This is a genomic window from Enterobacter cloacae (assembly GCF_013375935.1).
GTDB classification, from domain to species: Bacteria; Pseudomonadota; Gammaproteobacteria; order Enterobacterales; family Enterobacteriaceae; genus Enterobacter; species Enterobacter pasteurii.
The window spans coordinates 1,893,142-1,949,752 of sequence record NZ_CP056117.1; the positions used below are offsets into that span (position 1 = coordinate 1,893,142).

The window sequence follows — 56,611 nt, forward strand, 5'->3', positions numbered from 1 at the left end:
GGCGTGCCGTCGTTGGCCTTCAGCGCCGCGAGCGGGCGAGCCGTACCGGTGATGCGTTGACCAACGGCAACGCCGATGCTTTTGGTTCCGAAGTCGAAGGCTAGAAGGGTGCCGCTCATTACGCGTGCCCCGCAACGCCAGGCATGGTCAGAATATCAATGCCAATTAGCTTTGCCGCGTCACGCCAGCGATCGGCGATAGGGGTTTTAAACAGGATGTTCATATCCGCAGGGGCCGTCAGCCAGGCGTTGTCCAGAATCTCTTGTTCCAGCTGGCCTTTTTCCCAGGAGGCATAGCCGAGCGCGACCAGCACTTCAGAAGGCTGCTTTGCGGTACCCAGCGTTTCGAGCACGTCGCGGGAGGTGGTGACAACGGTGTTATCGGAGATACGAATGCTGGATGAGAAAACCGGCGGAGTGTGAAGGATAAAGCCACGATCTTCTGCAAGCGGGCCGCCCAGCATCACCGGTTTATCGAGACGGATTTCCGGCAGACGATCTTCAGCGGTGATTTTCAGCTTGTCCAGGATCCCCTCAACCTGCAGGTTTTCCAGCGGTTTATTGATGATAATCCCCATCGCGCCGTCTTCATTGTATTCACAAATATAAACAACGGCGCGGCGGAAAATCGGATCCTGGAGAGCAGGCATGGCAATAAGAAAGTGATGCTGTAAATTCATTGTCAGAGGTACTGTTTCCTGGTTTAAAAAGCGACAGCGCCCAGTATGGGGATAAACACAGGCGCTGTCACAGGTTATTTCTGTAAACGTTTTTCGATAGCGTCCATCAGCATTCCAGTGATCGAGATCGGGAATTCCGCTTCGATTTCACGAATGCAGGTCGGGCTGGTGACGTTCACTTCGGTCAGGCGATCGCCGATGATATCGAGGCCAACGAAGATCAGGCCTTTGGCTTTCAGCGTAGGGCCGACGCGGCGGGCAATTTCCCAGTCGCTTTCGCTCAACGGACGCGGTTCGCCGCGACCGCCGGCCGCCAGGTTGCCGCGGGTTTCGCCGCCCTGCGGGATACGCGCCAGGCAGTAAGGCACCGGCTCGCCATCTACCACCAGCACGCGTTTGTCACCGTCTTTAATGGCCGGCAGATAGTTCTGCGCCATGCAGTAGCGGGTACCCAGCTCGGTCAGCGTTTCGGCAATGACGCCGATGTTCGGATCGCCTTCCTTCACGCGGAAGATAGACGCGCCGCCCATGCCGTCCAGCGGCTTCATGATGATATCGCCGTGCTTCTGCCAGAACTCTTTCAGCTGCGCCTTGCTGCGGGTCACCAGCGTTTCCGGCGTCAGGTCAGAGAACCAGGCGGTGTAGAGCTTCTCGTTACAGTCACGCAGGCTTTGCGGCTTGTTGACGATCAGCGTCCCTTTCTCCTCGGCGCGCTCAAGGATATAGGTGGAGTAAATGTATTCGGTGTCGAACGGCGGATCTTTACGCATCAGGATGACGTTGAGATCGGCAAGGGCAATATCCTGCTCGGTGCCAAACTCGTACCATTTGTCGTAGTTCTGCTCGACGTTAACGATGCGGGTGCGCGCGCGGGCTTCACCGTTGATCAGGTAAAGATCGTTCATCTCCATATAGTGGAGTTCATAGCCGCGACGCTGCGCTTCCAGCAGCATGGCGAAGCTGGAATCTTTCTTGATGTTAATGTTTGCGATGGGGTCCATCACGATGCCGAGCTTGATCATCTTCTTCTCCGTTAATGGGTCAACCCAGATCGCCAAACCGTACCTGTAGCGCGGTAATGGCTGTGAGTGCCGTTGTCTCAGTGCGCAGAACGCGAGGTCCCAACAGAATATCAGTAAACTGGTAACGCCCCGTCATGGCAATTTCGTCAGCCGACAGGCCGCCTTCCGGGCCAATCAGCAGGCGTACGCGCTCAACGGGCAGCGGCAGCGTGTTGATGCTGGCGCTGGCGCGCGGATGAAGATTAAGCTTAAGCCCGCTTTCCTCTTCTGCACACCAGTCCTCCAGATCCATCGCCGGGCGGATCTCCGGGATGCGGTTGCGGCCGCTCTGTTCGCAGGCCGCAATGGCAATTTTCTGCCACTGCTGGATCTTCTTATTCAGACGTTCCGCATCCAGTTTAACGCCGCAGCGCTCAGAAAAAAGTGGCGTAATGAGGCTTACACCCAGTTCAATGGATTTCTGAATGGTGAACTCCATCTTTTCCCCGCGCGACATCACCTGACCCAGATGAATGTGAAGGGGGGATTCACGGTCGTCCACTTCGCCACGCAGCACCTTGACGTGTACGCTTTTTTTGTCGGCGCGCGTAATTTCAGCGTCGAAAACCTGATTTGAGCCGTCGAACAGCTGGAGCGCCTGGCCGGCACCCATGCGCAGCACGCGGCCTACGTGGTGTGCTGCGTCGTCAGACAGGGCGATTTCGCCGCCGGCGGTAATCAGTTCAGGATGGTAAATGCGGGGGATGCGCATAGTCAGAAATTCCATGTGTCATGCAATATAAGCGAATTGCCGTAGTGTAGGTTAGCTCTTTTGCGCCTGGCAAGCCCGCTGGACGTAAGGGTTATGATTCCCCTGGACTTTGGCGATACGTTCGTCGCGCTGGCATTCCCAGTCCGTCACCGGATACTGCTTATCCCATGCGTTGAATAGCTGCGTCTGCTGGCGGGAAAGGTTGAGATCGTAGCGATCGCGCATATAGAAATAGGTACGGGCGATGCTGCCGCGCGCGCGGGCAGGGGGTTCGGCGACTTTCTCCTTGAAGTCCACCTTCATGGCGCACTGGCCGTACTGGCCTTCGCCACCGTTCCACTGGCTGTACATGAAGTTACCGCGATCGCCGTTTACCTCGCCCACGGCGGGCTGCAGGTTATGCATATCGCTTTCCATCTGGCGGTATACCGGATCTTTCGCGCAGTTTTTGCGTCCGCCATCCTGCCAGCACTGGCGCTGGTGGCCAAACTGCCAGGCCGGAACAACGTGTTCCCATTCGATTCGGCTGGCGCGGTTCTCGTTCTTGCGTACCTTATAGCCGCAGGACTCAAGGTCAACGACCCCTTTTTTTCCCTGCCAGTTAATTTTGCACCCGCAGTAGAAATCACCCGGCACGTCGGCGTTAATCTTTACGCCTGCGGTTTTTGCCTGAGAGAAACTGTGAATACCGTCGGCCAGAGCATGGCCGGAGAGCGCCGTCGCCAGAAACGCGACCGCGAGAGAAACATTACGGGACATCTTACACTCCGTGTCAAAACGAGCCCGCAACGTAACGAATGTTGTTCCCGTATGCAATCAGGCAGATCATGAAAGTTCCTGATTGTTCAGTTGATTATTCTGCAACCAGCGGTTCGCCGCACTTCACGCAGCGGTAGGTGGCCTCGCCGCGCACCACCCGGTTGTGACGCCGGACGGTGAGCTGATGCTGCTGGCACCGGCAGCGGTAGGGAAACGTATTGCGGCGTACCGATTCCAGCTCGAACTGATGCGTGCGGCGCGCCGGAACGCCAAGCACCGCCTCCATCATCCACTTCCACTCTTTGCCGTGCGGTGCGACGCGGCCAAAGTGTTTCCACACCAGAAGATGGGCCAGCTCGTGCGGTACCACCTCCTCAATGAACGCCTGCTGGTTTTCCATCATCAGAACCGGGTTCAGGCGGATCTCATAGGATTCCAGCCAGGCGGTACCCGCCGCGGTTCCCCGCTGCTGGTAGACCAGCTTAGGTTCAGGATAATTGCGGCCGAGCTTCAGGTTGGCCTGGGCGAGTTTTTCCCGCAGGCTGCGCATAACGGCTTGCTGAATGGCGATGGGGAGATGGGGAGCTTTCATAGGGGCAGAGCATAAAGCGGGAAGCGGGGAGGCGCAAGAGGCGCCTCCCGCAGGAGGATTAGTCGTGTGCGCCGATTTCGCGCAGAGGACGACCTTTCATCAGGTTACGTTCGATGTGTTCCAGTGAAACGTGCTTGGTTTCAGGAACCAGCCAGACGGTAAGAACAATAAAGAACAGGTTCAGACCGGCGTAGACCCAGAAGGTGTTGGCGTTACCCAGGGTGTTGAGCATGGTCAGGAACGTTGCGCCGACGATCATGTTGGCAATCCAGTTGGTCGCGGTAGAGCAGGTGATACCAAAGTCACGCCCTTTCAGCGGCTGGATCTCAGAGCACAGCACCCAAATCAGCGGACCGGCACTCATCGCAAAACCAACGATAAACATCAGCAGCATCGCCACGGCGAAATACTGCGCGGTTGGGGAGTGAATGCCCATGTGCATCATGGTGCCCAGCACGCCCATACCGATAGCCATCACCAGGAAGCCCAGCGTCAGGGTTGGCTTACGTCCCCAGCGGTCAACCAGGCCGATGGCAATGAAGGTCGCCAGCACGTTGGTCAGACCGACGATAACGGTGCCCCACATCTGCTCGGTGGTGTTGGTGTAACCCGCCAGCTCGAAGATTTTTGGCGCGTAATACATGATGACGTTCATCCCGGTGAATTGCTGCATTACCTGTAACAGCACGCCAAGGAACACCGCGCGGCGGAAGTTGCTGTTCTCTTTGAACAGCGCCCAGCCAGACTGTTTAATCTTCAGGCTTTCGCGGATCTCTTCCAGCTCGTTTTTCGCCTCTGCGCTGGTATCGCGCAGGCGTAAGAGCACCCGTTCCGCATCGTGGAAGCGGCGCTTGGCGGCAAACCAGCGCGGGCTGTCCGGCAGGAAGAAGACGCCGATCAGCAGCAGGATGGCAGGAATGATGATCACACCCAGCATCCAGCGCCATGCGCCGCTGTAGCTGAACGCGGTATCGGAAAGATAAGCGCCCAGAATACCGATGGTGATCATCAGCTGGTACATGGAGATCATGCTGCCGCGAATTTTTTCCGGCGCGATTTCAGACAGGTAAAGCGGAGCGGTATAAGACGCGACGCCCACCGCCAGACCCAGCAGCACGCGGGAGAGGATCAGGACCTCAACGTTAGGCGCCGCAGCAGAGAACAGCGAGCCGGCAACGAACAGGATCGCGCCGATCATCAGGCTCTTTTTACGCCCGAGCTTAAAGGAGAGCCAGCCGCTGCCGACCGCGCCGACGGCGGCACCGAACATCATCGAGCTAACCACCCATTCCTGAGTGTGTGCGCTAATCTGGAACTCTTCGGTGATGAAAGGTAATGCACCGGCAATTACGCCAATATCCAGGCCAAAGAGTAATCCTGCCAGAGCGGCAAGGAAGCAGACGAAGAACGTCATTGCCTTATTGGACGTACGCCCCTGTTTATTATTGTCAGGCATTATGCCCTCCAGTTTGGTTATCAGTTTTATCAATGTTAAGGGTAGGTGAGCGACCCATAAAAATATGTGAGACAAATCACAATGGTGTAATCGGTTACACTAACCTGTAACCGTAAAAATAATTAAAGCTTTGAAAATATAGAGGTAAATTAATTGATGTGCATCGCGTTTGCATGAATTTCAGACTTAACTGAAAGGAAATGTAACAGCAGAAGAAAGGCGATTGTGCAAAGAGATTATTCTGAAAGCGGAGCGCGAAGCATGAGGTGTAATCGGTTCCATGTTATGCGGCTTTGCGCCGCCACATGATATAAAAAAGGCCAGCGCAAAGGCTGGCCTGTTTAACGCATTTAGCGATCGGTTACTTCAGACCGGCAGCTTCACGCAGCAGAGCGGCTTTGTCGGTTTTTTCCCATGGGAAATGTTCGCGACCAAAGTGACCGTACGCGGCGGTTTCCTGGTAGATTGGGTGCAGCAGATCCAGCATCTGAATCAGGCCGTATGGACGCAGGTCGAAGAACTCGCGCACCAGCAGGGTCAGCTGTTCAGAAGGCACTTTTTCCGTGCCGAAGGTTTCAACCATGATGGAGGTTGGCTCAGCCACGCCGATAGCGTAGGAAACCTGAATCTCACAGCGGTCAGCCAGGCCCGCAGCAACGATGTTTTTCGCAACATAACGTGCAGCGTACGCGGCAGAACGGTCAACCTTAGACGGATCTTTACCGGAGAAGGCACCGCCACCGTGACGCGCCATGCCGCCGTAGGTATCAACGATGATCTTACGACCGGTCAGGCCGCAGTCGCCCATTGGGCCGCCGATAACAAAGCGTCCGGTTGGGTTGATGAAGAATTTGGTCGCAGAGCTCAGCCATTCGGTCGGCAGAACCGGCTTGATGATCTCTTCCATCACCGCTTCCTGCAGGGATTTCTGGTCAATATCTTCGGCATGCTGAGTGGAGAGCACCACGGCATCGATACCGACGATTTTGCCGTCGTCATACTGGAAGGTCACCTGGCTTTTCGCATCCGGACGCAGCCACGGCAGGGTGCCGTTTTTACGTACTTCAGCCTGACGCTGCACCAGGCGGTGTGCGTAGGTCACAGGTGCCGGCATCAGCACGTCGGTTTCGTTGGTTGCGTAGCCGAACATCAGGCCCTGGTCGCCCGCGCCCTGTTCCAGCGGATCGGCACGGTCAACGCCCTGGTTGATGTCCGGAGACTGTTTGCCAATCGCGCTCAGTACCGCGCAGGAGTTGGCATCAAAGCCCATATCAGAATGCACATAGCCGATCTCACGCACCGTATTACGGGTGATCTCTTCGATATCAACCCATGCGCTGGTGGTGATCTCACCGCCAACCAGAACCATGCCGGTTTTGACATAGGTTTCACACGCTACGCGCGCTTTAGGATCCTGCGCGAGGATCGCATCCAGCACCGCATCGGAGATTTGGTCAGCAATTTTATCAGGATGTCCTTCTGATACAGACTCGGACGTAAACAGGTGTTTTGCCATGTTATATTTCACCTAAGAGGAATTTGGTTAGCTCAAGCTGCTGTGTGGAATAGCCAAAGGAGATAATTCTACCAAGGCCTGCAGGATTTTGACACTGGCAGTCTGAGTGTTAATCAGTATGGATGGATTAACATCTGGACGGCTATTTTAGGTCACTTCTTCGGCCGATTTCCAGTTTTTTTTGACAACGCTCTCACTGAGTTGAATTCATTACTGGAAATTTTTCCTGACGCTCCTGGCAACCCACGTATTTATCTTTTGCTTTTTACCCCTGTTCTCGGTATAAAACGCGGCGCGCGGCTCATACCAAAAAAGCGCTCGATGAACTCATCGTGTCGCCACTTCCAGCCGGGTTAAGCAGTGAACTTTTAGCTTTGGCTTGTGGTCCGTTTCAGCAGAGGCGGCCGTGGAGGTGATACGAGATAATGAACCATCGTTTTCCGCTCATTCAGCGCAGCCGTTCTGGCGCGCATTTGATTCCCGCAACCCGCATTTCTAGTCTGCAAACCTGCCGATGTTATACCCATCTCGGCGCTTCTCAGGATTCCAGAGCCGGTCACGCTTTGTGAAAACTGAACAAGGGCGCTCTTGTTAATACAGGAGTTTTCTCGTGGTTTCGCCGAACCTTGTCATACAGAGTTCGGATACGTGTTTTACAATGATATGAATAAGAAACCGGTCGCACGGTCTGGATTTCAGCATACTCTGCTGGGAAATGGAGCCGTTAATGGGTTGTTATCGCCGTATAACGCTGCGATAGTAGTCAACTGTTTTACACTTAATACAAAGAGTTGAGGTTCGCTATGTCTGACGACATGTCTTCGCTTTCGCCTTCGTCAGCAGGCGAACAGGGTGTACTACGTTCTATGCAGGAGGTTGCGATGAGCTCCCAGGAAGCCAGCAAGATGCTGCGCACTTACAATATTGCCTGGTGGGGCAATAACTACTACGACGTCAACGAGCTGGGCCACATCACCGTCTGCCCGGACCCGGACGTACCGGAAGCGCGCGTGGATCTCGCTAAGCTGGTGAAAGCCCGTGAAGCGCAGGGCCAGCGCCTGCCTGCACTGTTCTGCTTCCCGCAGATCCTGCAACACCGCCTGCGTTCCATCAACGCCGCGTTCAAACGCGCGCGCGAATCGTATGGCTATAACGGCGACTATTTCCTCGTTTACCCGATCAAGGTGAACCAGCACCGCCGCGTAATTGAATCCCTGATCCACTCCGGCGAACCGCTGGGCCTCGAAGCGGGTTCTAAAGCGGAGCTGATGGCGGTCCTGGCCCACGCGGGCATGACCCGGTCGGTGATCGTCTGTAACGGCTATAAAGACCGTGAATACATTCGTCTGGCGCTGATCGGCGAGAAGATGGGCCACAAGGTCTATCTGGTGATCGAAAAGATGACCGAAATCGCCATCGTTCTGGAAGAGGCCGAGCGTCTGAACGTGGTGCCTCGCCTTGGCGTGCGTGCGCGTCTGGCGTCCCAGGGCTCCGGTAAATGGCAGTCCTCCGGCGGCGAAAAATCCAAGTTCGGCCTCGCGGCGAACCAGGTGCTACAGCTGGTGGAAATCCTGCGCGAGCGCGGTCGTCTGGACAGCATTCAGCTGCTGCACTTCCACCTCGGCTCGCAGATGGCCAACATCCGCGATATCGCCACCGGCGTGCGTGAGTCAGCGCGTTTCTACGTTGAGCTGCACAAGCTCGGCGTGAATATTCAGTGCTTCGACGTGGGCGGCGGCCTGGGCGTGGACTATGAAGGTACCCGCTCGCAGTCTGACTGCTCCGTAAACTACGGACTGAACGAATACGCCAACAACATCATCTGGGCGATTGGCGATGCCTGTGAAGAGCACGGCCTGCCGCATCCAACGGTAATCACCGAGTCCGGCCGCGCGGTCACCGCGCACCATACGGTGCTGGTTTCGAACATCATCGGCGTTGAGCGTAGCGAAATCACCGAAGCGACGCCTCCGCAGGACGATGCCCCGCGTTCCCTGCAGAGCATGTGGGAAACCTGGCAGGAGATGCACGAGCCGGGCACGCGCCGTTCCCTGCGCGAGTGGCTGCACGATAGCCAGATGGATTTGCACGACATTCACGTCGGCTACTCTTCAGGCACCTTCAGCCTGCAGGAGCGCGCGTGGGCGGAGCAGCTCTATCTGAATATGTGCCATGAAGTGCAGAAACAGCTCGACCCGAGCAACCGCGCGCACCGTCCGATCATCGACGAACTGCAGGAGCGTATGGCGGATAAGATGTACGTCAACTTCTCCCTGTTCCAGTCGATGCCGGATGCCTGGGGTATCGACCAGCTGTTCCCGGTTCTGCCGCTGGAAGGGCTGAACCACGCGCCGGAACGCCGTGCCGTGCTGCTGGACATCACCTGTGATTCCGATGGCGCTATCGATCACTACGTGGATGGCGACGGTATCGCGACCACCATGCCGATGCCGGAATACGATCCTGAGAATCCGCCAATGCTGGGCTTCTTTATGGTCGGCGCGTATCAGGAGATCCTCGGCAACATGCACAACCTGTTCGGCGATACCGAAGCGGTTGACGTGTTTGTCTTCCCTGACGGCAGCGTGGAGGTTGAGCTGTCCGACGAAGGGGATACCGTGGCTGACATGCTCGAATACGTGCAGCTGGATCCGAAAAAACTGCTCACCCAGTTCCGCGACCAGGTGAAAAACACCGGTCTGGACGATGCGCTGCAGCAGCAGTTCCTGGAAGAGTTTGAAGCGGGTCTGTACGGTTACACCTACCTGGAAGACGAATAAGCTTTTTATTCCCTCTCCCCTCTGGGGAGAGGGTTAGGGTGAGGGGCAAAGGCCGCACAATGCCCTATACTCACTTGAACCCGTATGAATTAGCGGCGATAATTCGCCCCACTATGCGATTTACAAATCAATCCCTTCCTCGTCGGGTTTAACGACGCGGAGGGGATTTTTTTTCATCTGTTTTTAATGCATCGACTTTAAAAGAGGTCAGGACATGAGCACTTTAGGTCATCAGTACGATAACTCTCTGGTATCTAACGCGTTTGGTTTTTTACGCCTTCCGATGAACTTCCAGCCGTACGACAGCGACGCTGACTGGGTGATCACCGGCGTACCGTTCGACATGGCAACGTCCGGCCGCGCGGGTGGACGCCACGGTCCGGCGGCTATCCGTCAGGTTTCCACTAACCTGGCCTGGGAGCACAACCGCTTCCCGTGGAACTTCGACATGCGCGAGCGCCTGAACGTGGTGGACTGCGGTGACCTGGTGTACGCCTTCGGCGACGCGCGTGAAATGAGCGAAAAGCTGCAGGCACACGCCGAGAAGCTGCTGGCTGCCGGCAAGCGCATGCTCTCCTTCGGTGGCGACCACTTCGTCACGCTGCCGCTGCTGCGCGCCCACGCGAAGCACTTCGGCAAAATGGCGCTGGTGCACTTTGACGCGCATACCGACACCTACGCGAACGGCTGCGAGTTTGACCACGGCACCATGTTCTTCACCGCGCCGAAAGAAGGCCTGATCGATCCGAACCACTCGGTGCAGATCGGCATCCGCACCGAATTCGACAAAGACAACGGCTTCACCGTGCTGGACGCCTGCCAGGTGAACGATCGCGGCGTCGATGACATCATCGCGCAGGTGAAGCAGATCGTCGGCGATATGCCCGTTTATCTGACCTTTGACATCGACTGCCTGGATCCGGCCTTTGCGCCGGGCACGGGTACGCCGGTGATCGGCGGCCTGACCTCAGATCGCGCCATCAAGCTGGTGCGCGGCCTGAAGGATCTGAACATCGTCGGGATGGACGTGGTAGAAGTGGCTCCGGCCTATGACCAGTCCGAGATCACCGCGCTGGCCGCGGCGACCCTGGCGCTGGAAATGCTCTACATCCAGGCGGCGAAAAAAGGCGAATAAGCCTACGCGCTGAGTGCTGCTGCGCGACGCATGCGCAGCAGCAACATTCCCCCGGCCAGCAGGGTAACAACCTGCGACGCCACCAGCACCGAAAAGCCAGAACTGACCGACCCCACCGAGCTCATCACCATTCCCATCAGCAGTGGAATAAAGGCCGCGCAGATATTGCCGATCCCGTTAATGATGCCGTAGGCGCTGCCCACCGCGTCCCGCGCGGCGTGGTGCTGGATCGTCGCCGGAATGGCCGCGCCCTGAAGCCCCCAGAAGGCGTTAGCCGACAGCATAAACAGCGCCAGCCAGGCGGGCTGATGGCTGAGCATCAGCCCGACTACGGACAGCGCCGTCAGCGCCCCGCCCGCCACAAACAGCACCGGCGCCTGTTCCGGGCGCATTTTATCGAGCAGTACGCCGCCGAGGAACTTAGAGCCGAGGCTCAGCAGGAAAGGCACCGCTGCGAGCATGCCCGTGGCGTGCAGCGAAAAGCGGTGCTCGTCGCGCAGCCACGCGGGCAGCCAGGCGCTGCTTCCCCAGAGATAGCTCAGCGTGGCGATTTCAACCAGCAGGATCCAGCCCAGCAGCGGCGTTTGCCAGGCGAGCGTAAACGTCTCCAGCATCCCGCGTTTTTTCAGCTTCAGCGGGCTATGTGGCGCCGGAAGAAAACGCCAGATCAGGCCACCGCCGAGCGCCAGATTAATCGCCGCCAGCGCATAAAACGATCCGGCCCAGCCCAGATGCGTCATCAGCCAGGTAACCAGCGGAAAGCCCACGGCCAGCCCGAGCGAGACGCCCAGCGCGGTTACGGCGTTGGGCTTGCCTATCTCCTGCGCGGGAAAGTTGTCGCTGATAAAGCGCGTCTTCATTGAAAAGAGCGGTCCTTCGGCAATACCTAAGATGATGCGGGCGATAAGCATCCCCATCAGCGAGCCCAGCAGCGGAGAAATGGCGCAGACCAGGGCCCAAATCACAATGCTGCTTAATAATCCCTGCCGATAATGAAATTTGCTTTCTATAACTGGCGTTAATAATAAAGCCGAAAAGCCATAACCCAGCAGAAAGCAGGTCATCAGCATTCCCTGTAACATTCTGTTTTCATTTAGCTGAAAGTGTTCGGCAAATTCCGGGTTTAAAATCATTACCGAGATATTTACCCTGTCGATGTAGGAAATAATAATGAGAAATAACAGTGCAATTGTGCCTTGCCATCTTGCCGTCATGATGTCTGCCTTATGCGTGCTTAGGTTTATATTTTTAACAGCGTGACTGTCACGGAGATAAAATGGTTCACCAGTGAAACTCATTGTTTATAAACAATAAAATTGAATTAAGTTTCACAGGTGAAACCGTCATCGCTTCAGCCTTTTTATTTTTAAGGAGCAAAAAGAAAAGAAGTCAATATCTCTTTCTTTAAAATTACAGCCATCGATTAATCGTATCCTTTCACGCGGCAATAATGAAAATTTCATATCGCTGCATTTTTTCGTGATCCTTTGCACACTTAGTTAATTAATTCCCGTTTGATTAACAAATTCTTCACATTGTCGCTTGACGAAACATTCACCGCTTTTATATTGACCGTATTAAATAAGAAACAGAGTTTCATATATGAAACAAAAGCCTGGAGGATCGTGATGAGCTGGATAGGCGTATGTGACGCAGAACAAGTGCAGGAAGATTTCCCTTTTAGCGGCAACGTCGACGGTAAAGAGATCGGCGTTTATTTGATTGACGGTGAATATTACGCGCTGGAAGACGTATGCCCGCACGCTTATGCCCTGCTGAGCCAGGGCTTTGTGGAAGACGGCAAGGTGGAATGCCCGCTGCATGAAGCGGTGTTCGACGTGAAAACCGGCCAGTGCCTTCACGGCCCCGGCGGCCGCAACCTTAACCGCTACCCGGTTCGGGTCTTTGAAAACCAGATTCAGATTACCTTCGTCGAGGAGACCGTGGCATGAGCGACACCCTGAACTACAACCCCGCGCTGCCGGAAAGCCGTCAGTTTACCCCACCGGCAGAGGGCGGTAACGGTGCCATTCATAAGCCGGGTGATTACTCGAATCTGATCTGGCAGACCCGCAGCCGCGAGCCGGAAAGCTGGGAGATGAACCTGATTGCGACGCTGGAAGATCTCTTCGAGCAGGGCGTTGAAACCTTACCGGAGCTGGTCAACGGGCTGAACGCGGTGCGCATGCACGACCAGCAGGGCGAGCCGTGGAGCGACGCCAGCTTCCAGGCATTCTTACAGGTTAACGGCTACTGAGGGCAACGCGATGACGACTACCGTACAAAACTATCTCGATAAAGGCCTGCGCGGCCTCTGGTATCCGGTGCTGGCGAGCTGGGAAGTACAGTCTGCGCCGGTGGGCATTACTCGTCTGGGCGAACAGATTGTGGTCTGGCGCAATAAAGATGGTCAGGTGCAGGCGCTGGAAGACCGCTGTCCGCACCGCGGCGCGCGCCTGTCGATGGGCTGGAACCTCGGTGACCGCATCGCCTGCTGGTATCACGGCGTGGAGGTGGCGGGAAACGGTGAAGTGAAAGACGTGCCCGCCGTGGACAAATGTCCGCTGGTCGGCCAGCAGTGCGTGCGCAGCTATAACGTGCAGGAGGCGCACGGCGCCATCTTCCTGTGGTTCGGCGTCACCGCCGATCAGCAGCCGGACGAGCTGACCTTCCCGGAGGAGCTTGCCGATACGGACAGCTTCAGCAACTTCCTCTGCACCGCCGCGTGGAAATGCAATTACCAGTACGCGCTGGAAAACGTGATGGATCCGATGCACGGAACCTATCTGCACTCCTCCTCGCACTCGATGGCGGAAGGGGATCGCAAGGCCGACATGGTGCTCCAGCCGACGAAAACCGGCTTTATTTTCGAGAAGAAAGGGCAGAGCGGTATCAACTTTGACTGGGTGGAGCTGGGCAACAGCGGCGCCTGCTGGATGCGGCTCTCCATTCCCTATAAGAAGCGTTTCGGACCGGGCGGTCACTTCTTTATCGTCGGCATGGTGGTGCCGGAAGATAACGACAACTGCCGCGTCTTCTTCTGGCGCATCCGCCGCGTGCAGGGCTGGCAGCGCGACATGTGGCGCTTCATGTACCGCAATCGCCTGGAAAAGCTGCACTGGGAGGTGCTGGAGCAGGACCGCGTGGTGCTGGAAAGCCTGGCGCCAAACGCCCGCGACCATGAATACCTGTACCAGCACGACGTCGGCCTCTCTCGCCTGCGCCGCATGATGCAAAAGGCCGCTAAAGAGCAGCTGGCGATGCGCGAAGAACAGCAGGGAGCCGCCTGATGAACGGGCTGCTGGGCGGCAAGCGCATCGTCGTGACCGGCGCCGCGCGCGGGCTGGGCTATCACTTTGCCAGAGCCTGCGCGGAGCAGGGCGCCGCGGTGGTGATGTGCGACATCCTGAAAGGCGAACTGGCCGAAAGCGCCCACCGGCTGAGCGGGCAGGGTTATGCGATCGAATCGCACGTTATCGATCTGGCCGATCCGCGCTCCATTGAACGGGTGTTCAGCACCGTTGGCGAGCATGGGCACATCGACGGCCTGGTGAACAACGCGGCGATGGCGACGGGCGTGGGCGGTAAGAATATGCTTGATTACGATCCTGACCTGTGGGACCGCGTGATGAGCGTGAACGTCAAAGGCACCTGGCTGGTGACGCGCGCCGCCGTGCCGCTGCTGCACGAAGGGGCAGCCATTGTGAACGTGGCGTCCGATACCGCGCTGTGGGGCGCGCCGCGCCTGATGGCCTACGTCGCCAGCAAAGGCGCCGTGATTGCCATGACCCGCTCAATGGCGCGCGAGCTGGGTGAAAAGCGCATCCGAATCAACGCTATCGCGCCGGGGCTGACCCGCGTCGAGGCCACCGAATATGTGCCCGCTGAACGCCATCAGCTCTACGAAAACGGCCGGGCGCTAGCGGGCGCGCAGCAGCCGGAAGACGTGACCGGCAGCGTGGTCTGGCTGTTAAGCGATCTGTCGCGGTTCATCACCGGACAGCTGATCCCGGTCAACGGCGGTTTTGTCTTTAACTAAGGTAGGGCGACGATGGCAGACGATCGGGAAGTGAAGTATCTGGTGCCGGGGCTGGAGCGCGGTTTACAGCTGCTGCTGGCCTTTGGCGAGCAGCATCGCGATTTGACCTTTGCCGAGCTGCACCGGCTGGTGGATATGCCGAAGGCCACCGCGTACCGCGTGGTGCAGACCCTGGAGTATATGGGCTTTCTGGAGCGCAACGCGCGCACCAATACCTTTTCGCTGGGCATGAACGTGCTGCGTCTGGGCTTTGAGTACATCGCCTCGCTGGACGTGGCGCAGGTGGGTCAGCCGGTGATCGAGCAGCTTCGGGACGTGAGCCAGTGCAGCAGCCATCTGGCGATCCGCGACGGGCGCGACATCATCTACATCGCCCGCGTCAGCGCCGCCGGGTCGCGCATCAACCAGGTCAGCATTGGAACCCGCCTGCCGGTGCACTGCACCTCGCTCGGCCGCATGCTGCTGACCGATCTTTCCCGCGCCGATTTCGAACAGCTGTTCCCGCACGAGCGCCTGCCGGGCAACGTACCGGGGCAGCTTCACGACCGCGAAGCCCTGTGGCAGATGGTGCAGCAGGACAAAGCCCGCGGGTACGTGATTGGCGAATCCTTCTTCCGCCACGGCATCTCCTCCATCGTCTACCCGGTGTATGACCGGAGCCATCGCGTGACGGCGGTCGTCAGCATTCTGGTGCCGTCGGAGGAGATCCCGCAGGCCGACCGCGAGCGGCTGCAAAACGAGGTTCGCCTTGCGGCGGATAAAATTTCTGGCTTCTTAGGCTACCTGTCGCAGGCCAGTTAAATCAGTGAGTTAACGCCAGGCGCTTCGCTGCGTCGGGCATGTTTTACGCCCAATTTGGGCCAGATGAGGCAACGAACGATGAGTGTAACCGGAATTGAAAAGCTGGAATTTGGCGTGGAAGACCTGACGCACTGCGCCAAATTTATGCGTGATTTTGGCCTGACGGGCGATGCCAGCGGCCAGCGTTTTACCACCCTGAGCGGCGCGCGCGTGGAGCTTAACCCGATCGACAGCCCCGACCTGCCTCCCGCGTTTGAGGCGGGTAACACCCTGCGCCGCATGACCTGGGCGGTTGCCGCCCGGTCAGATCTCGACGCGCTGCGCCCGAAGCTTGCGCAGCAGCCCGGCTTTCGCGAAGTGGGCGACGCCCTGGAGTGTCTTGACCCGAACGGCATGACGCTGCGCGTGCAGGTCAGCCAGCAGACCGACGTGGAGCTGAACGTTGAGCCGATCAACCAGTGGGGCGACGCTCGCCGTATCGACACCCCCAGCCCGGTTTACGATCGCGCCCAGCCGATCAACGTCGGTCACGTGGTGTTCTTCGTGGAGGAGCTGGCGGCGGTGGAGAAATTTTACCGCGAGGTGCTCGGCTTCCAGGTCTCGGACCGCTACATCAACCGCGCCGTGTTCCTGCGCTGCGGCGCGCGCGGCGGGCATCACAACCTCTTTTTGCTACAGCTTCCACACCGCAAGCGTGGCCTGAACCACGTGGCCTTCACCGTGCGCGACATCCACGAGGTGATCGGCGGCGGGATTGCGATGAACAAAAATGAATGGAGCACCTTCATCGGGCCGGGCCGCCATCCGGTGTCCTCAGCCTACTTCTGGTACGTCAACAGCCCGACCGGCGGGGCGTTTGAGTATTACACCAACGACGATTACCTGACGGAAAACTGGCAGCCGCGCGAGCTGGAGCATTCGCTGGTCTCCTTTACCGAGTGGGCGGTGGAGGGCGGCATTGACCACGACACGCGCCGCCAGCAGAAAAAGCCGGAGGCGGTATGACGTCGCGCATTGTCATTATCGGCGGCGGCCAGGCGGGCGGCTGGGCGGCGAAAACCCTGCGCGACGAGGGCTTCGACGGCGAGATTTGCGTGGTGGCGGAGGAGGAATGGGATTTCTACGAGCGTCCGCCCCTGTCGAAAGCGTCTTTGCTGGAGCCGGACGCGGCGCTCCCGCGGCTGTTTACCGACGAGGCGCAGCGGGCGCTGAACCTGACCTGGTACCGGCCGCTGCGCGCGGAGCAGATCGACCGCGAGGCGAAAACGGTGCGCTTGAGCAGCGGTGAGCATCTTAGTTACAACATCCTTTTAATTGCCACCGGGGGGCGGGCGCGCCTGCCGGGCGAGGCGTGGGCTGCGCATCCGCAGGTCTATACCCTGCGCCACTGGCAGGACGCGCAGCGTCTGAAAAGCCGTCTGGCGGAGAGCCGCACCCTGGCTATCGTTGGCGGCGGCTGGATCGGCCTTGAGATTGCCGCTTCCGCGCGCAGGAGCGGCGTGGCGGTCACGCTATTCGAGCAGCAGCCCGCCCTCTGCATGCGCTCGGTGAGCGGCGAGGTGTCGCAGCGCCTGGCGGCTATCCACCGCGAGCAGGGCGTGGAGATCCGCACCGGCTGCGGCGCGCTGGAGCTGGAGGACGACAACGGTCTGCCGGTCATCCACTGCGACGGCAGGCGCGAAACCTTTGACGCGGCGGTGGTAGGCATCGGCGTCGATCTTAACCTGGAGCTGGCGCGCGACGCCGGGCTGCAAACCGGGCGCGGGATCGTGGTGGATGCCCAGGGGCGCACCTCGGATCCGCACATCTTTGCCGCCGGGGACGTGGCGCAGCATCACCGCTACGGCCTGTGCATCCAGTCCTGGGCCTTCGCCCAGAACCAGGCGGTGGCGACGGCGAAGGCGATGCTGAACCCCGATGCGCCAGGCTACGACGATGCGCCGTGGCTTTGGTCGGATCAGTACCAGCACAATATCCAGATCCTCGGCATTCCGCAGCCGGGCGGGAAAATGCTGGTGCGCGAAGACGCGCTGTTCTTCTCGCTGGACGAAAACGGGCGGCTGACGCAGCTGGTGGCGTTTAACGACGCGCGCACCGTCAAGCTGGCGAAGCGCTGGATGGCGGCGGGGCGCGATCTGTCCGACGTGCCGCTCGCCGACCCGGCTTTTTCACTGATGTCACTGCGATAGCTAACCCGCACCCGTAGGGGGAGACATGACCACATTAGAGACCAACACCGCGCCCGCAGAGGCGAGCGGTGAGGTAACCCGCACGCCCGAAAAAGCGGTGCGCTGGGCCATCCCGCTGTCGCTGCTGGCCTGCGTGCTGCTGGCGTTTTTCGACAAAATCAGCATCGCGGCGCTGTTTTCCGACGGCCATTTCCAGCAGGCGATGGGCATCGATTTTGACACCACGCGCCTCGGCATTCTGATGAGCGCCTTCCTGCTGAGCTACGGCTTTTCGTCGGTCTTCCTCAGCGGGCTGGGGGACAAAATCGCCCCGCTGCGCCTGCTTACCGGAATGATGGTGGTGTGGTGCGTGCTGATGGTGGCGATGGGCTTTACCCATAACTACACGCTGATGATCGTCCTGCGCATCCTGCTGGGCGTGGCGGAAGGGCCGCTGTTCCCGCTGGCCTTCGCCATCGTGCGACACAACTTCCCGCAGCATCTGCAGGCGCGCGCCACCATGCTGTGGCTGCTTGGCACGCCGGTTGGCGCGGCGATAGGCTTCCCGCTTTCTCTCTGGCTGCTGAACACCTTCGGCTGGCAGAGCACCTTCTTCGTGATGGCGATGCTTACCCTGCCGGTGCTGATCTTCGTGCGCGTTGGCCTGCGCGGGATCCGGCTGGAGGCAAAACCCGGCACGTCGCAGGCGTCCCGGGAGGAGCGGCGAGCGGCGCGGCGCGAGCTGTTCGTCAGCCCGCACTTCTGGATCATCTGCATCTTTAACATCGCCTTCCTGACCTACCTGTGGGGCATTAACGGCTGGCTGCCGGGCTATCTGATCAAGGGCAAGGGCATTCACCTGGAGCACGCGGGCTGGCTGTCGTCGATGCCGTTCATCGCCATGCTGGCAGGCGAAGTGATTGGCGCATGGCTCTCTGACCGGGTCGATAAGCGCGCGGCGGCCTGCTTTATCTCGATGGCGGGGGCGGCGGTAGGATTGGCGGCGGTGATGCACCTCGACACCCCGCTTACCATCATCGCGGCGATGAGCTTCAGCACCTTTATGTGGGGCACCGGCGCACCCAACATTTTCGCCCTGCTGGCGAAGGCCACCCATCCGCGGGTGAGCGCCACGGCGGGGGGGATTTTCAACGGGCTGGGAAACTTTGCGGGCGCGCTGTCGCCGGCGGTGATGGGCGCGCTTATCGCCTTCACCCACAGCATGGATTCCGGGCTGATTTTTCTGGCGGTGATGGCGGCGGTGGGCTGCGTCCTGTTACTGCCGCTGCTGAGACGTTACTGAGGAGAGTGTCATGACTGATTCAACCGTAACCAACACTTCAGGCATCAAACCTGACCACCTGACGATGGAAGAGTGGGTCGAGTCGCGCATCGCGCGCTTCGAGGGCCGCAAATACGACTGGAACGCCCTGAAGTTCCAGGCCGATTTTGACCCGAAATACCGCCGGGCGCAGATGCGCTACATCGGCACCGGGGCAACGGGCGTGGCGAACGACACCAACACCGTGCAGGCGGACCATTTTACCTTCTCCACCATGGTGCTGCCGTCGAAATGCGAAGGGCCGCTGCACCTGCACGACGACGTGGAAGAGGTGTTCTTCATGCTTAAGGGGCAGATCACGCTGATGATCCAGGACGGCGAGAACTACACCGAAACCGTGCTGCGCGAGCGCGATCTGATCTCCGTTCCGCCGGGGATCTATCGCGGGCTGTTCAACCATGGGGAAGAAGAGGCGCTGATGTGCGTCATGCTGGGGACCAACAGGCCGGAAATCCCGACCTATCCGGCCGATCACCCGCTTTCCAAAGTGAAGCGGAACTAAGGGGGCATGATGGCGGGTTTTCGTGAACAGGGAAGCGGCGTTCCGCTGGTGCTGCTGCACGGGATCAGCTCTGGCGCGGCCTCCTGGCACAAGCAGATGGCGCTGAACGGCTTTCGCGTGCTGGCGTGGGACATGCCCGGTTATGGCGAAAGCCCGATGCTGGCGGTGGAGCGCGCGAACGCGGGGGATTACGCCGACGCGCTGGCATTGATGCTCGACCGCGCGGGCATCTGGCGGGCGGTGCTGGTGGGTCATTCGCTGGGGGCGCTGGTTGCCAGCGCCTTTGCCGCGAAATTCCCGGAGCGCGTTATCCATCTGGTGCTGGCGGACGCCGCGCAGGGGTACGGCAATGCCGCACCGGAGCAGCGCGAGCAGGTCTGGCGCAGCCGCGAGCAGCAGATGGCGCCTGGCGGCGACATCCTCGCCCAGACCCGCGCCGCGATGCTGCTGCGCCCCGGCGCGCGCGCGGAAGATATCGCCACCGTCGCGGCGGGCATGCGCACGCTTCGCGCCGAAGGCTACCTTGCCGCCGCGTGGATGCTGGCGCATGACGACATCCACGCCTGGCTGAAGGGCTGTTCAGGCAGCTTTGAAGTGTGGTGCGGCGAGCAGGACGCGATCACGCAGCCCGAGCTGGTGCAGGGGCTGGCGCTGCGCTACGGCATGCCGTTTATCGCCATTCCGCAGGCCGGACACGCCAGCTATCTCGATAACGACGCGTTTTTTAACCAACAGCTTTTACGCATTAACGAAGAGGTGCGCGATGAATGCACAAATTGACGGGCGCGTGGCGGTCGTCACCGGCGGATCTTCCGGCATTGGCTTTGAAACGCTGCGCCTGCTGCTGGGCGAGGGGGCCAGAGTGGCCTTCTGCGGCCGCGACCCGGATCGCCTCGCCAGCGCCCACGCGACGCTGCAAAACGAATACCCCGACGGGGAGGTTTTTTCTTACCGCTGCGACGTGCTGAACGCCGACGAGGTGCAGGCCTTCGCGGATGCGGTTCAGGCGCGCTTTGGCGCGGCGGACATGCTGATCAACAACGCCGGGCAGGGCTACGTGGCGCACTTCCACGACACCCCGCGCGAGGCGTGGCTGCACGAGGCCGAACTCAAGCTGTTTGGCGTCATTAACCCGGTGCAGGCGTTTCAGCCGCTGCTGGAGCGGTCCGACATCGCCTCTATTACCTGCGTGAACTCGCTGCTGGCGCTGCAGCCGGAGGAGCACATGATTGCCACGTCAGCAGCCCGCGCCGCGCTGCTGAACATGACGCTGACGCTCTCCAAAGAGCTGGTGGGCAAGGGCATCCGCGTCAACTCCATTTTGCTCGGCATGGTGGAGTCGGGGCAGTGGCAGCGCCGCTTTGAGAACCGGACGGACAAAAGCCAGAGCTGGCCGGAGTGGACGGCGGACATCGCGCGCAGGCGAGGCATTCCGATGGCGCGCCTCGGAAGGCCGCAGGAGCCCGCGCAGGCGCTGCTGTTCCTCGCCTCGCCGCTGGCCTCGTTTACCACCGGTGCCGCGCTGGACGTTTCCGGCGGCTTCTGCCGCCATCTGTAAGGACGCATCATGAAAAAGATCATGTTAATCGGGTTTGGCGCCATGGCGCAGGCGGTGATCGAACGCCTGCCCGCGGGCGTGGCTATCGGCTGGATTGTGGCGCGTGAAGCCCATCACGCGGCCATTCGCGCGCGGTTCGGCGAGGCGGTAACGGCGCTGGCCTCGCCGATGGATTGCGCGCAAACGCCCGACCTGGTGCTGGAGTGCGCCAGCCAGCAGGCGGTGGCCCAGTACGGCGAAGAGATTCTGCGCCGCGGCTGGCATCTGGCGGTGATTTCCACCGGCGCGCTGGCGGACAGCGCGCTGGAGCAGCGCCTGCTCGCCGCGGGCGGCAGGCTGACCCTGCTCTCCGGCGCGGTAGCCGGCATCGACGGGCTGGCGGCGGCGAAGGAGGGCGGGCTGGAGCGCGTGACCTACCGGTCGCGCAAAAGCCCGGCCAGCTGGCGCGGCAGCTACGCCGAGCAGCTTATCGATCTCAATTCAGTATCAGCTGCGCAGGTCTTTTTTGAAGGCAGCGCCCGGGAGGCGGCGCGACTGTTCCCGGCCAACGCCAACGTGGCGGCCACCGTGGCGCTCGGCGGCGTGGGAATGGACGACACTCGCGTGCAGCTGATGGTCGATCCGGCAACGACGCGCAACACCCACACGCTGCACGTCGAAGGCGCGTTTGGCGAATTCCATCTGGAGCTGAGCGGCCTGCCGCTTGCCTCTAATCCCAAAACCTCCACCCTGGCGGCACTGAGCGCGGTCCGCGCCTGCCGCGAGCTGGCCCTGAGCTGAGGAGCGACGATGGACGATCTGAAGATTTTTATCGGCGGCCAGTGGCGACACGGCAGCGGCAGCCCGATGCAGAGTCACTTCCCGGCAGACGGGTCGATCAACGCCACGCTGAACGCGGCAAGCCTTGACGATCTGCATGACGCGATCGAGGCCGGCGAGCGGGCGTGGCGCGATCCCGCGTGGCGCCACAGCCTGCCGCATATACGGGCGAAGATCCTGCACAAGGTGGCGGATCTCATTGAATCCCGCGTCGACGAGCTGGCGCAGATGCAGAGCCGCGATAACGGCAAGCCGCTGGCGGAAGCGCGCGGGCTGGTAATGAGCGCGGCGGGAACGGCGTGCTACTTTGCCGCCGCCTGCGAGCTGCTGGAAGGTGAACTCCCGACGCCGCGCCAGCCGGATTTGCTGACGCTGAGCCGCTATGAGCCGCTCGGCGTGGTGGCGGCCATCACGCCGTGGAACTCGCCGATTGCCAGCGAGATGCAGAAGGTCGCGCCGGCGATTGCCGCCGGCAACGCGGTGATCCTCAAGCCTGCCGAAGCCACGCCGCTGATGGCGCTGGAGCTGGCGCGTATTTTCGAACAGGCCGGGCTGCCCGCCGGGCTGCTGAGCGTGCTGCCGGGCAAAGGCTCGGTGATTGGCGACGCGCTGGCGCGCCACCCTCGCGTGCGGAAAATATCCTTTACCGGCGGCACCGCGACGGGCCGCCATCTGGCGCACGTCGCGGCGGAAAAGCTGATCCCGGCATCGCTGGAGCTGGGCGGGAAATCGCCGACCATCGTGCTGGAAGATGCGGATATCGAGCAGGCCGCGCGGGGGATCTGCTACGGCATTTTCAGCTCGGCGGGGCAGGCGTGCATCGCCGGCTCGCGGCTGTTTATCCACGAAAGCCTTTACGCCCCGCTGATGGCGCGGCTGCTGGAATTAACCCGCGGGCTGCGCGTCGGGCATCCGTTTACCGACGGCGTCCACGTTGGGCCGCTCATCAACGACGGGCATCGCCAGAGCGTGCAGGCGTACGTCGAGCTGGCGAAGCGTGAAGGGGGCCGCGTGCTGTGCGGCGGGGAGATCCCGGCCGATCCCGCGCTCGCAGGCGGCAGCTTCTTCCAGCCAACGATTATCGAAGGGCTGAGCAACAGCGCCCGCGCGTGCCGGGAGGAGATCTTCGGCCCGGTGCTGGTGGCGATGCCGTTTCGCGATGAGGCGGCGCTCATCCGCGAGGCGAACGACTCGGTTTACGGCCTGGCGGCGGGGATCTGGACGCGCGATACCGGACGCGCGCTGCGCTTAAGCGAGCAGCTTGAGGCGGGCACGGTGTGGATCAACACCTACAAAGTGTTTGCGATTTCGACCCCGTTCGGGGGCTTTAAAGAGAGCGGCCTGGGCCGCGAGAAGGGCATTCAGGGGCTGAAGGCCTGGATGCAGCAAAAGAGCATTTATCTGGCGACGGGTAACAGCGTCAACCACTGGTGCGACTGAGAAAGGGTGAGCAATGAGCGAAATGATAACCGTCGGCGACGCCATCGCCAGAACGCTGGAGCAGTATCAGGTTGAGGCCATCTACGGCGTCATCTCCATTCACAACCTGCCCATCGCGGATGCGGTCGGGCAGCGCGGCAAGATCCGCTTTGTGCCCGCGCGCGGCGAAGCGGGCTCCGTCACCATGGCCGACGCCCACGGGCGTTTTTCCGGCCTCGGCGTGGCGCTGACCAGCACCGGCGCGGGGGCGGGTAACGCGGTAGGCGCGCTGGTGGAGGCGATGAATGCCTGCACGCCGCTGCTGCATTTAACCGGTCAGGTAGAGAAAGCCTGGCTGGACGCCGACACCGGGTTTATTCACGAAACCCGCGATCAGCTGACCTTCCTGAAGGCCAGCTCAAAGCGGGCGTACCGCATCAGCAACGCCAGCCAGGCGATAGCCATTCTGCATAAGGCGATTCAGGAGGCGCAGACGCCGCCGTGCGGGCCGGTCTCGGTGGAAATTCCGATCGATATTCAGGGCGCGAAAATTCCGCTGTCGCTGGTGACGGCACCGGTCAAACCGGTGTCGGGGGCAAACGCTGATGCTGCCGTTGTCGATGCGCTGTGGGCGCAGCTGAAGCAGGCGAAACAGCCGCTGCTGTGGCTGGGTGGCGGAGCGCTGGGCAGCGCGGACGCGGTGAAAACGCTGGCGGATGCGGGCATCACCGTGATTTCCAGTACCCACGCGCGGGGCGTGCTGCCGGACAGCCATCGCGCCAGCCTGCGGGCGTTCCACAACTCGCCGTCGGTTGAGGCGCTTATTTCGCAGTGTGATTTTACGCTGGTCGCCGGTTCACGCCTGCGCAGCAACGAGACCCGCTCCTGGACGCTGGAGCTACCGTCTCCACGCGTGCAGATTGATATCGATCCGGCGGCGGCGAGCCGTAACTACCTGATGGATAACACGCTGGTAGCCGACTGTTCAGCGCTGCTTGGCGCGCTGGCCGACAAGGTTCAGGGCCGTGAGTGGGGCAACGCCCAGTGGGACGCGCAGGTGCAGCAGGCGGTCTCGCTGGCTGAACAGGGCCTGCGCGAGCAGTGCGGCGCCTATGCGAAGCTTAACGACGCCATAGACAACGCCCTGCCGAAAGATGGCCTGCTGGTGCGCGATATCACCGTTTCCGGCAGCCTGTGGGGCAGCCGCCTGTTCCGCGCGAACGGTCCGCTGATGAACATACACTCTCTGGCCGGGGCGATTGGCATGGGCCTGCCGATGGCGATCGGCACCGCGATTGCCAACCCGCAGCGTAAGGTGGTGGGACTGGTGGGCGACGGCGGCCTGAGCCTGAATTTAGGCGAGCTGGCGACGCTGGCGCAGGAGAAGGCCAACGTGACGCTGCTCATCATGAACGACGGAGGCTACGGCGTTATGCGCGGTATTCAGGATAAGTATTTTGGCGGGCGTCAGTACTTTAACGAGCTGCATACGCCGGACTTTACCCTGCTGGCGCAGGCGATAGGTTTACAGGTCTGGAGCGTTGAGCGGGCGGAGGACTTTGACGCGGTGATGACGGAGGCGCTGGCCATGCCGGGGCCGTCGGTGGTGGAAGTGCGGATGGGGCAAATTGGCGCCCTGAAGTTTGCCGGGCCGCCGCAAAAAACGCTGTACTGATCCGGGAGGCCCGGTGGCGCGGCGCGCACCGGGCAGATGTGCCGTTATTTAATACCGTCTGCCGCCATGCGGTCGCGAATATGCTGCGCACGTTCAACGGAGGCCGGGTGATCGTCAAACATGGAGCTCTGACGGCCTTCTTCCAGCTTCGCCAGCTTTTCGAAGCTGGTGGCTAAACCCGATGGATTAATGCCGCGTTTGCGCAATAGATCGTAAGAGTAGTCATCCGCTTCCGACTCCTGACGCTGGGAGAACTGAGAGTTCACCAGTTTCTCGCCCACGTCGCCAAGCTGCGACTGGGACAGGCTGCCGACAATACCGCCCGCAGAGGCGGCCGCTGCACGAACGGCGTTGGTGCCCAGCGCAACCTGCATTCCCTTCTTCACGTGACCCAGGGCTACGTGACCCATTTCATGGCCGATCACCGCCTCAACTTCGTTGTCGGTCATCATGTCCATCAGGCCGCTGTACACGCGGATACAGCCGTTGGCCATTGCAAAGGCGTTCACGTCTTTCGCCATGTACACCTTGTAGTTCACCGGCTGACCGTTAATGTTGTCGCCCAGTGCGGAAGCAATCTTATTCAGACGCTGCGTATAGGTGCTGTTAGCCGGGGCAAGCGTAGCTTTTCCGTCCATATCCTTACAGGCCTGATCGCTCAGCGCTTTGACCTGCGCATCGCTCAGGGAGTAGGCCTGAAAAGCTTCTGCGCCTGAGGTCATCAGGCCGTTAGAATCCATATTCTGACAGCCGCTTAGCAGGAGCGTTGTTCCCACAGCCAGCCCTATTGCACGCATTTTCATGATGTGGCTTCCGTACTTGTTAATCTGAATTAATTCCGAAAATTGCACCGCCAGCGAAGCCGGTGTCGGGCTAAGTATAAGGAATATCTACAGCGGCGGGCGAGCAGATTGCGCAACATGCGAGCATGATCCAGAGATTTCTTAAGCAGCAAAAGAATGCTCCATGTACATGCCCTGCGGCTTGGGTTACATTGTTGGCACTTTTTTCCGGCGTAGCCCAAAACGCGCTGTCGTCAAGGGCATGGCCTTTAACAGTCCGATCTGGAGTTAAAATGTCCTCACGTAAAGAGCTTGCTAATGCTATTCGTGCGCTGAGCATGGACGCAGTACAGAAAGCCAAATCCGGCCACCCGGGCGCCCCTATGGGCATGGCTGACATCGCCGAAGTCCTGTGGCGTGATTTCCTGAACCATAACCCGCAGAACCCGGCATGGGCTGACCGCGACCGTTTCGTGCTGTCCAACGGCCACGGCTCTATGCTGATCTATAGCCTGCTGCACCTCACCGGCTACGATCTGCCAATCGAAGAGCTGAAAAACTTCCGTCAGCTGCACTCCAAAACTCCAGGTCACCCGGAAGTAGGCTACACCGCTGGCGTTGAAACCACCACCGGCCCGCTGGGCCAGGGCATCGCGAATGCCGTGGGTATGGCGATTGCTGAGAAGACCCTGGCGGCACAGTTCAACCGTCCTGGTCACGACATCGTTGACCACTTCACCTACGCGTTCATGGGTGACGGCTGCATGATGGAAGGCATTTCTCACGAAGTGTGCTCCCTGGCAGGCACCCTGAAGCTGGGCAAACTGGTGGCGTTCTACGACGACAACGGTATCTCCATCGACGGTCACGTTGAAGGCTGGTTTACTGACGACACCGCAGCACGTTTCGAAGCTTACGGCTGGCACGTTGTGCGTGGCGTTGATGGCCACGATGCTGACTCGATTAAACGTGCGGTTGAAGAAGCGCGCGCCGTGACCGACAAGCCGTCCCTGCTGATGTGCAAAACCATCATCGGCTTCGGTTCTCCGAACAAAGCGGGCACTCACGACTCCCACGGTGCACCGCTGGGCGACGCGGAAATCGCGCTGACCCGTGAGCAGCTTGGCTGGAAATACCCTGCCTTCGAAATCCCGTCTGAAATCTACGCTCAGTGGGATGCGAAAGAAGTGGGCCAGGCGAAAGAAGCGGCCTGGAACGAGAAGTTCGCGGCTTACGCGAAAGCCTTCCCTCAGGAAGCGGCTGAATTCACCCGTCGTATGAAAGGCGATATGCCGTCTGACTTTGACGCGAAAGCGAACGAGTTCATCGCGAAGCTGCAGGCGAACCCGTCTAAGATCGCCAGCCGTAAAGCGTCTCAGAATGCGATTGAAGCCTTCGGTCCTCTGCTGCCTGAATTCCTCGGCGGCTCCGCTGACCTGGCACCATCTAACCTGACCCTGTGGTCTGGCTCTAAGCCAATCAACGAAGATACTGCCGGCAACTACATCCATTACGGTGTACGTGAGTTCGGTATGACCGCGATTGCCAACGGTATCTCCCTGCACGGTGGTTTCCTGCCGTACACCTCTACCTTCCTGATGTTCGTGGAATATGCACGTAACGCCGTGCGTATGGCCGCGCTGATGAAACAGCGTCAGGTGATGGTCTACACCCACGACTCCATCGGTCTGGGCGAAGATGGCCCAACTCACCAGCCGGTAGAGCAGGTTGCTTCCCTGCGCGTGACCCCGAACATGAGCACGTGGCGTCCATGTGACCAGGTTGAATCCGCGGTGGCGTGGAAATACGGCGTTGAGCGTCAGGACGGCCCGACCGCGCTGATCCTCTCCCGTCAGAACCTGGCGCAGCAGGAACGTACGCCAGAGCAGCTGGCGAACATCGCCCGCGGTGGTTACGCGCTGAAAGATTGCGCAGGCCAGCCTGAGCTGATCTTCATCGCGACCGGTTCTGAAGTTGAACTGGCGGTTGCAGCATGGGAAAAACTGACTGCCGAAGGCGTGAAGGCGCGCGTGGTCTCCATGCCGTCTACCGACGCGTTCGATAAGCAGGATGCGGCTTACCGTGAATCCGTACTGCCGAAAGCGGTTACCGCTCGCGTGGCAGTGGAGGCGGGCATCGCTGACTACTGGTTCAAATACGTTGGCCTGAACGGTGCAATCGTCGGTATGACCACCTTCGGTGAGTCTGCTCCGGCTGAACTGCTGTTCGAAGAGTTCGGCTTCACCGTTGAGAACGTCGTCGCGAAAGCGAAAGAACTGCTGTAATGGTTTGTACGGTGCGGGCTGATGCCCTCACCCCGACCCTCTCCCTGGGAGAGGGTGCAAACGCTAAAAACGGTAGCCCTCGGGCTACCGTTTTGCGTTTACGTTGCCGTAAATTATTCCATCTAAAATGTGACGCAAGTCATATAGCTGGCTTATTGCTCTGGACAGCCATTCCTTTTATTCCCCGATTCGCTTATTCTTGCTGAAGCGTTTCAGTCGATTAAATGTTCGACAATTGACCAATCAATCGCAGTTTGTAATAGCAAAGATTCCCCTTCGGGCGTAGCTGGATTACTCTTTCAGCCACCTCAAACTCAGGGATAGCTTTGCAGGAGATCTATGACCGTACGCGTAGCGATTAATGGCTTCGGTCGCATCGGGCGCAACGTGGTTCGTGCTTTATATGAATCCGGGCGTCGTGCGGAAATAACCGTGGTGGCAATCAATGAACTGGCGGATGCTGCGGGCATGGCGCATTTGTTGAAATATGACACCAGCCACGGACGCTTTGCCTGGGACGTTCGCCAGGAAAGAGACCAGCTGTTTGTCGGTGACGATGCCATCCGCGTGCTGCACGAGTGCGGTATTGACGGGCTACCCTGGCGAGAGCTGGGCGTGGACGTGGTGCTGGACTGTACCGGCGTGTACGGTAACCGCGAACATGGCGAAGCGCATCTTAATGCTGGCGCAAAAAAAGTCCTGTTCTCTCATCCCGGCAGTAACGACCTCGACGCCACCGTCGTGTTTGGCGTCAACCAGCACGAGCTGCAAGCCGAACACCGCATTGTCTCCAACGCCTCCTGCACTACCAACTGCATTATTCCGGTCATTAAACTGTTAGACGATGCGTATGGCATTGAATCCGGCACGGTGACCACGATTCACTCCGCCATGCACGATCAGCAGGTTATCGACGCCTACCACCCGGATTTACGACGCACTCGCGCGGCGAGTCAGTCAATCATACCGGTGGATACGAAGCTGGCAGCCGGGATCACCCGTATTTTCCCGCAGTTTAACGACCGTTTTGAAGCGATTGCCGTGCGTGTTCCGACGATAAACGTCACCGCAATCGATCTTAGCGTGACGGTGAAAAAACCGGTAAAAGCCTGTGAAGTCAACCTGTTGCTGCAAAAAGCGGCACAGGGTGCATTTCATGGTATAGTTGACTATACGGAATTACCGTTGGTCTCAGTAGATTTTAACCACGACCCGCACAGCGCCATCGTGGATGGCACACAGACGCGAGTCAGTGGTGCACACCTCATCAAGACGCTGGTCTGGTGTGATAACGAATGGGGCTTTGCTAACCGAATGCTCGACACCACGTTAGCAATGGCCGCAAAAGGTTTCAGGTAGAGCGCACCTTGCGCTTGCAAAACTTTAAGAATCAACGAGAGGATTCACCATGTCTGTAATTAAGATGACCGATCTGGATCTGGCAGGTAAACGCGTTTTCATCCGTGCCGATCTGAACGTACCGGTTAAAGATGGCAAAGTGACCAGCGACGCGCGTATTCGTGCATCTCTGCCAACCATTGAACTGGCTCTGAAGCAGGGCGCTAAAGTGATGGTCACCTCCCACCTGGGCCGTCCAACTGAAGGCGAGTACAATGAAGAGTTCTCTCTGCTGCCGGTTGTTAATTACCTGAAAGACAAACTGTCCAACCCGGTTCGCCTGGTGAAAGATTACCTGGACGGCGTTGAAGTTGCCGAAGGCGAGCTGGTTGTTCTGGAAAACGTTCGCTTCAACAAAGGCGAAAAGAAAGACGACGAAACCCTGTCCAGGAAATACGCTGCACTGTGTGACGTATTCGTAATGGATGCATTCGGTACGGCTCACCGTGCTCAGGCGTCTACCCACGGTATCGGTAAATTCGCTGACGTAGCTTGTGCTGGTCCTCTGCTGGCTGACGAACTGGAAGCACTGGGCAAAGCGCTGAAAGAGCCTGCTCGTCCAATGGTCGCCATTGTTGGCGGTTCTAAAGTTTCTACCAAACTGACCGTTCTGGATTCCCTGTCCAAAATCGCTGACCAGCTGATCGTTGGCGGTGGTATCGCGAACACCTTCGTTGCTGCTCAAGGCCACAACGTGGGTAAATCCCTGTACGAAGCTGACCTGGTTGACGAAGCAAAACGTCTGCTGGGAACCTGTGATATCCCGGTTCCAACTGACGTTCGCGTTGCGACCGAGTTCTCCGAAACCGCTACCGCGACCCTGAAATCTGTAAACGACATCAAAGATGAAGAGCAGATCCTGGACCTGGGCGACGTTTCTGCACAGAAACTGGCTGAAATCCTGAAAAACGCAAAAACTATTCTGTGGAACGGTCCAGTTGGCGTGTTCGAATTCCCGAACTTCCGCAAAGGGACTGAAATCGTTGCTAACGCTATCGCAGACAGCGAAGCGTTCTCTATCGCAGGCGGTGGTGACACCCTGGCAGCTATCGACCTGTTCGGTATCGCTGACAAGATCTCCTACATCTCCACTGGTGGCGGCGCATTCCTCGAATTCGTGGAAGGCAAAGTACTGCCAGCAGTAGCAATGCTCGAAGAGCGCGCTAAGAAGTAAGCCATTCAGGGGCAGGGAAACCTGCCCAATTTTCAGCGCGCTTATAAGAGCTCGCACCTTTTCTAACGGCCGAAGATACAGGACTAAGCAACATGTCTAAAATTTTTGATTTCGTAAAACCTGGCGTTATCACTGGTGATGGCGTACAGAAAGTGTTCCAGGTAGCTAAAGAAAACAACTTCGCTCTGCCAGCAGTAAACTGCGTAGGTACCGACTCCATCAACGCCGTACTGGAAACCGCTGCGAAAGTGAAAGCACCGGTTATCGTTCAGTTCTCTAACGGCGGCGCTGCGTTCATCGCAGGTAAAGGCGTGAAAACTGACGTTCCTCAGGGTGCTGCAATCCTGGGCGCTATCTCTGGTGCGCACCACGTACACCAGATGGCTGAGCACTACGGTGTTCCGGTTATCCTGCACACTGACCACTGCGCGAAGAAACTGCTGCCGTGGATCGACGGTCTGCTGGATGCGGGTGAAAAACACTTCGCTGCAACCGGTAAGCCGCTGTTCTCTTCTCACATGATCGACCTGTCTGAAGAGTCTCTGGAAGAGAACATCGAGATCTGCTCTAAGTACCTGGCGCGTATGTCCAAAATGGGCATGACCCTGGAAATCGAACTGGGCTGCACCGGCGGTGAAGAAGACGGCGTGGACAACAGCCACATGGACGCTTCCGCTCTGTACACCCAGCCAGAAGACGTTGATTACGCTTACACCGAACTGAGCAAAATCAGCCCGCGCTTCACCATCGCAGCGTCCTTCGGTAACGTGCACGGCGTTTACAAACCAGGTAACGTGGTTCTGACCCCAACTATCCTGCGTGATTCTCAGGAATACGTGTCCAAGAAACACAACCTGCCGCACAACAGCCTGAACTTCGTCTTCCACGGCGGTTCCGGTTCTTCTGCTCAGGAAATCAAAGATTCCGTAAGCTACGGCGTAGTGAAAATGAACATCGATACCGACACCCAATGGGCGACCTGGGACGGTATCCTGCAATACTACAAAACCAACGAAGCTTACCTGCAGGGCCAGCTGGGCAACCCGAAAGGCGAAGACCAGCCGAACAAGAAATACTACGATCCACGCGTATGGCTGCGCGCTGCGCAGACGTCCATGGTGACCCGTCTGGAGCAGGCATTCAAAGAACTGAACGCCATCGACGTTCTGTAATTTGAGCTGCTAACAGCACATCAGAAGGCCCGCAACTGCGGGCCTTTTTTTTATGCTTTTTCAATATCCTGCAACACCTGGTTTTGTGATCTGTTTGGCAATACCTGGCTTTTTGTTTACCCTTTACTGACCTGCCTGTCTCCATGTGGGATGGATTTTGTGGTTTGGTTTAGCATAAGGATAAATGAATGGAAGATCTCGGTGTAGTAGATGGCATTAACAACGCGGGAACCTGGCTGGTGCGCAACCAGGCGCTGCTGCTGAGTTATGCGGTAAATATCGTCGCGGCAATCGCGATCGTTATCGTGGGTATGATCGTGGCGCGCGTCGTGTCCAATGCAATTAATCGTGTCATGCTCGCTCGTCATATTGATGCGACGGTGGCCGACTTCCTCTCCGCGCTGGTGCGTTACGGCATCATTGCCTTTACGCTGATTGCGGCGTTAGGCCGCGTGGGCGTGCAGACTGCATCCGTTATCGCAGTGCTCGGTGCGGCCGGTCTGGCCATCGGTCTGGCGTTGCAGGGGTCGCTTTCGAACCTGGCGGCAGGCGTACTGCTGGTGACCTTCCGTCCGTTCCGCTCCGGTGAATATGTCGATCTGGGCGGTATTGCCGGCACCGTGTTGCAGGTGCAGATTTTCTCTACCACCCTGCGTACCGTCGATGGTCGTATTGTGGTGATCCCGAACGGGAAAATCATCGCGGGCAACATCATTAACTTTTCCCGCGAACCGGTGCGCCGCAATGAGCTGATCATCGGTGTGGCATACGATTCCGATATCGAGCAGGTGAAGTCGCTAATTACCAACATCATTGCTTCTGACGATCGCATTCTGAAGGATCGCGAGCAGACCGTTCGTCTGAACGAGCTGGGCGCGTCATCCATCAACTTCGTGGTGCGCATCTGGAGCAAAAGCAGCGATCTGCAAAACGTTTACTGGGACGTTCTGGAGCGCATCAAGCGTGACTTCGACGCTAACGGCATCAGCTTCCCGTACCCGCAGATGGACGTAAACCTCAAGCGCGAAAAAGCAGCCGAGTAATCCGCATTCCCTCAGGCCCGGTAGCGTTAGCGCCACCGGGCTTTTTTTTAATTAGTTCTCCTAATACCCAATTAATATTATCAATTTCCTCTAATGACGTTCGCGCAGTATAGTCTGCTTCCGGAACAACTCTGCGAGAACGATGTCATGTTATCTTATTATTTTCAGGGGCTTGCGTTAGGCGCGGCCATGATCCTTCCTCTCGGCCCACAAAACGCGTTCGTGATGAATCAGGGCATTCGCCGCCAGTACCATCTGATGATTGCTCTGCTGTGCGCGGTGAGCGATCTGCTGCTGATTTGCGCCGGGATTTTTGGCGGCAGCGCCCTGCTGATGCAGTCGCCGTGGCTGCTGGCGCTGGTTACCTGGGGCGGCGTGGCGTTTCTGCTCTGGTACGGATTTGGTGCCCTGAAAACCGCCATGAGCAGCAGTATTGAACTGGCGAGCGCCGAGGTGATGAAGCAGGGGCGCTGGAAAATAATCGCCACCATGCTTGCCGTGACCTGGCTGAACCCGCACGTTTATCTTGATACGTTTGTGGTGCTGGGCAGCCTGGGCGGCCAGCTGGACGTTGAGCCGAAGCGCTGGTTTGCGCTCGGCACGGTCAGCGCCTCTTTTCTCTGGTTCTTCGGCCTGGCGATCCTGGCGGCGTGGCTGGCGCCGCGGCTGCGTACCGCCAAAGCGCAGCGCATCATTAATACGCTGGTAGGGCTGGTGATGTGGTTTATTGCTTTCCAGCTGGCGAAAGAGGGCATTCATCATGTACAGGGATTGTTCAACTAAGCGTTTGTCTTATGGACATCTGAACAAGACCCGCTAAGCTTGCTGGCATGAGCCCTGTTGTTGGGGCACTCTTCGCAACATGGAGGAATGACAGTGAAGTTTAAGGTGATGGCCCTGGCGGCATTAGTAAGTTTAGGTTCGGTGTCGGTGCAGGCGAATGAACTGCCGAACGGCCCGCACATCGTCACTTCAGGCACCGCAAGCGTGGATGCGGTACCGGATGTTGCAACCCTGGCAATTGAAGTGAACGTGGCTGCGAAAGATGCGGCTTCCGCCAAGAAACAGGCAGACGATCGTGTTGCGCAATACCTCTCATTCCTGGAACAGAACGGTATCGCTAAAAAAGATATAAGCTCTGCGAACCTGCGTACCCAGCCGGATTACGACTACCAGAACGGCAAAAGCATTCTGAAAGGCTATCGTGCCGTGCGTGCGGTGGAAGTGACCCTGCGCCAGCTTGATAAGCTCAACTCACTGCTGGACGGCGCGCTGAAGGCAGGGCTGAACGAAATTCGTTCCGTCTCGCTGGGCGTTGCGCAACCGGAGAAATACAAAGACGAAGCGCGTAAAGCGGCGATTAACGACGCGATTCATCAGGCGGAACAGCTGGCAGCCGGCTTCAAGAGCAAGCTCGGTCCGGTTTACAGCGTGCGTTACCACGTCTCTAACTACCAGCCAAGCCCGATGGTTCGGATGATGAAGGCTGACGCCGCGCCGGTATCCGCTCAGGAAACCTATGAGCAGCCGACCATTCAGTTCGACGATCAGGTGGATGTAGTGTTCCAGCTGGAGCCAACTCAACCTCAGCAAACTGAGGCGGCTAAGGCGCAATAATTTGCCCTCACCTAAACCCTCTCCCACAGGGAGAGGGAATTCAGCGATTAATCCTGCCTCAACACCTTATGCCCAAACGCCAGCAGCGCGTCGGTGACGTTGCGCATCATGCGGCTTTCCGGCGCAAAACGGTGCCAGTACAGCATCCGGCGCTGATACAGCCCCGGCGTCAAGTCAATCAGCTCACCGCTTTTTAACTCTTTCTCTATCTGCAAATGCGGGATCATGCAGCAGGTGGTTCCCTGACGCGCCAGCTGCACGAAGGCCTCGGACGAATTGACGATATGGCACGGCACGCTGCCCGGTGGGAGGTCGAAGTTTTGCTGCAGGAAGGCCTGGTGCATATCGTCCAGATGGTCAAACGCGACGGCAGGGGCTTTCAGCAGCGCGGCACGGGTCACGCCGTTCGGGAAGTAGCGCTCGGCAAAGGCTTTAGAGCCTACGAACAGGTAGTCCAGCGCGCCCAGCTGATCGACCAGGCAGCTTGGCAGCGCCTGAGGCTGGATACTGACGGCACCAACCACTTCACCGCGACGCAGCCGCTCCTGGGTACGGGTTTCATCTTCAACCTGGAGATTCAGGCGGATCGGGGAGTCGGCCAGCACCGGCGCAAGAGCCGGCAGCAGCCAGGTTGCCAGGCTGTCGGCGTTCACCGCCAGCGACAGCAGTAGCGGCGTAGAGCCGGTCTGCTCATCGCCCAGCCACTCGTCTTCCAGCAGTTCAACCTGGCGCAGCAGGGCGAGGAGCTTTTGCCCTTGCTCCGTTGGACGCGGCGGCACGGTACGCACCAGCAGCGGCTGTCCGAACATGTTTTCAAGCTGTTTGATACGCTGTGATACGGCGGACTGGGTGATGCACAGCTTCTGCGCCGCGCGCTCAAAACCGCGTTCACGAATAACTGCATCAAGTGCCTGTAGTGTTCTGTAGTCCGGACGTTTCATTGCTCTGGCTGACTCCTTAATTTTGCTTAATCTGCACTATGACACAATTTTCCCTTCGTGGCAGACGAAATCCATTCGACGTGTTCTATAATGCGCCCTGAGTTTTCACACCACAGGCATAACGATCATGACGCAGGATGAACTGAAAAAAGCAGTAGGATGGGCCGCTCTCCAGTACGTACAGCCGGGTACCATTGTCGGTGTTGGTACGGGGTCGACGGCGGCACACTTTATCGATGCACTCGGCACGATGAAGGGGCAGATCGAGGGCGCGGTTTCCAGCTCCGATGCTTCCACGGAAAAGCTGAAAAGCCTCGGCATTACCGTTTTCGATCTCAACGAAGTGGATCGTCTGGGGATTTACGTTGATGGCGCGGATGAAATCAACGGCCACATGCAGATGATCAAAGGCGGCGGCGCGGCGCTGACCCGTGAAAAGATCATCGCCTCCGTAGCGGACAAATTTATCTGCATCGCAGACGCCTCCAAGCAGGTCGACATTCTGGGTAATTTCCCGCTGCCGGTTGAAGTGATCCCTATGGCGCGCAGCGCCGTGGCGCGCGCGCTGGTGAAGCTGGGCGGCCGTCCGGAATACCGCCAGGGCGTGGTGACCGATAACGGCAACGTGATCCTCGACGTTCACGGTCTCGAGATCCTCGACGCGATCGCGCTGGAGAATGCGATTAACGGCATCCCGGGCGTCGTAACCGTAGGGCTATTTGCCAACCGTGGCGCGGACGTGGCGCTGATCGGCACGGCTGACGGCGTGAAAACCATCGTAAAATGATCTGACGGGGGGAGCTCTCCCCCCGCTAAAAAAATTTTGAAACGCTAAATTCGGTGACTTGTGTCACGTTTTTCCGCCTCTTTTGCCGATCCTGCCACGTTCATAAATTTCCACAGCATTTTCCTCTGTCATTTTGCTCTGTATGACTTTTCTTCAGAGTGCCGACGCAAACGTTCATATTGCTGCAATAGTTTTTTTTGATATGTTGGCTGCACGGGATTTATATCCAGCACAACATCAGTTCAGATAAAAACAGGGTCGGGTAAATGGCAAAGGTATCACTGGAGAAAGACAAGATTAAATTCCTGCTGGTCGAGGGCGTGCACCAGAAAGCGCTCGATAGCCTTCGTGCGGCGGGTTATACCAACATCGAATTTCACAAAGGCGCGCTGGACTCGGAAGAGCTGAAAGCGTCCATCCGTGATGCCCATTTCATTGGCCTGCGATCCCGTACCCAACTGACTGAAGACGTTATTGCCGCGGCGGAAAAGCTGGTGGCGATCGGCTGTTTCTGCATCGGCACCAACCAGGTGGACCTGAATGCTGCCGCAAAACGCGGTATCCCGGTCTTTAACGCCCCGTTCTCCAACACCCGTTCCGTGGCGGAGCTGGTCATTGGCGAGCTGCTGCTGCTGCTGCGCGGCATTCCGGAGGCTAACGCCAAAGCACACCGCGGCGTGTGGAACAAGCTGGCGTCCGGCTCCTACGAAGCGCGTGGTAAAAAGCTGGGGATTATCGGTTACGGCCACATTGGTACGCAGCTCGGTATTCTGGCGGAATCTCTCGGTATGCACGTGTTTTTCTACGATATCGAAAGCAAGCTGCCGCTGGGTAACGCGACGCAGGTGCAGCATCTGTCTGACCTGCTGAACATGAGCGACGTGGTCAGCCTGCACGTGCCGGAAAACGCCTCCACCAAAAACATGATGGGCGCGGAAGAGCTGGCGCTGATGAAGCCGGGCTCGCTGCTGATCAACGCCGCGCGCGGCACGGTGGTCGATATTCCTGCGCTGTGCGATGCGCTGAAGCGTAAGCATCTGGCGGGGGCGGCTATCGACGTATTCCCGACGGAGCCTGCCACCAACAGCGATCCGTTCACCTCTCCGCTGTGCGAGTTCGACAACGTGATCCTGACGCCGCACATCGGTGGGTCAACTCAGGAAGCGCAGGAGAATATCGGCCTGGAAGTGGCGGGTAAGCTGAGCAAATACTCCGATAACGGTTCAACGCTCTCTGCGGTGAACTTCCCGGAGGTGTCTCTGCCGCTGCACGGCGGTCGCCGCCTGCTGCACATCCACGAGAACCGTCCGGGCGTGCTGACCGCCATCAACCAGATCTTTGCCGAGCAGGGCGTAAACATTGCCGCACAGTATCTGCAAACCAACTCGCAGATGGGTTACGTGGTGATTGATATTGAAGCGGATGAAGACATCGCGGAAAAAGCGCTGCAGAGCATGAAGACCATTCCGGGAACGATTCGCGCGCGTCTGCTTTACTGATATGTGAGGTTTGATGCCCTCACCCCATCCCTCTCCCACAGGGAGAGGGCGAAAATATCAAAAACGGTAACTGGCGTTACCGTTTTGCTTTTACCTCCACTCCCACAGCTTCGACGGCGTCACCACCGCCGGGAGCGGAATATCCCACTTCTCAACGGGCAAGGCTTCTACAGCCTGGCAGTCATGCGCATAACCCACCGGCTGCAGGCCATACTGCTGCCAGTTTTGCAGCGTTCTGTCATAGAACCCGCCGCCCATGCCTAATCGCTGACCCTGCTCATCAAACGCCACCAGCGGCACGACCAGCACGTCCAGCTCAGCCAGCGGCAGCACGTCGCGCACGTCGAGTCTGGGTTCGGTAATTTTCAGACGATTTACCACCAGCTCGCTGTGCGGATGGTAGTGCAAAAACAGGAGATGGCCTTTGCTGAACGGATGCAGCACCGGCAGGTACACTCGCTTTCCGGCGCGCCAGAGCTGGTCGATAAGCGGTTGGGTATCCAGCTCGCCGTCAAACGAGAGAAACAGCGCGACCGTGTTTGCCATCACCACAGGCGGATAGGCCATCATACGGGCGGCGGCCTGCTGGGCAAAATGCGCTTGCCGATCGGGGGTTAACGCGCGGCGGCGTTGACGAATGAGCTGACGAATGTCCTGGCGTGAAGCAGAAACTTCAGGGAATTGAGTCATGGTAGTCGGTAGAAGAAAAGAGAGGGAATCTCCGAGATGCCGCCGCAGGCTGTAACCCTTGAACCCTTGGTTCAAGGTGAATGTGTCGTCATAGTTTTAAGGCTTCTCGGACGAACCGAGCATGCTCACCAACCATGGAGCGCCACATTCTTGTGGTATGAAATATCGGCTCAGGGGACTGGCCCGCTTGCGAACATCTCAGAGAAATTTTGTCTTCACAGTTACTCTACCATAGTCAACTGCGAAGTGTTATTCAAACTTTGGTCCCGGTCTTTCGGGATTGCGACCCTGATCAAGCAATGCCTGTTCTATGGTCTGCTGGAGCATTTTAATGCGCTGCTCCATGCTGGCCGCGTAGTCGCGGGTCTTCGCTTTTTCCTGAGTCAGTTCATAGCTGATGTTCAACGCGGCGATGAAAACCAGCTGCTCAGTATTTGTGACTCTAGTGCGTTCTTTTAGATCTTGCAACCGCTGATTCAAATCGTCCGCAGCCTGATTCAAAGCATCCCTTTGTTCAGGCGGACAATTCACTCGCAGTGAACGGCCAAAAATCTGGAGATCGACGGGTTGTGCAGACATGCCACCTTCCTGCTGATTGACTGCGCTGCCTTCGCTTACTGCCCCGTGGGCTGCGAAGGGGCGACACTATAGCTACCCTGATGTGAAGATACAAGCCCTTTTCTGGTATCACCAGGGTCCAAAGTGGTAGCATATCATGAATATCCTCCCTTTGATGACGAATGCGTATGTCTATACAGAACGAAATGCCTGGTTACAAGGATTTAAGCCAGTTACTGAACCAGCAGGGAGTCGGTTTAACCCCTGCCGAAATGCACGGTCTGATCAGCGGCATACTGTGCGGCGGAAACAGCGACAGCTCATGGCAGCCGCTGATCCACGACCTCACGAACGAAGGGCTGGCGTTTGGCCACGAACTGGCGGAAGCGCTGCGTAAAATGCACGCCGCAACCAGCGACTCCCTGGAAGACGATGGCTTTCTTTTTCAGCTTTATCTGCCTGAAGGCGATGACGTCAGCGTGTTCGATCGCGCCGATGCGCTCGCGGGCTGGGTAAACCACTATCTGCTTGGCCTCGGCGTAACCCAGCCTAAACTTGATAAAGTGACCGGCGAAGCGGGTGAGGCGATTGACGATCTGCGTAATATCGCCCAGCTTGGTTACGACGAGGACGAAGATCAGGAAGAGCTGGAGATGTCTCTCGAAGAGATCATCGAGTATGTTCGCGTGGCGTCTCTGCTGTGCCACGACAACTTTACGCGCTCGCAGCCGACCGCGCCGGAAGTTCGCAAGCCAACATTACATTAAGAACAATAACGCACAGGAGGGTGTCATGGTTATCTCCAGTCAAGAATATTCTCGCCGTCGTCAGGCGCTGCTGGCCACAATGCAGCCGGGAAGCGCTGCCCTGATTTTTGCTGCGCCGGAAGTGACGCGAAGCGCCGACAGCGAATACCCCTATCGCCAGAGCAGCGATTTCTGGTACTTCACGGGTTTCAACGAGCCGGAAGCGGTACTGGTGCTGATTAAGAGCAATGACACCCATAACCACAGCGTGATTTTTAACCGCGTCCGCGATTTAACGGCTGAAATCTGGTTTGGCCGTCGCCTGGGGCAAGAGGCGGCACCGGAAAAGCTGGGCGTTGACCGCGCGCTGGCCTTCAGTGAAATCAACCAGCAGCTCTATCAGCTGCTCAACGGGCTCGACGTGCTCTACCACGCGCAGGGCGAATATGCCTATGCGGATGAGATTGTTTTCACCGCGCTGGACAAGCTGCGTAAAGGCTCGAGGCAGAATCTCTCGGCGCCCGCTACGCTCATCGACTGGCGGCCGGTGGTGCACGAGATGCGCCTGTTCAAGTCAGAAGAAGAACTCAACGTGATGCGCCGCGCGGGCGAAATCAGCGCGCTGGCGCATACCCGGGCCATGGAAAAGTGCCGTCCCGGCATGTTCGAGTACCAGCTTGAAGGCGAAATTCACCATGAATTTAACCGCCACGGCGCGCGCTTCCCGTCCTACAACACCATCGTTGGCGGCGGGGAAAACGGCTGCATCCTGCACTACACCGAAAACGAAAGTGAGCTGCGCGACGGCGATCTGGTGCTGATTGACGCCGGTTGCGAATATCAGGGTTATGCAGGGGACATCACCCGCACCTTCCCGGTAAACGGCAAATTCACGCCCGCGCAGCGCGAAATCTATGACATCGTGCTGGAGTCTCTGGAGACCGCGCTGACGCTGTTCCGTCCGGGCACCTCTATCCAGGACGTCACGGGTGAGGTGGTGCGCATCATGATTACCGGGCTGGTTAAGCTCGGCATTCTGCAAGGCGATGTGGATGCCCTCATCGCTGAAAACGCCCATCGCCCGTACTTTATGCACGGCCTGAGCCACTGGCTGGGGCTGGACGTGCATGACGTGGGTGCATACGGTCAGGACCGTTCGCGCCTGCTGGAGCCTGGCATGGTGCTGACCGTCGAGCCGGGGCTGTACATCGCGCCGGATGCCGACGTGCCGGAACCGTATCGCGGGATTGGCATTCGTATCGAAGACGACATCGTCATCACCGAAACCGGTAACGAAAACCTGACCGCGACCGTTGTAAAAAAAGCCGAGGAGATCGAGGCGCTGATGGCGGCGGCACGCGTATGAGCGTGATCATCGTTGGCGGAGGCATGACCGGCGCTACCCTGGCGCTGGCCATTTCGCACTTAACCAAAGGCCAGCTTCCGGTGCATCTCGTCGAGGCGGTTGCGCCGCAGGCGAGCGACCATCCTGGTTTCGATGCTCGCGCCATCGCGCTGGCGCAGGGAACCTGCCAGCAGCTGTCGCGCATCGGGATCTGGCAGGCGATAGCGGATTGCGCAACGGCGATCCGCACCGTTCACGTCAGCGATCGCGGTCATGCCGGGTTCGTGACGCTGGACGCGCACGACTACCGGATAGCGGCGCTGGGGCAGGTCGTGGAGCTGCATGACGTGGGGCTGAGGCTGTTCCGTCTGTTACAGGACGCGCCGGGCGTTACGCTGCACTGTCCGGCGCGCGTTGCCGGATTTAGCCGCCGTGACGAGGCCGTCAGCGTGACGCTGGACAACGGTACCACGCTTGAGGGGCAGCTGCTGGTGGCGGCGGATGGCTCACGCTCTGCGCTCGCCACGCAGTGCGGCGTTGAATGGCACACTCAGCCTTATGGCCAGGTGGCGGTCATCGCTAACGTCTCTACGGCGGGCGCGCATAACGGCAGGGCCTTTGAGCGCTTTACGCAGCACGGCCCGCTGGCCATGCTGCCGATGTCGAACGGACGCTGTTCGCTGGTGTGGTGCCATGCGCAGGATAAGGCCGATGAGGTGCTCTCCTGGTCCGACGAACGTTTTTGTGCCGAGCTGCAAAAAGCCTTTGGCTGGCGGCTTGGGCGTATCACCCACGCGGGCAAGCGGGTGGTTTATCCGCTTTCGCTGACGACCGCATCGCAGACGGTTTCCCATCGCGTCGCCATGGTCGGCAATGCCGCGCAGACGCTGCACCCCATCGCCGGGCAAGGCTTCAACCTTGGCCTGCGCGACGTAATGAGCCTGGCTGAGCTGCTGGCGCAGGCGTGGGGCGAACAGCGGGATTGTGGCGCATACTCAGTGCTGAGCCATTACCAGAAACGACGTGAGGGGGACAGAGCGGCGACCGTTGGCGTCACCGACGGCCTGGTCCACCTGTTTGCCAATCGCTGGGCGCCGTTAGTTGCGGGTCGCAACCTCGGGCTGATGGCGATGGAACTGTTCATTCCGGCACGTGACGTGCTGGCGCAGCGGACCCTGGGTTGGGTCGCGCGTTAAATGGAGTAATCACCGTGCAAAATGTTGATGTCGCCATTGTTGGCGGCGGAATGGTAGGACTGGCGCTGGCCTGTGGCTTACAGGGCAGCGGCCTGCGCGTGGCCGTGCTTGAGCAAAAAGCGCCGCAGCCCGTGGCGCAGGATGCACCGCCGGAGCTGCGCGTCTCGGCGATCAATGCGGCCAGCGAAAAGTTACTGACGCACCTCGGCGTCTGGTCTGAGATCGTGGCGCAGCGCGCCAGCTGCTATCACGGCATGGAAGTGTGGGACAAAGACAGCTTTGGCCGCATCGCGTTTGACGATGAAAGCATGGGCTACAGCCACCTTGGGCACATCGTCGAGAACGCGGTGATCCACCACGCGCTGTGGCGCAAAGCGCAGCAGTGCAGCGACGTCACCCTTATCGCTCCCGCCACGCTTCAGCAGGTGGCATGGGGCGAAAACGACGCGTTTCTGACGCTGGAAAGCGGCGACATGCTGACCGCGCGTCTGGTGGTGGGGGCCGACGGCGCAAATTCCTGGCTGCGTAACAAAGCGGATATTCCGCTGACCTTCTGGGATTACCGCCATCACGCGATGGTTGCCACGATCCGCACCGAAGAGCCGCACGGCGGCATCGCGCGCCAGATTTTCCACAACGACGGTATTCTGGCCTTCCTGCCGCTTGCCGATCCGCATCTGTGCTCCATCGTCTGGTCTCTGGTGCCGGAAAAAGCGCAGCAGATGCAGGAGGCGACGCCGGAGGCGTTCAGCCAGGCGCTGTGCATGGCCTTTGATAACCGTCTGGGCCTGTGCACGCTTGAAAGCGAGCGTCAGGTGTTCCCGTTAACCGGCCGCTACGCGCGTCAGTTTGCGGCGCACCGTCTGGCCCTGGTGGGCGATGCGGCGCATACCATTCACCCGCTGGCCGGGCAGGGGGTTAACCTCGGCTTCATGGACGCGGCTGAGCTGGTTGAGGAGCTGCGTCGTCTGCATCGTGAAGGCAAAGACATTGGTCAGCATCTTTATCTGCGCCGCTACGAGCGCAGCCGCAAGCACAGCGCGGCGATGATGCTGGCGGGCATGCAGGGCTTCCGCGAGCTGTTTGCCGGCGCGAACCCGGCGAAAAAACTGCTGCGGGATATCGGTCTGAAACTTGCTGATACCCTTCCGGGCGTCAAGCCACAGCTTCTTCGTCAGGCAATGAGCCTTAACGATCTGCCCGACTGGCTACGATAGTATTGACCCCCGTCACACTTTATTTTCCCGGCCTCCGCGCCGGGTGAATATCCTCGTTTGAAATAATCTAATTTCACCTCATTTTTCGCATTAGAAAATCTAATCTTACTATTTTTATGTTACGGAAATTCTGGCCGTTTTTCCGCACGAAATATCACCATCTGCTAAATCCTGTAAGAAGAATGTTAATTTTATGCGGGTTTAGTCGCATTTTGCCAGTCGATAACTCTGTAGGCTTTCCTGCGTTTTTTGGTCATAAGCTAATGTGATGACCCGCTTTACCTTATGGTTAACCGCCGGTTTCGGTGGTAAGTTCAGGTAAAAGAGAACGTTTGCGTCGGCTCCGGATGGCGAGGCCGACACCGGGTTTCACGGTGAATTTTTCAACGAGGAAAAGATGGCTCAACAGACTCCTTTGTACGAACAGCACGTGTTATGCGGCGCCCGCATGGTGGACTTCCACGGCTGGATGATGCCGCTGCACTACGGCTCGCAAATTGATGAGCATCACGCGGTGCGCACCGATGCCGGTATGTTCGACGTGTCCCACATGACGATTGTCGACCTGCGCGGAAGCCGCACCCGGGAGTTTTTGCGTTATCTGCTGGCAAACGACGTCGCCAAACTGAAGACGCCGGGCAAAGCGCTTTATACCGGCATGCTCAATGCCTCGGGCGGCGTGATTGATGACCTCATCGTCTATTACTTCACAGAAGATTTCTTCCGCCTCGTTGTCAACTCCGCCACCCGCGAAAAAGACCTCTCCTGGATCGCCCAACACGCTGAACCTTACGCCATCGACATCACCGTTCGTGATGACCTGTCGCTGATTGCCGTGCAGGGCCCGAACGCCCAGGCGAAAGCCGCCTCCCTGTTTAACGACGAGCAGCGTAAGGCCACCGAAGGCATGAAGCCGTTCTTCGGCGTGCAGGCGGGCGATCTGTTTATTGCCACCACCGGCTACACCGGTGAAGCGGGCTATGAAATTGCCATGCCAAATGAAAAAGCCGCTGATTTCTGGCGCGCGTTGGTGGAGGCGGGCGTGAAGCCTGCGGGCCTGGGGGCGCGCGATACGCTGCGTCTGGAAGCGGGTATGAACCTTTACGGCCAGGAGATGGACGAGGGCGTTTCTCCGCTGGCGGCCAACATGGGCTGGACCATCGCGTGGGAACCGGCTGACCGTGACTTTATTGGCAGGGAAGCGCTGGAGATGCAGCGTGAAAAGGGCACTGAACAGCTGGTTGGCCTGGTGATGAAGGAAAAAGGCGTGCTGCGCGGCGAACTGCCGGTGCGCTTCACCGATGCCGACGGTAACCACCGCGAAGGCACGATCACCAGCGGAACCTTCTCCCCAACGCTCGGCTACAGTATTGCCCTGGCTCGCGTGCCGGCGGGTATTGGTGAAACGGCGGTGGTGCAGATCCGCAACCGTGAAATGCCGGTCAACGTGACCAAACCGATTTTTGTTCGCGCCGGTAAGCCGGTCGCCTAACTATTTTTATCAGGAGAACTTCAATGAGCAATGTGCCAGCAGAACTGAAATACAGCAAAGAACACGAGTGGCTGCGCAAAGAGGCGGACGGCACCTACACCGTTGGGATCACCGAGCACGCGCAGGAGCTGCTGGGCGATATGGTGTTTGTTGACCTGCCGGAAGTGGGCGCAACCGTGAGCGCAGGCGACGACTGCGCGGTGGCTGAGTCCGTTAAAGCGGCCTCTGACATCTATGCTCCCGTCAGCGGTGAAATTGTTGCCGTAAACGACGCGCTGAGCGACTCCCCGGAGCTGGTGAACAGCGAGCCGTATGAAGGCGGCTGGATCTTTAAGATCAAAGCCAGCGACGAAGCGCAGGTTGCCGCGCTGCTGGATGCGACCGCGTACGAAGCCCTGTTAGAAGACGAGTAAGCCATTATCCCTCTCCCTTCGGGAGAGGGCAGGGGTGAGGGTGCCCATCTTCCTCTCACCCTAACCCTCTCCCAAAGGGAGAGGGAACTTAAATTCACTGCACGTTTCAGGAACCATCGCTCATGACACAGACTTTAAGCCAGCTTGAAAACCGTGGCGCCTTCATTGAACGTCACATTGGGCCGGATGCTCAGCAACAGCAGGAGATGCTGAAGACAGTTGGCGCGGATTCATTAAACGCACTGATCGGCCAGATCGTGCCAAAAGACATCCAGCTTGCCACGCCGCCGCAGGTGGGCGAGTCCACCACGGAGTTCGCCGCGCTGGCGGAGCTGAAGGCCATTGCCGGCCTCAACAAGCGCTATAAGTCTTACATTGGCATGGGCTACACCAACGTGCAGTTACCGCCGGTGATCCTGCGTAACATGCTGGAAAATCCGGGCTGGTACACCGCTTATACCCCGTATCAGCCAGAAGTGTCCCAGGGCCGCCTGGAGGCGCTGCTGAACTTCCAGCAGGTGACGCTGGATCTGACCGGTATGGATATCGCCTCTGCCTCTCTGCTGGATGAAGCGACCGCCGCCGCCGAAGCGATGGCGATGGCGAAGCGCGTGAGCAAGCTGAAAAACGCCAGCCGCTTCTTCGTGGCGGCGGACGTGCATCCGCAAACGCTGGACGTGGTGCGTACCCGTGCGGAAACCTTCGGTTTTGACGTGATCGTCGACGACGCTGACAAAGTGCTGGATCACCAGGACGTCTTCGGCGTGCTGTTACAGCAGGTAGGCACGACCGGTGAAGTTCACGACTATGGCACGCTGATTGCCGAGCTGAAGTCCCGCAAAGTGGTAGTCAGCGTCGCCGCCGATTTTATGGCGCTGGTGCTGCTGACGGCGCCGGGCAAACAGGGCGCGGATATTGTCTTCGGTTCTGCGCAACGCTTCGGCGTGCCGATGGGCTACGGCGGCCCGCACGCGGCGTTCTTCGGCGCGAAAGATGAATTCAAACGCTCCATGCCTGGCCGTATTATCGGCGTCTCAAAAGATGCTGCCGGTAACACCGCGCTGCGTATGGCGATGCAGACCCGCGAGCAGCATATCCGCCGCGAGAAAGCGAACTCCAATATCTGTACCTCGCAGGTGCTGCTGGCAAACATCGCCAGCCTGTACGCGGTGTTCCACGGTCCGGCCGGGCTGAAACGCATTGCCGGCCGCATCCACCGTCTGGCCGATATTCTGGCCTGCGGCCTGAAGCAGAAAGGCCTTAAGCTGCGTCATGAGCACTACTTCGACACCCTTTGCGTTGACGTGGCGGACAAGGCGGCCGTGCTGGCGCGCGCTGATGCAGCGCGAATCAACCTGCGCAGCGACATCCATCATGCTGTGGGGATCACCCTTGATGAATCCACGACTCGCGACGATATCGCGACGCTGTTTGACGTACTGCTGGGTGATGCGCACGGTCTGGACGTTGACGCGCTGGACAAAGAGGTGGCGCACGACAGCCGCTCCATTCAGGAGAGCATGCTGCGTGTTGACGCGATCCTGACCCACCCGGTGTTCAACCGCTACCACAGCGAAACCGAGATGATGCGCTATATGCACTCTCTGGAGCGCAAGGATCTGGCGCTGAACCAGGCGATGATCCCGCTGGGATCCTGCACCATGAAGCTGAACGCCGCGGCGGAGATGATCCCCATTACCTGGCCTGAATTCTCCGAGCTGCACCCGTTCTGCCCGGCCGAGCAGGCGGAAGGTTATCACATGATGATCAACCAGCTGTCCGACTGGCTGGTGAAGCTGACCGGTTACGACGCCCTCTGCATGCAGCCGAACTCCGGCGCGCAGGGTGAATATGCGGGCCTGCTGGCGATCCGTCACTATCACGAAAGCCGCAACGAGGGCCACCGCGATATCTGCCTGATCCCAAGCTCCGCCCACGGCACCAACCCGGCCTCTGCGCAGATGGCGGGAATGGAAGTGGTGGTCGTGGCCTGCGATAAAAACGGCAACATCGATCTCGCCGACCTGCGCGCGAAAGCGGAGCAGGCGGGTGAGAAGCTCTCCTGCATCATGGTCACCTACCCGTCCACCCACGGCGTGTACGAAGAGACCATCCGTGAAGTGTGCGAAGTAGTGCATCAGTTCGGCGGCCAGGTTTACCTCGACGGCGCGAACATGAACGCCCAGGTGGGCATCACCTCGCCGGGCTTTATCGGCGCGGACGTGTCGCACCTGAACCTGCATAAAACGTTCTGTATTCCGCACGGCGGCGGCGGCCCGGGTATGGGGCCAATCGGCGTGAAAGCGCACCTGGCTCCGTTTGTGCCGGGCCACAGCGTGGTGCAGATCGAAGGCATGCTGACTCGTCAGGGCGCGGTCTCTGCGGCACCGTTCGGCAGCGCCTCTATTCTGCCAATCAGCTGGATGTACATCCGCATGATGGGCGCGGAAGGGCTGAAGCAGGCCAGCCAGGTGGCGATCCTCAACGCCAACTACATCGCAACGCGTCTGAAGGACGCTTATCCGGTGCTCTACACCGGCCGCGACGGTCGCGTGGCGCACGAATGTATCCTTGATATTCGTCCTCTGAAAGAAGAGACGGGCATCAGCGAGCTGGATATTGCCAAGCGTCTCATCGACTACGGCTTCCACGCGCCAACCATGTCCTTCCCGGTTGCGGGTACGCTGATGGTTGAGCCGACCGAGTCTGAAAGCAAGGTGGAGCTGGACCGCTTCATCGACGCGATGCTGGCGATCCGCAGCGAAATCGACCGCGTGAAGGGCGGGGAGTGGACGCTGGAAGATAACCCGCTGGTTAACGCGCCGCATACCCAGAACGAACTGGTGGCAGAGTGGAGCCACGGCTACACCCGCGAGCTGGCCGTCTTCCCGGCGGGCGTGGCAAACAAATACTGGCCGACCGTGAAGCGTCTTGATGACGTGTACGGCGACCGTAACCTGTTCTGCTCCTGCGTGCCGATGAGCGAATACCAGTAACCGGAATGGTGTAGTACTCCAGGCCGGGCAAGGCGATGCCGCCGCCCGGCTTTTTTATTGGGAGAAGAGAATGGCAATTGCACTGGTCACCGGCGCCAGCCGGGGCATTGGTAAAGCCACCGCGCTACAGCTGGCGCGCGAAGGCTACACCGTCGCGGTGAATTTTCACCACAACATCAGGGCCGCGACTGAGGTGATTAATCACATCGTGGAGGCGGGCGGAAAGGCCTTTGCCGTGCGCGCGGACATCAGCGACGAAGCGCAGGTGATGGCGATGTTCGACAGCATCGACCGCGAAGGTGAGCCGCTTGCCGCGCTGGTGAATAACGCCGGGATTTTGTTTGAACAGTCCACCGTTGAAAACCTCACCGCTGAACGTATTAACCGCGTGCTGGCCACTAACGTCACCGGCTATTTTCTCTGCTGTCGCGAGGCGGTAAAGCGCATGTCGCATAAGCACGGCGGCCAGGGAGGGGCGATTGTGAACGTCTCGTCGGCGGCGTCCAGGCTGGGCGCGCCGGGTGAATATGTGGATTATGCCGCCTCCAAGGGGGCGGTAGACTCCCTGACGACCGGCCTGGCGCTGGAGGTGGCGGCGCAGGGCATTCGCGTTAACTGCGTGCGGCCTGGCCTGATTTACACCGATATTCACGCCTCCGGCGGCGAGCCGGGGCGTGTGGATCGGGTGAAGTCACTGCTGCCCATGCAGCGCGGCGGTCAGCCGGAGGAGGTCGCCCAGGCCATCGTCTGGCTGCTGAGCGACAGCGCCTCCTATGTCACCGGCAGCTTCCTCGAGCTGGCTGGCGGCAAATAAGGCTACGACGCCAGCCACAGCCGCAGGCGCATTCCCCAGCCGCTGGTCCAGCCGGTGGTGATCGACTTCACCTCCCCGCGAGAAATCGTCACCAGCGTGGGCGTTACCTGAACGTCCCACTGGCGCGCCAGTTCCCCGCTGGCGTCGTTAACCGTGGGCATCGCCAGCTTCTTCTTCCCCAGCCACCGTTCGAGCGTAGCGTTATCGCCCGAGCGCAGTGCAACCGACATCACGTTGCCCCCGTCTGCGGCAAGCGCCGCTACCGACGGCGTGGTGTAGCGGCAGACGCCGCACCACGTCGCCCAGACGTAAACCAGCAGCGGGCGCTCCTCGCTCATGGCGATAAGATCGACAGGCTGACCGTCGAGGGTTTGCAGCGTGGTTGACGCGAAATTCTGCGGCAGCGCGGGCTGGCGGAAATAGTCCACCGCCAGGCTCACGGCTACGCCAATCAGCAACCACATCGCCAGCTCGCGCACCAGGCGCGGGAATTTACCCGCCACGGGCTTTTGCCAGCTGTTCTTTGACCAGCCCCTCCAGATCGTCATAAGGAATGGCGCCCGCGACCATCTGGTCACCGATGATGGTTGCCGGGGTGCCCTGAATATTCAGCACCTGCGACAGGATCAGGTTCATCTTTAAGCTGTCCATGGTTTTTTCATCCGTTTTAATGCCGTCCGTTCCGGTTTTAGCCCGCGCGGCGGCGATGCTGGCGTCATCGTGGTAGCCTTTTTTCATCATCAGCCGCTGGTGCAGCGCCCAGAATTTATCCGGCGCCTGCTGCCACGTCGAAAGCGCCGCTTTAGCGGCATTCACCGAGCTTTGCCCCTTGAACGGCAGCAGTTTGATGATGAGCTGCACGTCGGGATTCTCGTGCACGATTTTCTCCAGCATCGGGTCGAACTGCTTGCAGTAAGGGCAGTTGTAGTCCGTGAAGGAGACGATGGTGAGCTTCGGCGATGTCGCGCCCGTTCGCGGGCTGGCCGGATCGCTGAACAGCAGCGCCGCCAGCTGGTCATCGGAAGAACCCTCAGTCGGCGCGGCAAAACTGAACGTCGATAAAGAGAGCAGCAGTAAGGCGATAAATGTGCGCATGTTATTTTCCTTTCGCATCGGACAGGGTGGTAAGCACCGCTTCGCGGCTTAACAGCGGAGGCAGCACGTGGCCCTGCGGCAGCCCTGGTCCGTAAATCTGGTTAAACGGCACGGCGGCGCTGCCGCGCGTGGTTAAGAACTGGCTGATGGTGTCGGAGGGGCGGCTCCAGTCGCCGCGCAGGGCGACAACGTCCGGGGCGGATAGCGCATCCTGCACGTCGTCGCGCAGCAGCACGTTGTATTTATTGGCTTTACAGGTCACGCACCAGTCGGCGGTGACGTCAATAAATACCCGCTTATTCTCCGCCAGCGCGCGGGCTATGGCCTGCTCGCTGAGCGGCTGCCAGTTAATACGATCGCGGCGGGAACCCTCGCTGCCGGAGCCGGAAACAAACGCGACCGCTCCAGCCACCGCTATGGCGAATGCCCCGGCGCGCAGAGCCGTTTGCCAGCGGTAGCGCCAGGCGGTGACCAGCAGCAGAGCGAGGATCAGGAGTACGCCCAGCGTGATAACGGGCACGGTGCCAATGTGCACCGTCAGCAGGCTCAGCAGCCACAGCGATGAGCCAAGCATCATCAGGCCGAGCGCCACTCGCACGACGTTCATCCAGCGTCCCGGTCGCGGCAGCTTCCGGGCCAGCCCCGGCCAGGCGGCAACCAGCAGCCACGGCAGGCTCATGCCGATCCCCATTGCCAGGAAGATCCCCCACAGCAGGGGAAGCGGCGCCGCCAGCGCGACCGATACCGCAGTGCCGAGGAACGGCGCGGTGCAGGGCGTCGCCAGCAGCGTAGCGAACGCGCCTTGCCAGAAATGGCCAGCCAGGCCGTTCCCGCCGCGCGTGGCGAGGAACGTGCTGGTGCCGGAAGGGAGACGAATTTCAAATAATCCCAGCAGGCTGGCGCTGAACAGCACCATCACCAGCGCCATTGCGGCAATGAACCACGGGTTCTGGAACTGGATCCCCCAGCCAAGCGCCTGATTGCCCAGCCGTAATACCGTCATCATCAGCGCCAGCGCGAGGAACGAGATAACGATCCCGGCGACTGAGGCAAGAAACTGGCGGCGCACCTGAACGCGGGCCTGCTGCTCGGTTTGCATCAGCGTGCCCAGCTTCATGGCCAGCACGGGCAATACGCAGGGCATGACGTTGAGGATCAGACCGCCGGCCAGCGCCATCAGCAGCACCCAGCCCAGCGAGAACGCCGGCGCGGCGTTGCCCGGCTGAATGCTCAGGCTGGACTCCTGCGCCTGCCCGCTATCGGCGAGAACCAGCGACAGGGTTTTGCCGCTGAGGTTGGGCGCGTCCTCGCCCCAGCTATCCGTCACGGGCACGGTGGCCACCAGCGAATGACCGCGCACGGCGAGGGTCGGCTTGCCGAAATCCACATCGTCCATGCCGTCGATAAACAGCGACGGCTCCTGCCAGCCTGCGTCACGTTGTGCCGTTACGGTCAGTTTGCCGGGGGCGTAGCTGGCGCTGAGCGCTGAGGTCAACCCGCCGCTGAGCGGAAGGGTGCCCATTGCCCGGCTGAAGTCGTAATCAAAACCGGCTCCTGCGGGCGCGGTCATGTCCAGCGAAAACGGGTAGTCAGTCAGAATGCAGACGTTGCTACAGGTAGATAGCGTCAGCACGCCGCTTAAGGTTTGGGGGATCTCGCCGCGCAGGGTGATGGGAAAGCTCACGTCGCCGTGATAGCCCTGCGTGGTTATACCCGCTACGTCGAAACGCTGCGGGGTGGGCCAGCGCCAGGCTGCGTCCACAGGCTGATGCCAGGCGATCGCGGGTGCGACGCCGCCTTCTCCCGGCGAGCGCCAGTAGGTCTTCCAGCCTTTTTGCAGGGCGACGTCCAGCAGCAGGCGGGTTTCGCCAGCGCTTTCGGATTGCGCACGCAGCCTGACGCTGGCGTGCTGATTATCGGCGGCGCGCAGCCAGCCGCTGTCGGCGGCCTGGCTGAGGGGCAGCCATAGCCAGAGCAGGCAGACCAGCAGTCGCCTGAATACAGTAAACATAAATTATCTCCGTAAATGATGAATTAACCTGAAATGACAGGCCGATCCTCACTCACGGAAGACGCATAATCGCAGATGCACCCGTAATCGGGGCGGGGAAATAACGCGGGGAGGCCACAGCCGCTCGCGGCGCGGCGGGTTCGCTGCCAGCAACGCCAGCAGCAGGGTAACGGCAAACAGGGCACCTTCAAACAAGATTGGCGGGACCGCCATCAGCGACTTGGCGCTGAGCTCACACGGCGTAACCGGCGCGTCGACGCTCTCCTGGCCCTGCTGAACAGTCTGAGCTGAGGCGGTGACATTCATGACGAGCGCGTGCATCCCGGCCATCCGCTGGGCGGTGCATATCAGCACTACCAGACAGGCCAGGGCTACCAGCAGGATAGCGTTGCGTTGTCGCTTGATCATGTTCGCCTCTAATATTCAGGACGCCTATATTATCGGGCGAACATATTTTGGCAACGCTAAAGCTGTAAAGAAGTGTCTGGATGATAAGCGGTTTGCCCTCTCCGCTGGCAGAGAGGGCGAGCCGTTACAGTGTTTCGCCGTTGCTGGCAATCACGGTTTTGTACCACTCAAAGCTTTTCTTACGGGAGCGGGACATGTCGCCGGTGCCGTCGTCGTGCTTGTTCACGTAGATAAAGCCGTAGCGCTTGCTGTACTGGCCGGTGGTGAAGGAGACGCAGTCAATGCAGCCCCACGGGGTATAGCCCATCAGATCCACGCCGTCCCAGGTCACGGCCTTCATCATCTCTTCCACGTGGGCGCGCAGGTAGTCGATGCGGTAGTCATCGTTGATGCTGCCGTCCTCTTCCACGTTGTCGTAGGCGCCGAAACCATTTTCGACGATAAACAGCGGCTTCTGGTAACGCTCGTACAGTTCGCACAGCGAATAGCGCAGGCCCACCGGGTCAATCTGCCAGCCCCAGTCGGATGCCTTCACGTGCGGATTCGGCACGCTGCCTTCGAAGCCGGAAATGGCGTCACCGGTGCCGCCTTCCGCTTTCACCGCGTTGGTCATGTAGTAGCTGAAACCTAAGTAGTCGCAGGTGCCTTCACGCAGGATCTGTTCATCCCCCGCTTCCATTTTGATGGAGAACCCACGGCGCTCCCACTCGTTCAGCACGTAAGACGGGTAGTAGCCGCGCAGCTGCACGTCGGTAAAGACGTAGCGCTCGCGCATGGATTCCTGAGCAAACATGACGTCTTCTGGCTTGCAGGAGTAAGGATAGAGCGCCACCATCGCCAGCATGCAGCCAACCTTCATCTCCGGGTTGATGCGGCGTGCGGCCTTCACCGCCAGCGCGCTGGCCACGAACTGGTGGTGCAGCACCTGGTACATGGTCTCTTCGGGGTTGTCGTGTTCGGTATACACCACGCCGGAGCAGCAGTAGCCGAACAGCGGCGCGCGCCAGTTGCGCTGGTTATTGATTTCGTTGAAGGTCATCCAGTATTTGACCTTATTTTTGTAGCGCTCAAACACCACTTCCGAGAAGCGCACGAAGAAATCGACCACCTTACGGTTGGTCCATCCGCCGTATTCCTGAACGAGATGCAGCGGCATTTCAAAATGGGAGAGGGTGATCACCGGCTCGATGTTGTACTTCAGCAGTTCATCGAACATGTCGTCGTAAAACTTCAGCCCCTCTTCGTTTGGCTGAGCTTCATCTCCTTTCGGGAAGATGCGCGTCCAGGCAATGGAGGTACGGAAGCATTTGAAGCCCATCTCGGCAAACAGCTTAATGTCTTCTTTGTAATGGCCGTAAAAGTCCACGGCCTCGTGGTTCGGGTAATATTTGCCTTCAATCACGTCCTGAGTGATTTCACGCGGGACGCCGTGGGCCCCGCCGGTGAGCACGTCGCAGATGCTTGGCCCTTTGCCGCCTTTATTCCAGCCGCCTTCAACCTGGTGCGCCGCCACCGCGCCGCCCCATAAAAAATCTTTTGGTAAGGTCAGTTTTTTCATTTTTGCTATTCTCAATTAAGGACTTATTGATTTCGAGTCTAGCAAAGCGGAATTAAATGTCACGATATAACAATTCGCGCAAATTGTAATTTGTCACATCAAAAAAACAGGGTGTTTTATTCCGTTAATTTCTTCGCCAGTTTCCGCCCTAATGATTCCAGAATATAGATGACGGGAATTTGCGTGGTGATATCGTAGACGCCGCCAATTCGCGTTTGCGGCACGTGCCAGGAGAGATTAAAGTCTGCCAGCTTCGCGAGACGGGAATGTTCGTGGCTGGTAATGGAGAGCACCTTGCAGCGGTGAAGGCTGAACTGGCTGGCAAAGCGCAGGATCTCCTCGGTTTCGCCGGAGACGGAGAGCACAATCGCCAGCGCATTTTTAGCCATGTCGTTGGTGACCGGGAAATAAGGATCGTCGATATGGTTGCTGAATTTCCCGATATTAGAAAAGAAACGTGCGCCATATTTTGCCAGCGAGCCGGATGTGCCCGCGCCGACAAAGATAATTCGCTCAGATGATAAGATAATATCAACAGCCTCATCTAGCAGGGCATCGAACTCTTCGTTATTCACGCTTTTAAAGAAACTGATAATTTCGCTGGCGCCAAAATTTGCCTGCTGCGGCTCGTTCTGCTCCAGATAGAGCTTAAAGCGCACCCGAAATTCCGAATAGCCTTCGCAGTTGAGCTTACGACAGAAGCGCAGGACGGTGGTGGTGGAGACGCCAGCCGCATCCGCCAGCTCACGGATGGTCATGTACATCACCTTGTCGCGGTTCTTAATGACGTAGTTGTAGACCAGCATTTCCAGGTTATTGAGGCTGGCAATGGCGGAATGGGAGAAGATGCTCACAATGGCTACACTCGCTGTCGGACACTATTGATCAATCATACCATGCCCCCTGAAGCGGGAAGATGGTTTTATCTCCTTGATTACGCTGATATTAATAAAAACATATACATCTGTGCGGCGGATTCTTTTTTTATATCTATGATTTATAGCGTTAAATTATTAACGCGTATTTATTTTAGCTAACAGGTGTTCACTGGAATCATTCTCAGTTAGCATAGACTGGCGATGAATAATCATCTTTAGTTTTCCCGGAGTTAAGTATGGTGAGCAAACCATTAATCGCACAGGGATATTCACTGGCTGAGGAAGTAGCCAACAGTATTAGCCACGGCATTGGCCTGGTTTTTGGGATTGTCGGCCTGGTGCTGCTGCTGGTACAGGCAGCGGACACCAACGCCAGCGCGATGGCGATCGCCAGCTACAGCCTGTATGGCGGGAGTATGATCCTGCTTTTCCTGGCCTCGACGCTGTATCACGCTATTCCGCATCAACGGGCGAAGACATGGCTCAAAAAATTTGACCACTGCGCTATCTATCTTCTTATTGCAGGGACCTACACGCCGTTTTTGCTGGTGGGGTTAAACTCACCGCTGTCGCGTGGCCTGATGATTGTGATCTGGAGTCTGGCGCTGCTGGGGATCCTGTTTAAGCTGACCATCGCCCACCGGTTTAAGGTGCTGTCGCTGGTCACCTATCTGACGATGGGCTGGCTGTCGCTGATTGTGGTGTATCAGTTGGCTATTAAGCTTGCGGTGGGAGGGGTAACCCTTCTGGCGGTGGGCGGCGTGGTCTACTCGCTGGGCGTCATTTTCTACGTCTGCAAGCGCATCCCTTACAATCATGCCATCTGGCACGGCTTTGTGCTGGGGGGCAGTGTGTGCCACTTCCTGGCCATTTATCTGTATGTGGGGCAGGTGTAGTTTTTAGTAAGGTGCGGTCTGATGCCCTGAACCCGGCCCTCTCCCGGTGGGAGAGGGGGTATTCCAGAACCGCAGGCCGGGTAGGGCGAAGCCGTTACCCGGCATAAATGCTTAATCTTCCAGTGAATACGGCAGCGGCTGGATGCTCAGCGTGTTCGCATCATCCCGCACGCGGAACACGGTGTCGGGCTCCATATCATTATTCATAACAACCTGAACCAGCAGGCGCCCGTCGTCCAGCTGCACGGCGGCTAGCACGGTGCCGGTACGGCGCCAGTTTTCGCCCATTTTCATTTCGAGATCTTCGCCCGCTTCCGGCACGCGGCTGGCGTGTCCCGCCAGGGTCCACAGGGCGCGTTTGTTCGCTCCGCGGAATTTCGCACGCGCCACCATTTCCTGACCGGTGTAGCAGCCTTTCTTAAAGCTGATGCCGCCCAGCGCCTGAATGTTGGTTGCCTGCGGAATAAACTGCGCGCTGTTTGCCGCGTCAATCACCGGCAGACCCGCTTCGATGTTCAGCGCCAGCCACTGCTGGCTATTGTTGAGCTGTGCTTCGCCGCGCAGGGCGTCGGTGATGCGTTCTGCGG

56 protein-coding genes and 1 other RNA gene (2 of these 57 running past the window's edge) are annotated in these 56,611 nt (G+C 58.8%); 36 read left to right on the plus strand and 21 right to left on the minus strand.

Annotated features, from left to right (window positions below; translation table 11 throughout):
- The 8 genes from ruvX to metK all read right to left on the minus strand — a co-directional run.
- Nucleotides 1–119 carry the beginning of a Holliday junction resolvase RuvX gene (gene ruvX, locus HWQ14_RS08970; RefSeq protein ID WP_114979901.1) on the minus strand. It extends 298 nt beyond the left edge of the window, so the window shows 119 of its 417 coding nt (coding positions 1–119); its start codon is at nt 117–119; the stop codon falls past the left edge of the window.
- Entirely contained in the window at nt 119–679 is a 561-nt protein-coding gene (locus HWQ14_RS08975) for a YqgE/AlgH family protein (protein ID WP_148418516.1), read from the minus strand. The genes ruvX and HWQ14_RS08975 overlap by 1 nt, the downstream gene beginning before the upstream one ends.
- Nucleotides 680–753: 74 nt before the next feature.
- Entirely contained in the window at nt 754–1,701 is a 948-nt protein-coding gene (gshB, locus tag HWQ14_RS08980) for a glutathione synthase (protein ID WP_176609516.1), read from the minus strand.
- A 19-nt stretch (nt 1,702–1,720) separates the two neighbouring features.
- Nucleotides 1,721–2,452: a 16S rRNA (uracil(1498)-N(3))-methyltransferase gene (gene rsmE, locus HWQ14_RS08985; RefSeq protein ID WP_176611173.1), complete on the minus strand. Its 732-nt coding sequence runs from the start codon at nt 2,450–2,452 to the stop codon at nt 1,721–1,723.
- 51 nt (nt 2,453–2,503) lie between these two features.
- Nucleotides 2,504–3,211 (minus strand): deoxyribonuclease I, encoded by a 708-nt coding sequence (gene endA, locus HWQ14_RS08990; RefSeq protein ID WP_148418519.1) that lies wholly within the window; start codon nt 3,209–3,211, stop codon nt 2,504–2,506.
- Nucleotides 3,212–3,305: 94 nt separating this feature from the next.
- Nucleotides 3,306–3,803, minus strand: coding sequence for a SprT family zinc-dependent metalloprotease (locus HWQ14_RS08995; RefSeq protein WP_176609517.1), 498 nt, complete (start codon nt 3,801–3,803; stop codon nt 3,306–3,308).
- 58 nt (nt 3,804–3,861) lie between these two features.
- Nucleotides 3,862–5,259 carry a galactose/proton symporter gene (gene galP, locus HWQ14_RS09000; RefSeq protein ID WP_148418520.1) on the minus strand — a complete coding sequence of 466 codons (1,398 nt, stop codon included), beginning with the start codon at nt 5,257–5,259 and terminating at the stop codon, nt 3,862–3,864.
- Nucleotides 5,260–5,620: 361 nt separating this feature from the next.
- Nucleotides 5,621–6,775: a methionine adenosyltransferase gene (gene metK / locus HWQ14_RS09005; RefSeq protein ID WP_061097111.1), complete on the minus strand. Its 1,155-nt coding sequence runs from the start codon at nt 6,773–6,775 to the stop codon at nt 5,621–5,623.
- Between the two features lie 425 nt (nt 6,776–7,200).
- On the opposite strand from metK, the gene HWQ14_RS23490 reads away from it, so the two are divergent.
- The 4 genes from HWQ14_RS23490 to speB all read left to right on the plus strand — a co-directional run bounded on the left by HWQ14_RS23490 (nt 7,201) and on the right by speB (nt 10,690).
- Nucleotides 7,201–7,344, plus strand: a complete 144-nt coding sequence (locus tag HWQ14_RS23490) for a hypothetical protein (RefSeq protein WP_418250466.1) — start codon at nt 7,201–7,203, stop codon at nt 7,342–7,344.
- 94 nt (nt 7,345–7,438) lie between these two features.
- The gene (yqgB, locus tag HWQ14_RS09015; protein ID WP_057979949.1) at nt 7,439–7,570 is read left to right on the plus strand and encodes an acid stress response protein YqgB; all 132 of its coding nucleotides are present in this window, start codon (nt 7,439–7,441) and stop codon (nt 7,568–7,570) included.
- A gap of 8 nt (nt 7,571–7,578) precedes the next feature.
- The gene (gene speA, locus HWQ14_RS09020) at nt 7,579–9,555 is read left to right on the plus strand and encodes a biosynthetic arginine decarboxylase (RefSeq protein ID WP_148418521.1); all 1,977 of its coding nucleotides are present in this window, start codon (nt 7,579–7,581) and stop codon (nt 9,553–9,555) included.
- 214 nt (nt 9,556–9,769) lie between these two features.
- Entirely contained in the window at nt 9,770–10,690 is a 921-nt protein-coding gene (speB, locus tag HWQ14_RS09025; RefSeq protein WP_058608614.1) for an agmatinase, read from the plus strand.
- Between the two features lie 2 nt (nt 10,691–10,692).
- On the opposite strand, the gene HWQ14_RS09030 is transcribed toward speB, so the two are convergent.
- The gene (locus HWQ14_RS09030) at nt 10,693–11,904 is read right to left on the minus strand and encodes an MFS transporter (RefSeq protein WP_176609519.1); all 1,212 of its coding nucleotides are present in this window, start codon (nt 11,902–11,904) and stop codon (nt 10,693–10,695) included.
- Between the two features lie 414 nt (nt 11,905–12,318).
- On the opposite strand from HWQ14_RS09030, the gene HWQ14_RS09035 reads away from it, so the two are divergent.
- The 14 genes from HWQ14_RS09035 (at nt 12,319) to HWQ14_RS09100 (ending at nt 25,013) form a co-directional block, all read left to right on the plus strand.
- Nucleotides 12,319–12,642, plus strand: a complete 324-nt coding sequence (locus HWQ14_RS09035; RefSeq protein WP_003860044.1) for a Rieske (2Fe-2S) protein — start codon at nt 12,319–12,321, stop codon at nt 12,640–12,642.
- Nucleotides 12,639–12,947 carry a recombinase-like helix-turn-helix domain-containing protein gene (locus HWQ14_RS09040; RefSeq protein WP_148418524.1) on the plus strand — a complete coding sequence of 103 codons (309 nt, stop codon included), beginning with the start codon at nt 12,639–12,641 and terminating at the stop codon, nt 12,945–12,947. The genes HWQ14_RS09035 and HWQ14_RS09040 overlap by 4 nt, the downstream gene beginning before the upstream one ends.
- 10 nt (nt 12,948–12,957) lie before the next feature.
- Nucleotides 12,958–13,980 (plus strand): aromatic ring-hydroxylating oxygenase subunit alpha, encoded by a 1,023-nt coding sequence (locus HWQ14_RS09045; protein WP_176609520.1) that lies wholly within the window; start codon nt 12,958–12,960, stop codon nt 13,978–13,980.
- Nucleotides 13,980–14,729 carry an SDR family oxidoreductase gene (locus tag HWQ14_RS09050; RefSeq protein WP_176609521.1) on the plus strand — a complete coding sequence of 250 codons (750 nt, stop codon included), beginning with the start codon at nt 13,980–13,982 and terminating at the stop codon, nt 14,727–14,729. Before HWQ14_RS09045 ends, HWQ14_RS09050 begins: the two co-directional genes overlap by 1 nt.
- 12 nt (nt 14,730–14,741) lie before the next feature.
- Complete coding sequence (locus HWQ14_RS09055; protein WP_176609522.1) at nt 14,742–15,530, plus strand: IclR family transcriptional regulator; 789 nt, start codon at nt 14,742–14,744, stop codon at nt 15,528–15,530.
- Between the two features lie 78 nt (nt 15,531–15,608).
- Nucleotides 15,609–16,535 carry a VOC family protein gene (locus HWQ14_RS09060; RefSeq protein ID WP_176609523.1) on the plus strand — a complete coding sequence of 309 codons (927 nt, stop codon included), beginning with the start codon at nt 15,609–15,611 and terminating at the stop codon, nt 16,533–16,535.
- Entirely contained in the window at nt 16,532–17,719 is a 1,188-nt protein-coding gene (locus HWQ14_RS09065) for an NAD(P)/FAD-dependent oxidoreductase (RefSeq protein ID WP_176609524.1), read from the plus strand. The genes HWQ14_RS09060 and HWQ14_RS09065 overlap by 4 nt, the downstream gene beginning before the upstream one ends.
- Before the next feature lie 25 nt (nt 17,720–17,744).
- On the plus strand, nt 17,745–19,001 hold the full coding sequence (locus HWQ14_RS09070; RefSeq protein WP_176609525.1) for an MFS transporter: 1,257 nt from the start codon (nt 17,745–17,747) through the stop codon (nt 18,999–19,001).
- 10 nt (nt 19,002–19,011) lie between these two features.
- A complete protein-coding gene (locus tag HWQ14_RS09075) occupies nt 19,012–19,542 on the plus strand; it encodes a cupin domain-containing protein (protein WP_148418529.1) in 531 nt (176 codons plus the stop codon).
- Nucleotides 19,543–19,551: 9 nt separating this feature from the next.
- The gene (locus HWQ14_RS09080; RefSeq protein ID WP_176611174.1) at nt 19,552–20,322 is read left to right on the plus strand and encodes an alpha/beta fold hydrolase; all 771 of its coding nucleotides are present in this window, start codon (nt 19,552–19,554) and stop codon (nt 20,320–20,322) included.
- Complete coding sequence (locus tag HWQ14_RS09085; protein WP_148418530.1) at nt 20,306–21,100, plus strand: SDR family oxidoreductase; 795 nt, start codon at nt 20,306–20,308, stop codon at nt 21,098–21,100. The genes HWQ14_RS09080 and HWQ14_RS09085 overlap by 17 nt, the downstream gene beginning before the upstream one ends.
- A 9-nt stretch (nt 21,101–21,109) precedes the next feature.
- Nucleotides 21,110–21,880, plus strand: a complete 771-nt coding sequence (locus HWQ14_RS09090; RefSeq protein WP_176609526.1) for an aspartate dehydrogenase — start codon at nt 21,110–21,112, stop codon at nt 21,878–21,880.
- Nucleotides 21,881–21,889: 9 nt separating this feature from the next.
- Nucleotides 21,890–23,359, plus strand: coding sequence for an aldehyde dehydrogenase (locus tag HWQ14_RS09095; RefSeq protein WP_176609527.1), 1,470 nt, complete (start codon nt 21,890–21,892; stop codon nt 23,357–23,359).
- A 13-nt stretch (nt 23,360–23,372) separates the two neighbouring features.
- Nucleotides 23,373–25,013: a thiamine pyrophosphate-binding protein gene (locus HWQ14_RS09100; RefSeq protein WP_176609528.1), complete on the plus strand. Its 1,641-nt coding sequence runs from the start codon at nt 23,373–23,375 to the stop codon at nt 25,011–25,013.
- Between the two features lie 44 nt (nt 25,014–25,057).
- Here the strand turns inward: HWQ14_RS09100 and HWQ14_RS09105 are convergent, their stop codons facing one another.
- A complete protein-coding gene (locus HWQ14_RS09105) occupies nt 25,058–25,816 on the minus strand; it encodes a M48 family metallopeptidase (protein ID WP_047355194.1) in 759 nt (252 codons plus the stop codon).
- Nucleotides 25,817–26,088: 272 nt separating this feature from the next.
- On the opposite strand from HWQ14_RS09105, the gene tkt reads away from it, so the two are divergent.
- The 7 genes from tkt (at nt 26,089) to HWQ14_RS09140 (ending at nt 34,484) form a co-directional block, all read left to right on the plus strand.
- Nucleotides 26,089–28,080, plus strand: coding sequence for a transketolase (gene tkt / locus HWQ14_RS09110; protein WP_176609529.1), 1,992 nt, complete (start codon nt 26,089–26,091; stop codon nt 28,078–28,080).
- Nucleotides 28,081–28,419: 339 nt separating this feature from the next.
- The gene (gene epd, locus HWQ14_RS09115) at nt 28,420–29,439 is read left to right on the plus strand and encodes an erythrose-4-phosphate dehydrogenase (RefSeq protein WP_176609530.1); all 1,020 of its coding nucleotides are present in this window, start codon (nt 28,420–28,422) and stop codon (nt 29,437–29,439) included.
- A gap of 49 nt (nt 29,440–29,488) precedes the next feature.
- The gene (gene pgk, locus HWQ14_RS09120; protein ID WP_176609531.1) at nt 29,489–30,652 is read left to right on the plus strand and encodes a phosphoglycerate kinase; all 1,164 of its coding nucleotides are present in this window, start codon (nt 29,489–29,491) and stop codon (nt 30,650–30,652) included.
- Nucleotides 30,653–30,744: 92 nt separating this feature from the next.
- A complete protein-coding gene (gene fbaA / locus HWQ14_RS09125; RefSeq protein ID WP_176609532.1) occupies nt 30,745–31,824 on the plus strand; it encodes a class II fructose-bisphosphate aldolase in 1,080 nt (359 codons plus the stop codon).
- A 188-nt stretch (nt 31,825–32,012) separates the two neighbouring features.
- Complete coding sequence (locus HWQ14_RS09130) at nt 32,013–32,867, plus strand: small-conductance mechanosensitive channel MscS (protein ID WP_148418536.1); 855 nt, start codon at nt 32,013–32,015, stop codon at nt 32,865–32,867.
- A 147-nt stretch (nt 32,868–33,014) separates the two neighbouring features.
- Nucleotides 33,015–33,650: an arginine exporter ArgO gene (gene argO, locus HWQ14_RS09135; protein ID WP_148418537.1), complete on the plus strand. Its 636-nt coding sequence runs from the start codon at nt 33,015–33,017 to the stop codon at nt 33,648–33,650.
- A 93-nt stretch (nt 33,651–33,743) separates the two neighbouring features.
- Complete coding sequence (locus tag HWQ14_RS09140) at nt 33,744–34,484, plus strand: oxidative stress defense protein (protein ID WP_176611175.1); 741 nt, start codon at nt 33,744–33,746, stop codon at nt 34,482–34,484.
- 47 nt (nt 34,485–34,531) lie between these two features.
- Here the strand turns inward: HWQ14_RS09140 and argP are convergent, their stop codons facing one another.
- Nucleotides 34,532–35,425 (minus strand): DNA-binding transcriptional regulator ArgP, encoded by an 894-nt coding sequence (gene argP / locus HWQ14_RS09145; protein WP_003860089.1) that lies wholly within the window; start codon nt 35,423–35,425, stop codon nt 34,532–34,534.
- Nucleotides 35,426–35,552: 127 nt separating this feature from the next.
- On the opposite strand from argP, the gene rpiA reads away from it, so the two are divergent.
- Together rpiA and serA are read left to right on the plus strand one after the other, a co-directional pair.
- Nucleotides 35,553–36,212 carry a ribose-5-phosphate isomerase RpiA gene (gene rpiA, locus HWQ14_RS09150; protein ID WP_148418538.1) on the plus strand — a complete coding sequence of 220 codons (660 nt, stop codon included), beginning with the start codon at nt 35,553–35,555 and terminating at the stop codon, nt 36,210–36,212.
- Nucleotides 36,213–36,478: 266 nt separating this feature from the next.
- Nucleotides 36,479–37,711: a phosphoglycerate dehydrogenase gene (serA, locus tag HWQ14_RS09155; protein WP_148418540.1), complete on the plus strand. Its 1,233-nt coding sequence runs from the start codon at nt 36,479–36,481 to the stop codon at nt 37,709–37,711.
- Between the two features lie 90 nt (nt 37,712–37,801).
- Here serA and HWQ14_RS09160 read toward each other — a convergent pair whose 3' ends face one another.
- From HWQ14_RS09160 to zapA, 3 genes are all read right to left on the minus strand, one after another.
- Complete coding sequence (locus tag HWQ14_RS09160; RefSeq protein WP_148418541.1) at nt 37,802–38,401, minus strand: 5-formyltetrahydrofolate cyclo-ligase; 600 nt, start codon at nt 38,399–38,401, stop codon at nt 37,802–37,804.
- Nucleotides 38,402–38,425: 24 nt separating this feature from the next.
- Nucleotides 38,426–38,609, minus strand: a non-coding RNA gene (ssrS, locus tag HWQ14_RS09165) — 6S RNA.
- A gap of 41 nt (nt 38,610–38,650) precedes the next feature.
- Nucleotides 38,651–38,980, minus strand: coding sequence for a cell division protein ZapA (gene zapA / locus HWQ14_RS09170; protein WP_006811891.1), 330 nt, complete (start codon nt 38,978–38,980; stop codon nt 38,651–38,653).
- A gap of 167 nt (nt 38,981–39,147) precedes the next feature.
- Here zapA and HWQ14_RS09175 point away from each other — a divergent pair, with 167 nt between their 5' ends.
- The 8 genes from HWQ14_RS09175 (at nt 39,148) to HWQ14_RS09210 (ending at nt 49,178) form a co-directional block, all read left to right on the plus strand.
- A complete protein-coding gene (locus HWQ14_RS09175) occupies nt 39,148–39,726 on the plus strand; it encodes a YecA family protein (protein ID WP_148418542.1) in 579 nt (192 codons plus the stop codon).
- A gap of 31 nt (nt 39,727–39,757) precedes the next feature.
- Nucleotides 39,758–41,071 carry a Xaa-Pro aminopeptidase gene (pepP, locus tag HWQ14_RS09180; protein ID WP_176611176.1) on the plus strand — a complete coding sequence of 438 codons (1,314 nt, stop codon included), beginning with the start codon at nt 39,758–39,760 and terminating at the stop codon, nt 41,069–41,071.
- A complete protein-coding gene (ubiH, locus tag HWQ14_RS09185; RefSeq protein WP_176609533.1) occupies nt 41,068–42,246 on the plus strand; it encodes a 2-octaprenyl-6-methoxyphenyl hydroxylase in 1,179 nt (392 codons plus the stop codon). The genes pepP and ubiH overlap by 4 nt, the downstream gene beginning before the upstream one ends.
- 14 nt (nt 42,247–42,260) lie before the next feature.
- On the plus strand, nt 42,261–43,463 hold the full coding sequence (gene ubiI / locus HWQ14_RS09190; protein ID WP_176609534.1) for an FAD-dependent 2-octaprenylphenol hydroxylase: 1,203 nt from the start codon (nt 42,261–42,263) through the stop codon (nt 43,461–43,463).
- A 397-nt stretch (nt 43,464–43,860) separates the two neighbouring features.
- A complete protein-coding gene (gene gcvT / locus HWQ14_RS09195; protein ID WP_176609535.1) occupies nt 43,861–44,955 on the plus strand; it encodes a glycine cleavage system aminomethyltransferase GcvT in 1,095 nt (364 codons plus the stop codon).
- A 23-nt stretch (nt 44,956–44,978) separates the two neighbouring features.
- A complete protein-coding gene (gcvH, locus tag HWQ14_RS09200) occupies nt 44,979–45,368 on the plus strand; it encodes a glycine cleavage system protein GcvH (protein ID WP_006811885.1) in 390 nt (129 codons plus the stop codon).
- A gap of 122 nt (nt 45,369–45,490) precedes the next feature.
- The gene (gene gcvP / locus HWQ14_RS09205) at nt 45,491–48,364 is read left to right on the plus strand and encodes an aminomethyl-transferring glycine dehydrogenase (protein WP_176609536.1); all 2,874 of its coding nucleotides are present in this window, start codon (nt 45,491–45,493) and stop codon (nt 48,362–48,364) included.
- A gap of 70 nt (nt 48,365–48,434) precedes the next feature.
- Nucleotides 48,435–49,178: an SDR family oxidoreductase gene (locus HWQ14_RS09210; protein WP_148418547.1), complete on the plus strand. Its 744-nt coding sequence runs from the start codon at nt 48,435–48,437 to the stop codon at nt 49,176–49,178.
- A 2-nt stretch (nt 49,179–49,180) separates the two neighbouring features.
- Here HWQ14_RS09210 and HWQ14_RS09215 read toward each other — a convergent pair whose 3' ends face one another.
- The 6 genes from HWQ14_RS09215 to HWQ14_RS09240 form a co-directional block, all read right to left on the minus strand.
- Nucleotides 49,181–49,642 carry a protein disulfide oxidoreductase gene (locus tag HWQ14_RS09215; protein ID WP_413815241.1) on the minus strand — a complete coding sequence of 154 codons (462 nt, stop codon included), beginning with the start codon at nt 49,640–49,642 and terminating at the stop codon, nt 49,181–49,183.
- Between the two features lie 28 nt (nt 49,643–49,670).
- Nucleotides 49,671–50,273, minus strand: coding sequence for a DsbA family protein (locus HWQ14_RS09220; protein WP_176609537.1), 603 nt, complete (start codon nt 50,271–50,273; stop codon nt 49,671–49,673).
- Between the two features lies 1 nt (nt 50,274).
- Complete coding sequence (locus tag HWQ14_RS09225; protein ID WP_176609538.1) at nt 50,275–52,284, minus strand: protein-disulfide reductase DsbD family protein; 2,010 nt, start codon at nt 52,282–52,284, stop codon at nt 50,275–50,277.
- Nucleotides 52,285–52,332: 48 nt separating this feature from the next.
- The gene (locus tag HWQ14_RS09230; protein ID WP_176609539.1) at nt 52,333–52,692 is read right to left on the minus strand and encodes a copper resistance protein; all 360 of its coding nucleotides are present in this window, start codon (nt 52,690–52,692) and stop codon (nt 52,333–52,335) included.
- A gap of 124 nt (nt 52,693–52,816) precedes the next feature.
- Complete coding sequence (gene bglA, locus HWQ14_RS09235) at nt 52,817–54,250, minus strand: 6-phospho-beta-glucosidase BglA (protein WP_176609540.1); 1,434 nt, start codon at nt 54,248–54,250, stop codon at nt 52,817–52,819.
- 116 nt (nt 54,251–54,366) lie between these two features.
- Nucleotides 54,367–55,098, minus strand: coding sequence for a MurR/RpiR family transcriptional regulator (locus HWQ14_RS09240; protein ID WP_148418661.1), 732 nt, complete (start codon nt 55,096–55,098; stop codon nt 54,367–54,369).
- A gap of 266 nt (nt 55,099–55,364) precedes the next feature.
- On the opposite strand from HWQ14_RS09240, the gene trhA reads away from it, so the two are divergent.
- Nucleotides 55,365–56,024 carry a PAQR family membrane homeostasis protein TrhA gene (trhA, locus tag HWQ14_RS09245; protein ID WP_148418552.1) on the plus strand — a complete coding sequence of 220 codons (660 nt, stop codon included), beginning with the start codon at nt 55,365–55,367 and terminating at the stop codon, nt 56,022–56,024.
- Nucleotides 56,025–56,135: 111 nt separating this feature from the next.
- Here the strand turns inward: trhA and ygfZ are convergent, their stop codons facing one another.
- Nucleotides 56,136–56,611 carry the 3' end of a tRNA-modifying protein YgfZ gene (gene ygfZ, locus HWQ14_RS09250; RefSeq protein WP_176609541.1) on the minus strand. It continues 505 nt past the right edge of the window, so 476 of the gene's 981 nt are visible here — the last part of the coding sequence; its start codon lies beyond the right edge, outside the window — the gene reads right to left on this strand; its stop codon occupies nt 56,136–56,138.

Bases quoted from the DNA above. Each gene is read 5' to 3' on its own strand.
- HWQ14_RS08975 (WP_148418516.1), bottom strand. From the start codon at position 679: ATGAATTTACAGCATCACTTTCTTATTGCCATGCCTGCTCTCCAGGAT.
- gshB (WP_176609516.1), bottom strand. From the start codon at position 1,701: ATGATCAAGCTCGGCATCGTGATGGACCCCATCGCAAACATTAACATC.
- rsmE (WP_176611173.1), bottom strand. From the start codon at position 2,452: ATGCGCATCCCCCGCATTTACCATCCTGAACTGATTACCGCCGGCGGC.
- endA (WP_148418519.1), bottom strand. From the start codon at position 3,211: ATGTCCCGTAATGTTTCTCTCGCGGTCGCGTTTCTGGCGACGGCGCTC.
- HWQ14_RS08995 (WP_176609517.1), bottom strand. From the start codon at position 3,803: ATGAAAGCTCCCCATCTCCCCATCGCCATTCAGCAAGCCGTTATGCGC.
- galP (WP_148418520.1), bottom strand. From the start codon at position 5,259: ATGCCTGACAATAATAAACAGGGGCGTACGTCCAATAAGGCAATGACG.
- metK (WP_061097111.1), bottom strand. From the start codon at position 6,775: ATGGCAAAACACCTGTTTACGTCCGAGTCTGTATCAGAAGGACATCCT.
- HWQ14_RS23490 (WP_418250466.1), top strand. From the start codon at position 7,201: ATGAACCATCGTTTTCCGCTCATTCAGCGCAGCCGTTCTGGCGCGCAT.
- yqgB (WP_057979949.1), top strand. From the start codon at position 7,439: ATGAATAAGAAACCGGTCGCACGGTCTGGATTTCAGCATACTCTGCTG.
- speA (WP_148418521.1), top strand. From the start codon at position 7,579: ATGTCTGACGACATGTCTTCGCTTTCGCCTTCGTCAGCAGGCGAACAG.
- speB (WP_058608614.1), top strand. From the start codon at position 9,770: ATGAGCACTTTAGGTCATCAGTACGATAACTCTCTGGTATCTAACGCG.
- HWQ14_RS09030 (WP_176609519.1), bottom strand. From the start codon at position 11,904: ATGACGGCAAGATGGCAAGGCACAATTGCACTGTTATTTCTCATTATT.
- HWQ14_RS09035 (WP_003860044.1), top strand. From the start codon at position 12,319: ATGAGCTGGATAGGCGTATGTGACGCAGAACAAGTGCAGGAAGATTTC.
- HWQ14_RS09040 (WP_148418524.1), top strand. From the start codon at position 12,639: ATGAGCGACACCCTGAACTACAACCCCGCGCTGCCGGAAAGCCGTCAG.
- HWQ14_RS09045 (WP_176609520.1), top strand. From the start codon at position 12,958: ATGACGACTACCGTACAAAACTATCTCGATAAAGGCCTGCGCGGCCTC.
- HWQ14_RS09050 (WP_176609521.1), top strand. From the start codon at position 13,980: ATGAACGGGCTGCTGGGCGGCAAGCGCATCGTCGTGACCGGCGCCGCG.
- HWQ14_RS09055 (WP_176609522.1), top strand. From the start codon at position 14,742: ATGGCAGACGATCGGGAAGTGAAGTATCTGGTGCCGGGGCTGGAGCGC.
- HWQ14_RS09060 (WP_176609523.1), top strand. From the start codon at position 15,609: ATGAGTGTAACCGGAATTGAAAAGCTGGAATTTGGCGTGGAAGACCTG.
- HWQ14_RS09065 (WP_176609524.1), top strand. From the start codon at position 16,532: ATGACGTCGCGCATTGTCATTATCGGCGGCGGCCAGGCGGGCGGCTGG.
- HWQ14_RS09070 (WP_176609525.1), top strand. From the start codon at position 17,745: ATGACCACATTAGAGACCAACACCGCGCCCGCAGAGGCGAGCGGTGAG.
- HWQ14_RS09075 (WP_148418529.1), top strand. From the start codon at position 19,012: ATGACTGATTCAACCGTAACCAACACTTCAGGCATCAAACCTGACCAC.
- HWQ14_RS09080 (WP_176611174.1), top strand. From the start codon at position 19,552: ATGGCGGGTTTTCGTGAACAGGGAAGCGGCGTTCCGCTGGTGCTGCTG.
- HWQ14_RS09085 (WP_148418530.1), top strand. From the start codon at position 20,306: ATGAATGCACAAATTGACGGGCGCGTGGCGGTCGTCACCGGCGGATCT.
- HWQ14_RS09090 (WP_176609526.1), top strand. From the start codon at position 21,110: ATGAAAAAGATCATGTTAATCGGGTTTGGCGCCATGGCGCAGGCGGTG.
- HWQ14_RS09095 (WP_176609527.1), top strand. From the start codon at position 21,890: ATGGACGATCTGAAGATTTTTATCGGCGGCCAGTGGCGACACGGCAGC.
- HWQ14_RS09100 (WP_176609528.1), top strand. From the start codon at position 23,373: ATGAGCGAAATGATAACCGTCGGCGACGCCATCGCCAGAACGCTGGAG.
- HWQ14_RS09105 (WP_047355194.1), bottom strand. From the start codon at position 25,816: ATGAAAATGCGTGCAATAGGGCTGGCTGTGGGAACAACGCTCCTGCTA.
- tkt (WP_176609529.1), top strand. From the start codon at position 26,089: ATGTCCTCACGTAAAGAGCTTGCTAATGCTATTCGTGCGCTGAGCATG.
- epd (WP_176609530.1), top strand. From the start codon at position 28,420: ATGACCGTACGCGTAGCGATTAATGGCTTCGGTCGCATCGGGCGCAAC.
- pgk (WP_176609531.1), top strand. From the start codon at position 29,489: ATGTCTGTAATTAAGATGACCGATCTGGATCTGGCAGGTAAACGCGTT.
- fbaA (WP_176609532.1), top strand. From the start codon at position 30,745: ATGTCTAAAATTTTTGATTTCGTAAAACCTGGCGTTATCACTGGTGAT.
- HWQ14_RS09130 (WP_148418536.1), top strand. From the start codon at position 32,013: ATGGAAGATCTCGGTGTAGTAGATGGCATTAACAACGCGGGAACCTGG.
- argO (WP_148418537.1), top strand. From the start codon at position 33,015: ATGTTATCTTATTATTTTCAGGGGCTTGCGTTAGGCGCGGCCATGATC.
- argP (WP_003860089.1), bottom strand. From the start codon at position 35,425: ATGAAACGTCCGGACTACAGAACACTACAGGCACTTGATGCAGTTATT.
- rpiA (WP_148418538.1), top strand. From the start codon at position 35,553: ATGACGCAGGATGAACTGAAAAAAGCAGTAGGATGGGCCGCTCTCCAG.
- serA (WP_148418540.1), top strand. From the start codon at position 36,479: ATGGCAAAGGTATCACTGGAGAAAGACAAGATTAAATTCCTGCTGGTC.
- HWQ14_RS09160 (WP_148418541.1), bottom strand. From the start codon at position 38,401: ATGACTCAATTCCCTGAAGTTTCTGCTTCACGCCAGGACATTCGTCAG.
- zapA (WP_006811891.1), bottom strand. From the start codon at position 38,980: ATGTCTGCACAACCCGTCGATCTCCAGATTTTTGGCCGTTCACTGCGA.
- HWQ14_RS09175 (WP_148418542.1), top strand. From the start codon at position 39,148: ATGTCTATACAGAACGAAATGCCTGGTTACAAGGATTTAAGCCAGTTA.
- ubiH (WP_176609533.1), top strand. From the start codon at position 41,068: ATGAGCGTGATCATCGTTGGCGGAGGCATGACCGGCGCTACCCTGGCG.
- gcvT (WP_176609535.1), top strand. From the start codon at position 43,861: ATGGCTCAACAGACTCCTTTGTACGAACAGCACGTGTTATGCGGCGCC.
- gcvH (WP_006811885.1), top strand. From the start codon at position 44,979: ATGAGCAATGTGCCAGCAGAACTGAAATACAGCAAAGAACACGAGTGG.
- gcvP (WP_176609536.1), top strand. From the start codon at position 45,491: ATGACACAGACTTTAAGCCAGCTTGAAAACCGTGGCGCCTTCATTGAA.
- HWQ14_RS09210 (WP_148418547.1), top strand. From the start codon at position 48,435: ATGGCAATTGCACTGGTCACCGGCGCCAGCCGGGGCATTGGTAAAGCC.
- HWQ14_RS09215 (WP_413815241.1), bottom strand. From the start codon at position 49,642: ATGTGGTTGCTGATTGGCGTAGCCGTGAGCCTGGCGGTGGACTATTTC.
- HWQ14_RS09220 (WP_176609537.1), bottom strand. From the start codon at position 50,273: ATGCGCACATTTATCGCCTTACTGCTGCTCTCTTTATCGACGTTCAGT.
- HWQ14_RS09225 (WP_176609538.1), bottom strand. From the start codon at position 52,284: ATGTTTACTGTATTCAGGCGACTGCTGGTCTGCCTGCTCTGGCTATGG.
- HWQ14_RS09230 (WP_176609539.1), bottom strand. From the start codon at position 52,692: ATGATCAAGCGACAACGCAACGCTATCCTGCTGGTAGCCCTGGCCTGT.
- bglA (WP_176609540.1), bottom strand. From the start codon at position 54,250: ATGAAAAAACTGACCTTACCAAAAGATTTTTTATGGGGCGGCGCGGTG.
- trhA (WP_148418552.1), top strand. From the start codon at position 55,365: ATGGTGAGCAAACCATTAATCGCACAGGGATATTCACTGGCTGAGGAA.